The following is a 55,891-nucleotide window of genomic DNA, read 5'->3' as shown; positions in this document are numbered from 1 at the left end:
GGCATGCTGCGCGGTCAGGTCGTTATCCTTGTCCTGCAGGTAATCGGCGCCGATGGTCGGGCCGGTGATTTCCGACAGCGAATGGGGCAGGAACACCAGCGGCTTGGACGGCGAGCGGGTGTTGGTGGATTTGTAGGCCGGGTGCAGGTAATCAGGCTGAGTACCTGGTTGCGGGCGCCGGTAACCGGGCTTGTCGGTCATGCTTGATCCTCGTTCTTATAAGAAGCGCGTCAGACGCGCTCGATGGCCAGTGCCAGGCCCTGGCCGACACCCACGCACATGGTCGCCAGGCCTTTCTTGCCACCGGTCTTTTCCAGGTGGTGCAGCGCGGTCAATACCAGGCGCGCGCCGCTCATGCCCAGTGGATGGCCAAGGGCGATGGCGCCGCCGTTGGGGTTGACCTGGGGCGCGTCGTCCGCCAGGCCCAGTTCGCGCAACACCGCCAGGCCCTGGCTGGCGAAGGCCTCGTTGAGTTCGATCACATCAAAATCGCTGACCGCCACGCCCAGGCGCTCGGTCAACTTGCGCACTGCCGGCACCGGGCCGATGCCCATCACCCGTGGCGCGACGCCGGCGCTGGCCATGCCCAGCACCCGGGCACGGGCGGTCAGGCCGTGCTTTTTCACCGCCTCGGCCGACGCCAGGATCAGCGCCGCCGCCCCGTCGTTGACGCCCGAGGCGTTGCCGGCGGTGACAGTCTTGTCCGGGCCATTGACCGGCTTGAGCTTGCTCAGGGTTTCCAGCGAGGTATCGGCCCGCGGATGCTCGTCCTGCTCGACCACTGTCTCGCCCTTCTTGTGGACGATACGCACCGGGACGATTTCCTCAGCGAAGAACCCGGCGGCCTGCGCCGCGGCGGTGCGTTGCTGGCTGCGCAGGGCGAACGCGTCCTGGTCGGCGCGCGACACCTGATAATCGTCGGCGACGTTGTCGGCGGTCTGCGGCATGGCATCCACGCCGTACTGGGCCTTCATCAGCGGGTTGATGAAGCGCCAGCCGATGGTGGTGTCTTCCAGTTTCATGTTGCGCGAAAAGGCAGTGTCGGCCTTGCCCATGACAAAGGGCGCACGGGACATCGACTCGACGCCGCCGGCGATGGCCAGCTCCATCTCGCCACTGGCGATGGCGCGGAAGGCAGTGCCGATGGCATCCATGCCCGAAGCGCACAGGCGGTTGAGGGTCACACCCGGAATGGTTTCCGGCAGCCCGGCCAGCAGCAGCGCCATGCGCGCCACGTTGCGATTGTCTTCGCCGGCCTGGTTGGCGCAGCCGAGGAACACCTCGTCCACCGCGCTCCAGTCCACCGACGGGTTGCGCTCGATCAGCGCCTTGATCGGCGCGGCGGCCAGATCGTCGGCACGGACGGTCGACAGGCCGCCACCAAAGCGGCCGATGGGGGTACGAATGGCGTCACAGATAAACACTTCGCGCATCAGGCTTCTCCCGGGGTCTGGCCATGGGCCGCGGCGGTGCGGGCTTCCAGGTCGCGCAGGGCGGTCAGTTCGATCTCGGTCGGCGCGGCGGTCTCTGCGACCTGGTCGGCGAAACGGATCGCCCAACCGGTGGCGGCGACCACCTGCTCACGGGTCACGCCCGGGTGCAGCGAGGTAACCACGAACTCATGGCTGCCGGCTTCCGGCTCCATGATGCACAGGTCGGTGATGATCCCTACCGGCCCGGCCCCTGGCAGGCCCAGGCGTTTGCGCGAGTCGCCGCCTTCGCCATGACCGACCGAGGTGATGAAGTCGAGCTTGTCGACAAAGGAGCGCGACGACTGCTTGAGGATGATCAGCACGCTTTTGGCGGAACCTGCGATCTCCGGCGCACCGCCAGCACCTGGCAGGCGGACTTTCGGCTGGTGGTAATCGCCGACCACCGTGGTGTTGATGTTGCCGAAACGGTCGACCTGGGCGGCGCCGAGGAAACCGACGTCGATACGCCCGCCTTGCAGCCAGTAGCGGAAGATCTCGCCGGTCGGCACCACGGTGTCCGCGGTCTCGGCCAGTTCGCCGTCACCGATGGACAGCGGCAGCACGCTGGGCTTGGCGCCGATCGGGCCGGATTCGTAGATCAGCACCACGTCCGGCGACGAAGTCAGGCGCGCCAGGTTGGCGGCCTTGGACGGCAGGCCGATCCCGACAAAGCACACCGAGCCGTTCTGCAGGCGGCGGGCGGCGGCAACGGTCATCATTTCATTGGTGGTGTAAGTCATTATTTGGCCCCCGTTGCTGCGGCCAGCTTGGCCTGGAATTCGCTGAAGTCAGCGCTGCCGCGGATGTATTCGTTGATCCAGGCGGTGAAGGTTTCACGGTCGCGGGCGATCGGGTCCCAGGCCTGGTAGAAGATGTTGTCGCGCTCGGTGTAACCGTGGGCGTAGGACGGATGGGCGCCGCCCGGTACGTGGCAGACCGCGCTCAGGGCCCAGGTCGGCAGCACACAGGCGTTCATCGGCGCGTTCAGGTCGTCGACGATTTCTTCCACGGTGACGATGCAGCGCTTGGCGGCCAGGGCGGCCTCCTTCTGCACGCCAAGGATGCCCCACAGCAGCACGTTGCCCTTGCGGTCGGCTTTTTGCGCGTGGATCACGGTGACGTCAGGGCGTACCGATGGCACTGCCGCCAGCACTTCACCGGTGAATGGGCAGGTCACGCTCTTGATCAACGGGTTGACCTTCGGCAGGTCGGAGCCGGCATAAGCGCGCAACACCGCGAATGGCAGGCCCGAGGCACCCGCCACGTAGGCGTTGGCCAGGTCGGCATGGCTGTGCTCTTCGATTTCCAGGGCATGCGGCCATTGCTTCTCGACCGCGTCCCGCAGGCGATGCAGGGAGCCGACGCCCGGGTTGCCGCCCCAGGAGAAAATCAGCTTGCGGGCACAACCGGCACCGATCAACTGGTCGTAGATCAGGTCAGGGGTCATCCGTACCAGGGTCAGGTCTTTTTTGCCCTGGCGAATGATTTCGTGACCCGCGGCCGTGGGGATCAGGTGGGTGAAGCCTTCGAGCGCGACGGTATCGCCGTCGTTGACGAACTGCTTCACCGCATCGTGCAGCGAAAGGATTTCAGCCATGGAGGGATCTCCCGATTGTTATTGAGCGACTGGAAGAAAAAGGCGCGAGGGATACGCCTGAGTGACTGAAGATTAAGCCGGGGGAAAAACCCAAACAATCCGATAATCGACTGAGCGTTCGTTTATCGAACAGATTGTTGCCTGACTATCGATTGCGCCGCGGCCACTGCCGCAGGCTGCGATCGACCCGGGCCGCGTTCGGAGAACGGTCGCGAAGACCTCAGGCTCGCTGAAGGCCTTCGCCTTATCGCAGCCTGCGGCAGCGGCTACAGGTATTCAGCGCCCCCTTCGGGAGCGCTTTGCTCATTCGATCAGGTCGCGTCCGCATGGCTGACCATGCCCTTGATCACCACCGCCGTGGTCGCCAGCGCCGCCGGGATCACCAGCGCGGTCAGCACCTGCTCGAAGTTCCAGCCCAGCCCCAAGAGCGTGGCGCCCATCCAGGCCCCGAGGATGGCGCCGAAGCGGCCGATGCCGAGCATCCACGACACGCCGGTGGCGCGGCCCTGGGTCGGATAGAAACGCGCGGCCAGGGACGGCATCGCCGATTGCGCGCCGTTGACGCACATGCCGGCGATCAGCACCAGGGTCGCCAGCAAGGTGATGTTGCCCAGGCTTTGCCCAACCGCGTAGGCGAAGACCCCGGCCAGCAGGTAGAAGGTGCCGATGACCTTGTGCGGGTTGAAGCGGTCCATGGCCCAGCCCACCGCCACGGCGCTGAGTACCCCGCCAAACTGGAACAGCGCGCCGATAAAGGCCGCCTGCTCCATGCTCGCGCCGCTGTCACGCATCAGGGTCGGCAGCCAGCTGGTCAGCAGGTACACGATCACCAGCCCCATGAAATAGGTCAGCCACAACAGCAAGGTGCCAGCGCTGTAGGTCCCGGAGAAAATCACCGCGAACACATTGCGCGCCTTCACCGTCTTCTGTTCCGGCACGCTGAAGCTCGCGGCCTGGCCGACCGTGCCCGGCTCGATGGGCGCCAGGGCCTTGCGCACCTTGTCGGTGCCACGATTGCGCACCACCAGGTAACGCGCCGACTCCGGCAGCCAGGCCAGCAGCACCAGCGCCAGAATCAGCGGCAGGATCCCGCCGATCAGCAACAGGCTGTGCCAGCCGAACGCCGGGATCAGCTTGGCGGAAATGAAACCGCCACCGGCCATGCCCAGGTTGAAACCACAGAACATGCTGGTCACCAGCAACGACTTGTGGCGCTCGGGGGTGTATTCGGAGAGCAGCGTGGTGGCATTCGGCATGCCGGCGCCCAGGCCCAGGCCGGTGAGGAAACGCAGCACCAACAACTGGTCGACATTAGTGCTGTAGGCCGACGCCAGGCTGAAGGCACCGAACAGCAGCACCGCCCCCACCAACACCACTTTGCGCCCGAAGCGGTCAGCCAATGGGCCGGAGCCCAGCGCCCCGAACACCATGCCGATCAGCGCCGCACTCATCACCGGGCCGAGGCTGGCACGGTCGATACCCCAATCCTGGGACAGCGCCGGCGCGATGAATCCCATGGCCGCGGTGTCGAGGCCATCGAGAAAGACAATCAGGAAACACAGGATCACCACCCGCCACTGATAGCGCGACAGCGGCTGGGCATTGATAAAGGACTGCACATCGAGGCAGTTCCCTACAGCGGATTGAGGCTGGTTCATTATTTTTATTCCACGCGAAAAACGCAGGCGAACAGGTGCCAGCCAAAGCTGGTCGGTTCAAATCGAAAAAGGGTCTTGCGGGATCAGGCCGTCGGCAGGCGAAGGCAGGATAAAGGAGCGCGGCTGGGCGCGCGGGCGATGCTCATGGGCGGGTTGGCCTCTTCATTATTATGGGGGGCGCCACGCGGCCAATGGAGAGGCAGAGCTCCAGTGGCCGGATGACGCTGCCGCGACATTAATGAGGCAAGGGAAAGAGCGTCAATTCAGCAAGCGCGTATCTGTGCGTTTATCGAACAGCTTAAGCAGGCAGCCCTCAAGCGAACAATTGGGCGCTGAGGTCGCGACTGGCGCTGAGCAGGCCCGGCAAGAAGCGCTGCTCCAGCTCGGCGCGACTGACGCGGCCGGCATGGGTACTGACATTGAGCGCGGCCAGCACCTGGCCCGAAGCGTCGTACACCGGCACGGCGATGGAGCGCAGGCCTTGCTCCAGCTCCTGATCGACAATGCACCAGCCCTGCTGCCGAACCTGTTGCAGGCATTCGAGCAGCGCCTCTGGCGTGTGCAGGGTACGGCTGGTCTTGGCTTGCAGGTCGGCGTGCTCGAGGTATTCGCGCAACGAAGCGTCATCCAGCGCCGCCAGCAGGATCCGCCCCATGGACGTGCAGTAGGCCGGCAGGCGCCCACCGACCGAGAGATCGACCGAGATCAGGCGCTGGGTGGTGGCCGAACGGGCGATGTACAGAATGTCGTCGCCTTCCAGGGTGGCCATGTTGCAGGCTTCGTGCAGTTGCTCGCTCATGCGATCCAGGTAAGGCTGGGCCGACACCGCCAGCGGCGTGGAAGACAGGTAGGCGTGCCCCAGCGTCAGCACCTTGGGCAGCAACGAATAGGTGCGGCCGTCGGTGGTGGCGTAACCGAGCTTGATCAGGGTATGCAGGCAGCGGCGCACGGCGGCCCGGGGAATCTCCGTGCGGTGGCTGATCTGGGCAATGGTCAGATGGCGCTTGCGCTCCTGAAAGGCCTGGACCACCGCCAGGCCGCGAGCCAGAGAAGTCATGAAATCCGGATCACCCGTCAGCGCCTGAATCCGCTTGGCCGGCGAAGCGACAATCGGTGGCGCGGCGGAAGCGAAGGAATTACGCAATTGATCGTTCATTTCAGGTTCTCTGCGACGGAAGTCTGGCTTATTACAAGCCGTACTGGAGAGGATGCACAAGCCTGCACAGCCAACATTGGGCGATTATCGAACCATCGACCGATAATCGCAATCCACCGCGACTAAGTGCTTCTACGCGATGCGGCGTTTTTTCGCCGCCAATAAAACTCTCATTTCTTCCGTATTAGTCCAGGCAACTTGTCAGGCCTTGTTACAGAACTGCAGCGTCACCCCTCTCATCATTCGGCTTAAAACTTTCGTGTAACAAAACCCTGATATCAAGTTGACGATTTTTAACTTATTGCCGATAGAGTTATTCATGGCCGCCGCTATAATGAGCAAAGTGATCACCGACGCTTTTCTGCGTTCGGCAGCATCATCAGGGTGCGTATCGGTAAGTGACGCTTCCTGCTGCAAGCGCTTGACGCTCATCTCAATATGCCAGGCCAATGTGCTTGCAAAAAAGTGACTGTTGCTACGACAGCTGTTCTTGTCCGGTGGCGTGGCCGCATGCAACAAGAAGCGGTTTGGCGAGCCCCATCGCAATCCTGGCTCCTTTAATCGAGCCGAGCACGAGGCGCTCGATAAACCCGATCGAGGCAATGCGTATCATCGGGATAATCTCAACTCAGTTAGGTAACACTGTGACGAAAGACGAACTGCGCGCGGAACTTGAGCGCCAGGAACAACGTTACAAGGAAGTTTACGGAGGCGAAGTCACCACCTACGCCGCCCAGCCTGAACCGGAACGCAAACCTTGGCGAAAGCGCGCCAGCATTCTCGACCAGGCATTTACCCAAGAACTGCAAAAGATGGAAAAAGAGCTCAAGGCAGAACAGCCGTGACGCTCTTCGCCTGAAGCTTTCGCACTGCTCGATGCCCTTGCAGATAAATGCCGATCGCAAGGTCGGCCGGGCATCCGCCGTGCAGCCGCGGATGGGGCCCAAGGGCTCAAAAACTGTCATGGAAGTGAAATTTCATACAAGCGTTTGAGACGTTTGGCTGAGTCTTGCACCCCTGACCTTGAGGATGAGCCCCAGTAAAATCAAGGGCTTGCCCATGCCTCGAAAAAAGGCATGGCCATTGGCCTGCCTCCGGCTTTTTCGTTGAAGAATGTTACCAACCAGCACCTAGTGCATCGATTACCAGGGTTTTCTGGCATAATCGCGCCCCCTTATGACCGGGTCAGAAAACCTTCATGATCGATTTATTCAGCGGACTGGATGCTTGGGTGCTTGTGAGCCTCTTGCTCGCCCTGGCTTTTGTCCTCGCCTACGAGTTCATCAACGGCTTTCATGACACCGCAAATGCGGTTGCCACTGTTATCTACACCAAAGCCATGCCGCCGCACCTGGCCGTATTCTTTTCCGGTGTATTCAATTTCCTCGGCGTGCTGCTGGGCGGCGTCGGCGTGGCCTATGCCATCGTCCATCTGCTGCCGGTCGAGCTGCTGATCAATGTCAACACCGGCCACGGCCTGGCCATGGTCTTCTCGTTGCTGGCCGCGGCCATCACCTGGAACCTGGGCACCTGGTACTTCGGTATTCCCGCTTCCAGCTCCCACACCCTGATCGGTTCGATCCTCGGCGTCGGCCTGGCCAATGCCCTGCTCAACGACATCCCGCTGGGCGATGGCGTGAACTGGCAGAAGGCGATCGACATCGGTGCTTCCCTGGTGTTCTCGCCCATGGCCGGCTTCCTGATTGCCGCCCTGGTGCTGATCGGCCTGAAGTGGTGGCGCCCGATCTCGAAGATGCACAAGACCCCGGAACAACGCCGCAAGGTCGACGACAAGAAACATCCGCCCTTCTGGAACCGCCTGGTGCTGGTGATCTCGGCCATGGCCGTGAGCTTTGTGCACGGTTCCAACGACGGCCAGAAAGGCATCGGCCTGATCATGCTGGTACTGATCGGTATCGTGCCCGCGCAGTTCGTGCTCGACCTGAACAGCACCACCTACCAGATCGAACGTACCCGCGACGCCACCCTGCACCTGAGCCAGTTCTACCAGCGCAACCAGGACTCCCTGGGCGAGTTCCTGGCCCTGGGCAAAAGCGTGAAGGACGATCTGCCAGGCAAGTTCCGCTGCAACCCGCAGCAGACCGAACCGACCATCGACGCGCTGCTGGGCACCCTCAAGGGTGTAGCCGACTATCACTCGCTGCCGGCCGAAAGCCGCATCGAAGTGCGTCGCTACCTGCTCTGCCTGGACGACACAGCGAAGAAAGTCGGCAAGCTGCCGAACCTCGCGGCCCGTGAAAAGGCTGACCTGGACAAGTTGCGCAAAGACCTGACCGCCACCACCGAATACGCGCCGTTCTGGGTGATCCTGGCCGTGGCCCTGGCCCTTGGCCTGGGGACCATGATCGGCTGGAAACGTGTGGTGCAGACCATCGGTGAAAAGATCGGCAAGCAAGGCATGACCTATGCCCAGGGCATGTCGGCACAGATCACCGCCGCCGGCCTGATCGGCATGGCCAATATCTTCAGCCTGCCGGTATCGACCACTCACGTGCTGTCGTCGGGTGTCGCCGGGACCATGGTCGCCAACAAAAGCGGCCTGCAAAGCGGCACCGTACGCACCATCCTGCTGGCCTGGGTACTGACCCTGCCGGCAACCGTGGCGCTGTCGGCCGGTCTGTTCTGGCTGGCCTCGAAAGCCCTCGGGACCTGATTCGCTCGGTCCGCGACAAAAAAGGTGCGCCCCTTGGGTCGCACCTTTTTTTGTGCCTGAAGGAAGTGATCGTTCCCCCACAAAACACACAGGCAAAAAAAAGGGCAACCGAAGTTGCCCAAAATGCCTTGCGTGCTCGTTACCGGAAAGACTTAAGGTTTTTTGCGTTTATGCGCATCTTTCCAGATGAAAAATCCAAACCCGGCGAAAAACAGAACCATGAGGCCGACAGTCAGCACTCCGGCGATCACCACATTGTCGAAAAACATGACTGGCCTCCTGCTCTTGCCCTGTTGCGATGGGGCTAAGTTAACCAAAGAGGCGGCGGGGAAAATTGACCGGGGTCAATGGTCGCCCAAGACAGGACGACAGGGAGGGGAAATAACTGACTTACATCAACAGATCGCGCCCGGTTCAGCGCTTTTTCGGCTTTTTCGGTTTCTTCTTCGGCTTGCCCAAAGGCATTGCCTGCTCGAATGCCTGGCGCACTTCATTCAGGCGCTTTTCCTTCAGGTCATGCACACGCTTGGCACGTTCGGCGTTCAGGTCGATCAGGTTGTCGTCTTGGCTCATGGCGTTGGCTTGCATCATTCAGGTCAATGTCGACCACAGCCTCTATATATAGATAGCGCGGCTGCGGCCCTTGCGGGTTTGCCAATAATGCGGCGTGACGCGGCGGCTGACCAGTGATCGGCAGGTATCGAGCGCAATTAAAGGTGGAGGTCCGCCGTATTTGACCAGCATCGTGCGGATTGCGGCATGTGATGCCTTGCCTCGCCGTTGCAGGCATTCAAGAGCGGTATCTAAACCTCGACGTCGACCCACAGCCCCTGGCGTGGCGCATCCTCGATCAGCGGCACCACCGGCACAGTGTTGTCGGCATTCAACTCGTCCCCGGGCACGGCCAGGTGCAGTTCGGGATCGTTCTCGGCCTCACGCTGGCGTTTGTGCTTTTGTTGCTGGCGCTGCTGTTCTTCGCGCAGCAGCAACGCCGACTGTTCGGCATCGCGCTTTTGCAGGTCGATGGTGCTTTCGTTGGAACTCTGTTGCACCGGCACCACCGGCGGGATATCCGGGCGCGGCCGGATCGGATCCTGCTGGGAGGTCACGGGCACGGCACTCAAGGGCAGCATCGGGGGCAGCATATTATTGGTCTCCTGTCGGCAGGCTGTCGGCTGCTGCGGGGGCGACTTGAGCCATCGGTCGCAAACTTGTGACCCAGTCGTCACCCGATAGTGCCCCGAGCCCCGACAAATGCGCCCGATACGCTACCTTCCAGCGTAGTTGTTTTTGTTAGAGTTCTTTGGCCTGAGGGCGCCGATCCGTTAACATAGTCGGCTTTTTCAAGGCGGGAGTCAGGCAGCATGGCGCAGCAGTATCAACCGGGGCAACGCTGGATTAGTGACAGCGAAGCCGAGCTAGGTCTAGGCACCGTTCTGGCACAGGACGGCCGCTTGCTGACCGTGCTCTATCCGGCCACTGGCGACACTCGCCAGTATGCGCTACGGAATGCGCCCCTCACTCGCGTGAGGTTTTCCCCGGGTGACACCATCACCCACTTCGAAGGCTGGAAGATGACCGTGCGCGAAGTCGACGACGTCGATGGCCTGCTGGTCTACCACGGCCTCAACGGGCAGAACGAAGTCGTCACCCTGCCGGAAACCCAACTCTCGAACTTCATCCAGTTCCGTCTGGCCAGCGACCGTCTGTTCGCCGGGCAGATCGACCCGCTGGCCTGGTTCTCCCTGCGCTACCACACCCTGGAACACACCAGCCGCCAGCTGCAATCGTCGCTGTGGGGCCTGGGTGGCGTACGCGCCCAGCCGATCGCCCACCAGTTGCACATTGCCCGTGAAGTCGCCGACCGTATCGCGCCGCGGGTTCTCCTGGCGGACGAAGTGGGCCTGGGCAAGACCATCGAAGCCGGCCTGGTGATCCATCGCCAGCTGCTGTCGGGCCGCGCCAGCCGCGTGCTGATCCTGGTCCCGGAAAACCTGCAGCACCAGTGGCTGGTGGAAATGCGCCGGCGCTTCAACCTGCAGGTCGCGCTGTTCGACGAAGAACGTTTTATCGAAAGCGATGCCGCCAACCCCTTCGAGGACACCCAACTCGCCCTGGTGGCCCTGGAATGGCTGGTGGAGGACGAGAAGGCCCAGGACGCGCTGTTCGCCGCCGGCTGGGACCTGATGGTGGTCGACGAAGCCCACCACCTGGTATGGCACGAAGACCAGGTCAGCCCGGAATACGCGCTGGTGGAACAGCTGGCCGAGGTGATTCCGGGCGTCCTGCTGCTCACCGCCACCCCGGAACAACTGGGCCAGGACAGCCACTTCGCCCGTCTGCGCCTGCTCGACCCGAACCGTTTCCACGACCTGGCCGCCTTCCGCGCCGAGAGCGAAAACTATCGCCCGGTGGCCGAAGCCGTGCAGGAACTGCTGGATAAAGGACGCCTGTCGCCCGAAGCGCACAAGACCATCCACAACTTCCTCGGCAACGAAGGCGAAGCCCTGCTCGCCGCCGTCAACGAGGGCGACAGCGAGGCCAGCGCGCGCCTGGTGCGCGAGCTGCTGGACCGCCACGGCACCGGCCGCGTGCTGTTCCGCAACACCCGCGCCGCGGTGCAAGGCTTCCCCGAGCGCAAGCTGCACCCCTACCCGCTGCCGTGCCCGGACGAATACCTGGAACTGCCGCTGGGCGAACACGCCGAGCTGTACCCGGAAGTCAGCTTCCAGGCCCAGCCGGACGCCAGCGAAGAAGAGCGCTGGTGGAAATTCGACCCGCGTGTCGAGTGGCTGATCGACCAGCTGAAAATGCTCAAGCGCACCAAGGTCCTGGTGATCTGCGCCCATGCGGAAACCGCCATGGACCTGGAAGACGCCCTGCGTGTGCGTTCCGGCATCCCGGCCACGGTGTTCCACGAAGGCATGAACATCCTCGAGCGCGACCGCGCCGCCGCCTACTTCGCCGACGAAGAGTTCGGCGCCCAGGTACTGATCTGCTCGGAAATCGGCAGTGAAGGTCGCAACTTCCAGTTTGCCCACCACCTGGTGCTGTTCGATCTGCCATCGCACCCGGACCTGCTGGAGCAGCGGATCGGCCGTCTCGACCGGATCGGCCAGAAACACGTGATCGAACTGCATGTGCCGTACCTGGAAACCAGCCCGCAAGAGCGCCTGTTCCAGTGGTACAACGAAGCGCTGAACGCCTTCCTCAATACCTGCCCGACCGGCAACGCCCTGCAGCATCAGTTCGGCCCGCGCCTGCTGCCGCTGCTGGAAGAAGCCGACGACGGCGAGTGGCAAGCGCTGATCGACGAGGCGCGCACCGAGCGCGAACGCCTTGAGGCCGAGCTGCACACCGGTCGCGACCGTCTGTTGGAGCTCAACTCCGGCGGCGCTGGCGAAGGCGACGCGCTGGTGGAAGCGATCCTCGAGCAGGACGATCAGTTCGCCCTGCCGATCTACATGGAAACCCTGTTCGACGCCTTCGGCATCGACAGCGAAGACCATTCGGACAACGCGCTGATCCTCAAGCCAAGCGAAAAAATGCTCGACGCCAGCTTCCCCCTGGGCGACGACGAAGGCGTGACCATCACCTACGACCGCAACCAGGCGCTGTCTCGCGAAGACATGCAGTTCATCACCTGGGAACACCCGATGGTGCAAGGCGGCATGGACCTGGTGCTGTCCGGCTCCATGGGCAACACCGCCGTGGCGCTGATCAAGAACAAGGCGCTGAAACCCGGCACCGTGTTGCTGGAACTGCTGTACGTCAGTGAAGTGGTGGCACCGCGCTCGCTGCAACTGGGCCGCTACCTGCCACCGGCCGCCCTGCGCTGCCTGCTGGACGCCAACGGCAACGACCTGTCGGCGCGCGTCGCCTTCGAGACCCTCAACGACCAGCTGGAAAGCGTGCCACGGGCCAGCGCCAACAAGTTCATCCAGGCCCAGCGCGACCAGCTGACGCCGAAGATCAACGCTGGCGAAGCGAAGATTGCCCCACGTCACGCCGAGCGCGTGGCCGAGGCGCAACGTCGCCTGGCCGCCGACACCGACGAAGAACTGGCGCGCCTGACCGCGTTGCAGGCGGTCAACCCGACCGTGCGCGACAGCGAGCTGGTGGCCCTGCGCCAACAACGCGAACAAGGCCTGGCCATGCTTGAGAAAGCAGCGCTGCGCCTGGAAGCGATCCGGGTACTGGTAGCGGGCTGATTCCCCCTGCTCTCCCGGTAAATGAAAAGGCCCGCACAATGCGGGCCTTTTTTATCGGCTTCTGTAGGAGCGAGGCTTGCCCGCGATGGGGGCAACCCGTTCTATCTGGCACACCGCGTCATCGTTCATCGCGGGCAAGCCTCGCTCCTACAAAGCACTGTTCAGGCGGTCACCGCAGCCCCCGCTGGCGCGGCCGGCACCAACCCGTCCTTCATCCGCTGCGCATCGCGCACGAAGCAGCGCGAGGCCAGGAACAGGAACAGCATGGTCAGCAGCAACGCCACCGGGATCAGGTACATGGCGTCATGCAGGCCAACCGCCTTGAACGCCTCGGTCATCTGCTCAGCCCCGGCGGCGTACATCGCCGCATGGGCAAAGTGATCGGACAGCGCCCCCACCACCACCGGCCCCAGGCCACCGCCCAGCAGGTACAGGCCGGCGAAGAACAGCGCCATGGCCGTGGCGCGCAGACGGGGTTCGACCACATCCTGGATCGCCGTGTAAACGCAGGTATAGAAGTTGTAGGCGAACAGCCAGCCGACACTGAACACCGCGACGAACACCCCGATTTCGATGCGCCCGGCATGCAGGGCCCAGGCGGTGCACAGGGTCGAGATCAGCATGCTGAAGGCGGCGAACAACAACCGACCGTTGGCCACACGCTGGTGAATCTTGTCGGCGACCCAGCCGCCCAGGGTCAGCCCGAACAGGCCGGTCAACCCGACTATCACCCCGGTCGCCACCGCGGCGTCCTGCAACGGCATCAGGAAATAACGCTGCAGCATCGGCACCAGGAACGAGTTGCAGGCGTAGGTGGCGAAGTTGAAGGTCAGCCCGGCCAGCACCAGCCAGAGAAAGGTCGGGATCGCCAGCACCCGGCGGATCGGCCGGTCGACGCGTTCCTGGGAAACCTTGACGGTTTCCGCCGCACCGCGCTTGGGCTCCTTGATGAAGAACATGAACACCGCCAGCAACAGGCCCGGCACCGCGGCGATAAAGAACGGCGCGCGCCAGCTGTCGAAGGCCTTGACCATGGCGCCGATGGTGAAGAACGCCAGCAACAGGCCCAGGGGCAGGCCGAGCATGAAGATGCCCATGGCCCGGGCCCGGCGATGGGCCGGGAACAAGTCGCCGATCAGCGAGTTGGCGGCCGGCGCATAGCTGGCTTCGCCGATGCCGACGCCCATGCGCACGAGCAGGAAACTCCAGAAACTGCCCACCAGGCCGTTGACCGCGGTCAGCCCGCTCCACACCGCCAGGCCCCAGCCCATGAGTTTGCTGCGCGAGCCGGTATCGGCCATGCGCCCCAGGGGCAGGCCGGCAATGGCGTAGACGATGGTGAAGGCGGTGCCGATGATGCCGATCTGGAAGTCGCTCAGGTGCCATTCCATGCGGATCGGCTCGATGATGATGGCCGGAATGGTGCGATCGAAGAAGTTGAACAGGTTAGCCAGGAACAACAGGAACAGAATGCGCCAGGCATTCGCCGCTTGGGTCGAGTTCTGCATGGGTCGGTCTCTTTTATTGTTATTCGGCCAGACGCAACCGAGCCTGGAAGTTGCAATCTAGTCAGCCCCGCCGCGCTTGTCTGTAATGATTCGTAAGGCTGATACCAGGCAATCCGAAGCGCGGGCCGTCGACCGCGCTCGACGACCGCCCGAACAGCGCCAGCGCCCCCGCCTAAACCGCCGCAAGCCCCCGGATACCGGGGCTAAAGCCCGATTTTTCAAGGGCTTGCGCAGGGCCTGAAAAATACCTCGCGCGCCCCCTTCCCAAGGCCGTTGCGAAGCCTAGAATAGCGGCCTTGCTGCCCCCCTCATCAACCTCCTCCCCTTTGAATACGCCCATGTCCGAAGCCAGTCCGTGTCTGAATTGCGGTGCCTGCTGTTCACACTTTCGTGTGTCTTTTTTCTGGGGTGAATGCGCCTCTTCCGGCGGTACGGTCCCCGACGATCTGGTGGCGTCCATCAGCCCCAGCCGGGTCGCCATGCTCGGCACCGATTGCAAGCCGACCCGCTGCACCGCGCTGACCGGCGAGGTCGGCAAGGAAGTCAGCTGTTCGATCTACCACCAGCGCTCCAGCACCTGCCGCGAATTCGAGGCGTCCTGGGAAAATGGCCAACAGAACGTCGATTGCGACGCCGCGCGCGCGGCATTCGGGCTCGCGCCCCTGGAGCCGGCGCTGTACTTCGAACAGAGTGCTTAGCTCGATTGGCTATGAGCTGAATTCCAAAATCATTTAAGTCAATTTGCCACCATCGTTCCCGGCCTCGACTCGGCTTCCTATACTCAGTCCCATTGGCCAGCCACCCAGGGCTGGCCCTGGATGACTCAAGAAACGGGGCATGCGATGGAATGGCTTGGTCTGCATTTTTTTACCGAGCTCCCCGAAGGCGGGCAGGTATTACTCACCTGCAACCACAACCCCGTGCTGGTGATCCTCGCCTATCTGGTGGCCTGCGCCGGCAGCTTCGCCACCCTGGACATGGCCGAACGGGTGCGCCACGTCGACCTGGCGGCGGCCCAGCAACGCTGGCGCTGGGTCGGCGCCTTCTGCCTGGCGGGCGGCATCTGGGCCATGCACTTCATCGGCATGCTGGCACTGCAGATCCCCATCGAAACCCATTACGACCTGCCCATGACCTTGCTGTCGCTGCTGATCGCGGTGATTGCATCCTGGCTGGCGATGAAGACCCTCAGCCATCCCAAGTTGCAGCTATGGCGCTACCTGCTGGCGTCGATCTGGATCGGCCTGGGCATCTGCGCCATGCACTATGTCGGCATGGCGGCCATGCGCTCGCCAGCCACGGCCTACTACCAGCCCGACCTGTTCGGCCTGTCGATTGCCATCGCCATCAGCGCGAGCCTGGTCGCCCTGCTCTTGTCCCGCTACCTGAGCAACGGCAGCGGCGTGCTCCACCAGTTGCTCAAATACGCGGCCAGCCTGCTGCTGGGGGGCGGCATAGTCGCCATGCATTTCACCGGCATGTGGGCGTTGAAACTGGTGCTGCCGGCGACGGGCACACCCTCCATCGCGGTGGACGACAACCCCTTGCAACTGGGCCTGACCATCGCCGTCATCGCCCTGTTGATCATTGGCAGCAGCATCAGCGCGGCCTTGGCGGACAAGAAACTCCAGCACAAGGAACAGGACCTGCGCCGGGTCAACACCCTGCTGAGCCAACTGGACCAGGCCCGGGTGGCGCTGCAACAGGTGGCGCACTACGACTCCCTGACCAACCTCATCAATCGTCGCGGCTTCAACCAGCTGTTCGCCGAAAAGCTCATTGAAAAGACCGTGCAGGGCGGCATGCTCGCGGTGATGTTCCTCGACATCGATCACTTCAAGCGGATCAACGACAGCCTCGGCCACGATGCCGGCGACGAACTGTTGAAGGTGATTGCCGGCCATATCAAAAGCTCCACCCGCAGCCATCAAGACGTAGTGGCGCGTTTCGGCGGAGACGAGTCCTGCATCCTCATGAGCTTGAGCGACCGCGACGAAGCCCAGCACATGGCGCAACGCATCATGAGCAAGATGAAGGAACCCATCGAGCTGGCAGGAAGGCGCATGGTGATGACCACCAGCATCGGCATCAGCGTCTTTCCCGACGACGGCAAGACCAGCGAAGAGCTGCTCAAGCATGCCGACCTGGCGCTCTATCAATCCAAGGGCAGCGGTCGCAACAGCCTGCATTTCTTCAGCACCAACCTGAAGACCAAGGCGAGCCTGGAACTGCAACTGGAGGAAGAACTGCGCAATGCCCTGCGCAACGAAGCCGGCTTGACCCTGTATTACCAGCCCATCTACGACCTGGGCAGCCGCAAGGTCAGCAAGCTTGAAGCGCTGGTGCGCTGGCGGCATCCGTTGCACGGGCTGCTGGCCCCGGATCGCTTCATCGGGATCGCCGAAGCCAACGGGCTGATTGCCGAACTGGACAACTGGGTCCTGCGCAAGGCCTGCGAGGACCTGGCCGCCCTGTCCCGCCACGGCTTTGCCGAGCTGAAAATCGCGGTGAACTGCTCGGCCCTGAACCTGGCCCGGGAGGAGTTGGCCGAAGAGATCGCCAACGCCCTGGGCAGCGCCGGTGTCGCGCCCCAGCGCCTGGAACTGGAAGTCACGGAAAACGCCCTGATGGGCAACATCGACAGCACCGTGGCCCTGTTGCGGCAGATCCGCAATCTCGGGGTGTCGCTGTCGATCGATGACTTCGGCACCGGTTACTCGTCCCTCGCCTACCTCAAGCGCCTGCCGCTCAACACCCTGAAAATCGACCGTTCGTTCATCCAGGACGTGCCCCAGTCGACCCAGGACAAGGAGATCGTCCAGGCGATCATCGTCATGGCCCATACCCTGCACTTGCAGGTGGTGACCGAAGGCGTCGAGAGCGTGCAGCAGTACGAGTTCCTCGCCCAATACGGCTGCGACTTCATCCAGGGTTACCTGCTCAGCCGCGCAATACCCCTGGAAGAGTTGCCCGGGGTGATCGACGAGATCGAGCAGCGCATGCGACCCGCCGTCGCCGCGGTCAGCCCTCTGACGCCGGTTCGCGATACAGGCGGACCAGGGTCGCGGGATCCTGCTCCAGATAGCCCTGGCCGCCATGCAGGCGCATCAGTTGTGCAGCCAATCCGCTGATCGGCGTGGCCGAGCCCTGTTCACGGGAGAACTTCACCGCACCGTCCAGATCCTTGAGCAGGGTGCGTACATGCCATTTGATCGGTTCGAAGCGGCTCTCGGCCATCTGCGGGGCGAGGATCTGCAGCGGCCTGGAATCGGCGAAACCACCGGCCAGCGCCTCGGCCAGCAATGACGCATCGACCCCGGAACGCTCGGCCAGCGCCACCACTTCGGCGATCACCAGCGCATTGCAGGCGACGATCATCTGGTTGCAGGCCTTGGTCACCTGGCCGGCGCCGACACCGCCCATATGAGTCACCCGTTGCCCCAGGTTGAGCAGGACCGGGCGTACCCTTTCGATATCCGCCGCCTCGCCACCGACCATGATCGCCAGGCTGCCAGCCTCGGCACCGGGCGTGCCGCCGGACACCGGGGCATCGACCCAGCCCATGCCGGTCGTGCTCGCCAGCTGCACGGCCATTTCCCGGGTGGCGGTCGGCTCCAGGCTGGAGAGGTCCACCAGCAACTGGCCGGCCCGGGCTCCCTGGGCAATGCCCTCGGCACCGAACACCACCTCGCGCACCACCTCGGTGTTGGCCAGGCACAGCAGCACCAGGTCCGCCGCCTCGCACAACCGGGCCGGGGTCTCGGCCAGTCGCGCGCCAGCCTCCAGCAGCGGCGCGCATTTTTCCCGGTTGCGATTCCACACCACCAGGGGATAACCCGCCGCCAGCAGACGGCGACACATGGGCAAGCCCATCAGGCCAATACCGGCAAACCCGAGGGTGGGTAACGTTGCCATCATCTTGCCTCCTTTTGATTAAAGATCACCGAAAACTGGCCGATTTATCTGAACTTAGGAAAGGATTCCCCCTAGCGGCCATCAGACTTATCCCTATCGCTGGGGCCAATATCGCACTGTAAAGTCGCGAGATCCCACTTGATGGCTCTTTGATATCTTGTCACCGAGCCGACCAGTCCAGGCACACGGCGCACAATGACTTCTAAAAACAATTCTGCCAACGCAGTATCCGAACTGACGCTGACCCCGGGCAGCCAGAGCTTTTCAGAGTCGAAGCCATTGTCCAGCTCGCGCCCACAGGCGCCCCAGCAATACCTCTACTTCACCGAAACCAACACCGACCGCATCCTCGACAACCTCGACGGCCTGCGCGACTCGGTATTCCCGCGCCCGCCGCACCTGGAAGACGAGCTCGAAGCGCGCCGCGAGCAGGAGTTCCCCTCGGTCTGCCTGATCGGCCTGGGCCGCTGCGGGTCGAACATCGCCCTGGATGTGGCGGAGCTGGTGTACAACGCCCGCAAGTTCTACCTCAACGAGTTCAACAACGACGACAAGGCCTATGCCGACAAGGGCTACAGCCCCGCCCAGTGGATCCGCCACAACCTGCGCCTGGGCCAGAACAAGGCGAGCAAACCGGTGTTCCTGGTCGAGCCACTGGTGATGCTGGGCGATCTGGACAAGGACATCGCCGGGCGCATCCGCTTCTCGCGCAAGGGCGAAAAAAGCGGCTTCATCCGCGACTACAGCAAGATGAAGATCATGGACCTCTCGGAAGTCCACGCCGGTGGCGCCGGTAACGCGCCGATCCTCGGCCAGTACCTGGCCAAGATCATCCTCAACAAGGACACCCAGCGTTTCTCCAGCCCCGACTGGAAAATGATCCACTCGTACCTGATCGACTCCTGCGGCATCAAGGCCAACCAGTCGCGCCTGTACTTCTCGATCTTCAGCGCCGGCGGCGGTACCGGTTCGGGCATGGCCTCGGAGTTCGGCCTGGCCCAGCAGTACTCGTACATGAACAAGACGTTCGACACCAAGCCGATCGACGAACACGACAGCAAGAGCGGCCACTCCTTCGTCTTCGAGCCGATCTTCACCAGCGGTATCTGCGTACTGCCGAATATCTCCGATCACCGCAGCGAAATGTCCGAAGCCTTGCACATCAACGCCGGACGCCTGCTGTGCAAATACCTGTCGGAAGAATGGGACTTCTCCTACAACTTCGATAACGAAGACAGCAGCGAAGCCAGCGTCATGGGGCGTATCCGCCCATGGAACGCGATGATGCTGATTTCCAACGACATCATGCGTTATGCCGAAGAAAGCGATGACGGCAACATCCAGAACATCGACGTCAACGCCATGGAGAAGCACGCCAACCAGTACATCTCCCAGCAGATCTTCAACATCCTCACCGCCCAGGCGGTGACCACCGACTACGACCAGAACTATTTCCGCCGCGCCGGCATCGACATCGGCGAGACCATCCGCCTGGATGCCAACGACCTGTTCATGAGCCTGGCCGGCCCGGTGGCGATCGCCTATGCCGAGTCCGTGGTCCCGGAAACCCCGGTGCCGACCGGCGACAAGTTCAAGGTGTTCGAGAAAGAGCCGCAGCGCCTGAACATCGACGACCTGTTCTTCCGCTCCATCGACCTGCCGCACTTCAACAAGGTGACCCAGGCCATCGAGGGCATCAGCCTGCTGCCGATCGAGTCCAAGCGTTATCGCGCGGCGCTGGAGCAATACAAGGCTTCCGGTTATGACGCGGCCGCGCTGCACGACCTGCACTTCTTCAAGAACTGCTCGTCGGTGGTGTCGATCGTCTCCCTGCCGAAGGACTACAAGCTGTCGTACATGGACCTGAACCGGCTCAAGACTCACCTCAACAGCCTGTTCCCCAACACCACCCTCAAGCGTTACGCGCTGGTGATCGGCGCCTCGGCCAACCTCTCGCTGACCACCCTGATCGCCAAGAGCCCGTGCCTGTCGGACGACTTCCTGACCCTGATCGTGGCCTTTATCAAGCGTTGCTTCGCCCGCAACCCGTACCGCTTCGACGAGACCCTGGACAACTCGATCCTCGATTTCATCGTCAGCGAACAGTTCGATGAAAGCCGCATCGACGAGTTGCTCAACGAGTTCGAGAACCCGGCGAAGATCCTCGATACCAACTGGTACGCGATCAAGCCGATGTACGAGAAGAAGTACCGCGAGCTGATCAACGACAAGGACAAGTTCGTCTCGATCAACGACATCCGCCTGTCCCGCGATTGCGTGAAGAAAGCCATCAAGTACCTGCGCGAGATCTATCGTCACCGCATCGGCAAGACCAAGGTCATCTCGCTGAACAACCACACGGGCAGGACAGCGTACTAACAGCTGCCCGTTCTCTTCTGTAGGAGCAGCCGGTCGACGCTCGATTGCTAGCGATCAGCGGCATCAAGCTCAAGCGATGTCGACTGGTAGGACGCCATCGCGAGCAAGCTTCGCTCCTACAGGGGAAATGGCGTTTTACAGGGAAGTGGCGTTAATACCCGGAAACAATCAGGCCGCCCTTAGGCGGCCTTGAAAACTGTTCCCATTCCGCTTACGTCACCGTCAGCCTGAAACGGGTGGGGCCTTTCTCCACGGGCAACTTGCCATCACCGTGATCGCGGTTACTCGGCTACACACTTCCAGCCGGAAAAACCAGGCACCCTTTTGGTGCTCAACCTTCGGCCGGCGCCCTTTCCTGGACCAGAATCCACGGCGAAACCACCACTGCCCACAGCAGTGGATCACGCTCCACCAGATCCAGCGCCCGCGTCGCAGACACCTTGCCCACCTTCTCGGCGGCCAGCCAGGCAGAGACTTTCTCGGCCTGGTTCTCGGCCATGGCCTCGGCTGCCTCGATCAAATCCAGGCCGGCGTCGACCCACAATAGGGCACCCTTGGCGAAGAACGGCTCCAGCTCCTTCCAGGTAATAGATGCGGTTTCACCAAGCAGCTTGGCATAGAGGGTGCTAGGTTCTTGAGTCATGGGCCTGTCCCGAAAAGAAATCGGCGCAATGATAACGTCGGTGCTCTGGCAGACAAACCCGGTTGCAATTGCGTCAACGATAGAGAAGTGCAGGAGAGCCAAGGATTGCTCGCTGAATACGGTCAAAACCCCGCCGCGATTCTGTCTTTTTCTTTCAATAAAGCGACACCCCCTGATTTTGCCCCCTGGCGCCAGCTTCCCAGGCTAACAATCGGCGCTCTACACTGTACCGGTACAGTTGCCGGGGGCATTTTCCGGGGATATCCAAGAGATATCTGACCCGGTTCTGCTGCTACGGCGCCAGGACTATAAAAATTACAACAGTAAGAGTGGAGCACTATGAATAAGGCTACTAAGCAGATTTCCAAACTGTTTGCCGCTATGGTTCTGGCCGGAGTCGCCAGCCATTCGTTCGCAGCTGACACCATCAAGATCGGCATCGCCGGCCCCAAGACCGGCCCTGTAGCCCAGTACGGCGACATGCAGTTCAGTGGCGCGAAAATGGCCATCGAACAAATCAACGCCAAGGGCGGCGTCGATGGCAAGCAGCTCCAGGCCGTCGAATACGATGATGCCTGCGACCCGAAACAAGCCGTCGCCGTAGCCAACAAAGTCGTCAACGACGGCGTCAAGTTCGTGATCGGTCACCTGTGCTCCAGCTCCACTCAACCGGCTTCGGACATCTACGAAGACGAAGGCGTGGTCATGATCACCCCCGCCGCCACCAGCCCGGACATCACCACCCGTGGTTACAAGATGGTGTTCCGCACCATCGGCCTGGACAGCGCCCAGGGCCCTGCCGCCGGCAACTACATCGCCGACCACGTGAAACCGAAAATCGTTGCCGTACTGCACGACAAGCAGCAATACGGTGAAGGCATCGCCACCGCCGTTAAACAGACCCTCGAGAAGAAAGGCACCAAGGTTGCCGTGTTCGAAGGCATCAACGCCGGCGACAAGGACTTCTCCTCGATGATCGCCAAGCTCAAGCAAGCCAACGTCGACTTCGTCTACTACGGCGGCTACCACCCGGAGCTGGGCCTGATCCTGCGCCAGGCCCAGGAAAAAGGCCTGAAGGCCAAGTTCATGGGCCCGGAAGGCGTGGGTAACGACTCCATTTCGCAGATCGCCAAGGACGCTTCCGAAGGCCTGCTGGTGACCCTGCCGAAATCCTTCGACCAGGATCCGGCCAACGTGGCCCTGGCGGATGCGTTCAAGGCCAAGAAAGAAGACCCGAGCGGTCCGTTCGTGTTCCCTTCCTACTCCGCGGTTGAAGTCATTGCCGGCGGTATCACCGCCGCCAAGAGCGAAGACCCGACCAAGGTGGCCGAAGCCATCCACGCCGGTACTTTCAAGACCCCGACCGGCGACCTGAGCTTCGACGCCAAGGGCGACCTGAAAGACTTCAAGTTCGTGGTCTACCAGTGGCACTTCGGCAAACCTAAAACCGAAGTCTCGCCTCAATAAGGCCCTGTCTGACTGACTGCCAATAAAGCCCACGGCGTGCCGTGGGCTTTGTTTTACGAACGTATTGGGCCTGTTTTCCGTGATCCGGAAGCCCGCCCACCTGAAAATCTCAAAACCGTCATCAGCGGTTCGCTGGCAAAACCTGACCCGAAGTGGATGCAGATCCACGGGGCGCAGGCGGGAAAATGACTCCACCAGTGAAATGCGTATCAGGTTTTTAGGAGCGCTGTAATGCCTGACCTCTATCACTTTTTCCAACAGCTGGTTAACGGTCTCACCGTTGGCAGCACGTATGCCCTGATCGCCATCGGCTATACGATGGTTTACGGCATCATTGGAATGATCAACTTCGCCCACGGCGAGGTGTACATGATCGGTTCCTATGTGGCGTTCATCGCCATCGCGGGCCTGACCATGATGGGACTCGACAGTGTCCCGCTGTTGATGACCGCGGCCTTCATCGCGACCATCGTCGTTACCAGTGCCTACGGCTACAGCATCGAACGGATCGCCTACCGCCCCCTGCGCGGCAGCAACCGTCTGATCCCGCTGATCTCGGCCATCGGCATGTCGATCTTCCTGCAGAACACGGTTCTGCTGGCGCAGGACTCCAAGGACAAATCCATCCCCAACCTGATCCCGGGCAACTTCTCCATCGGGCCAGGTGGCGCACATGAAGTGCTGATCTCCTACATGCAAATCGTGGTGTTCGTGGTGACCCTGATCGCCATGCTCGGCCTGACCCTGTTCATCTCCCGTTCCCGCCTGGGCCGCGCCTGCCGTGCCTGCGCCGAGGACATCAAGATGGCCAACCTGCTGGGTATCAACACCAACAACATCATCGCCCTGACCTTCGTGATCGGTGCCGCGCTGGCGGCGATCGCGGCCGTGCTGCTGAGCATGCAATACGGCGTGATCAACCCCAACGCCGGCTTCCTGGTCGGTCTCAAGGCCTTCACCGCCGCGGTACTGGGCGGCATCGGCAGCATTCCGGGCGCCATGCTGGGCGGCCTGGTACTTGGGGTGGCGGAAGCCTTCGGTGCCGATATCTTCGGCGACCAGTACAAGGACGTCGTGGCGTTCGGCCTGCTGGTTCTGGTGTTGTTGTTCCGGCCAACCGGCCTGCTGGGCCGTCCGGAGGTTGAGAAAGTATGACTAGGAATCTTCGACAGGCGTTCTTCAGCGCCTTGCTGGTGTGGGCTGTCGCCTACCCGATACTCGGTTTGAAACTGACCATCGTCGGCATCAACCTGGAAGTCCATGGCACCAGCCCCACCACGCTGACCATCATCGCCCTGTGTTCGGTACTGATGTTCCTGCGGGTGCTGTTCGACCATCAGATCAGCGCGGCCTGGAAGTCCTCGCCCAACATGCCGGTGATCCCGGCCAAGGCCAGTAACTTCCTGACCCTGCCGACCACCCAGCGCTGGATCATCATTGCGCTGATCATCGGTGCGTTTATCTGGCCGTTCTTCGGCTCCCGCGGCGCGGTGGACATCGCCACCCTGGTGCTGATCTACGTGATGCTCGGCCTGGGCCTGAACATCGTGGTCGGCCTGGCCGGCCTGCTGGACCTGGGGTACGTCGGCTTCTACGCCGTGGGCGCCTACAGCTACGCGCTGCTGTCGCACTACTACGGGTTGAGCTTCTGGATCTGCCTGCCTATCGCCGGCCTGATGGCGGCCACCTTCGGCTTCCTGCTGGGCTTCCCGGTATTGCGCCTGCGCGGTGACTACCTGGCGATCGTGACCCTGGGCTTCGGTGAAATCATCCGCCTGTTCCTGCGCAACCTGACCGACCTCACCGGTGGTCCGAACGGTATCAGCAACATCGATAAACCGACGTTCTTCGGCCTGTCCTTCGAACGCCGGGCCGCCGAGGGCCTGCAGACCTTCCACGAGTACTTCGGCATCGAATACAACTCGATCAACAAGGTGATCTTCCTTTACCTGGTCGCGCTGTTGCTGGCGCTGTTTGCCCTGTTCGTCATCAACCGCTTGCTGCGCATGCCCCTGGGGCGTGCCTGGGAAGCCCTGCGTGAAGACGAAATCGCCTGCCGCGCACTGGGCCTGAACCCGACCGTGATCAAGCTGTCGGCCTTCACCCTGGGTGCCTGCTTCGCCGGTTTCGCCGGCAGCTTCTTCGCCGCGCGCCAGGGCCTGGTGACGCCGGAGTCCTTCACCTTCATCGAGTCCGCGACCATCCTCGCCATCGTGGTATTGGGCGGCATGGGTTCGCAGTTGGGCGTGGTCCTCGCGGCCACCGTGATGATCCTGCTGCCTGAACTGATGCGTGAATTCAGCGAATACCGCATGTTGATGTTCGGCGCCATGATGGTGCTGATGATGATCTGGCGTCCTCAAGGACTGCTGCCCATGCAACGTCCCGTCCTGCAACTGAAAGCGGAGCCGCGCAAATGAGCCGTGAGATCCTCAAAGTAACGGGCCTGAGCATGCGCTTTGGCGGCCTGCTGGCGGTCAACGGCGTAGCCCTGACCGTCAAAGAAAAACAGGTGGTGTCGATGATCGGCCCGAACGGCGCCGGCAAGACCACGGTGTTCAACTGCCTGACCGGTTTCTACCAGCCCACCGCCGGCAGCATCCTGCTGGACGGCGAGCCGATCCAGGGGCTGCCCGGCCACAAGATCGCCCTCAAGGGTGTGGTACGCACCTTCCAGAACGTGCGGCTGTTCAAGGACATGACCGCGGTCGAGAACCTGTTGATCGCCCAGCACCGTCACCTGAACACCAACTTCCTGGCCGGCCTGTTCAAGACCCCGGGGTTCCGCAAGAGCGAGCGCGAGGCCATGGAATACGCCGAGTACTGGCTGGAAAAGGTCAACCTCAAGGAGTTCGCCAACCGTCCCGCCGGCACCCTGGCCTACGGTCAGCAACGCCGCCTGGAAATCGCCCGCTGCATGATGACCCGTCCGCGGATCCTCATGCTCGACGAACCGGCCGCCGGCCTCAACCCGCGGGAAACCGAGGACCTCAAGGCGCTGATCGGCGTGCTGCGCGAAGAGCACAACGCCACGGTGCTGCTGATCGAACACGACATGAAGCTGGTCATGAGCATTTCCGACCACATCGTCGTGATCAACCAGGGCACGCCCCTGGCCGACGGCACGCCAGAACAGATCCGCGACAATCCCGAAGTGATCAAAGCCTACCTGGGGGAAGCGTAAATGCTGCAGTTCGAAAACGTTTCCACCTTCTACGGCAAGATCCAGGCGCTGCACAGCGTCAACGTCGAGATCCGCCAGGGCGAGATCGTCACCTTGATCGGCGCCAACGGCGCCGGCAAATCCACCCTGCTGATGACCCTCTGCGGTTCGCCGCAGGCCCACAGCGGCAGCATCCGTTACCTGGGTGAAGAGTTGGTGGGGCAGACCTCCGCGCAGATCATGCGCAAGAGCATTGCCGTGGTGCCGGAAGGTCGTCGGGTATTCGCCCGCCTGACCGTGGAGGAGAACCTCGCCATGGGCGGGTTCTTCACCGAAAAGGGCGATTACCAGGAGCAGATGGACAAGGTCCTGGGCCTGTTCCCGCGCCTCAAGGAACGCTTCAACCAGCGCGGCGGCACCATGTCCGGCGGCGAACAGCAGATGCTCGCCATCGGCCGCGCGCTGATGAGCAAGCCCAAGCTGTTGCTGCTCGACGAACCGTCCCTGGGCCTGGCGCCGATCATCATCCAGCAGATCTTCGACATCATCGAACAGCTGCGCCGTGACGGCGTGACGGTGTTCCTGGTGGAGCAGAACGCCAACCAGGCGCTGAAGATCGCCGACCGAGCCTATGTCCTGGAAAACGGCCGGGTGGTGATGCAAGGCACCGGCGAAGCCCTGCTGACCGACCCCAAGGTGCGCGAAGCCTATCTGGGCGGCTGAACACCTGCTGCAACAAAGAACGGCCCTTCGGGGCCGTTTTTTTTCGCCTGGAAATCGCCCCTCCTGTAGCCGCTGCCGCAGGCTGCGATCGGGGCGACGCCCCGCAGAGGCTGGCCACTCGGAAGGCCAGGTACACCGTGCGGCCAGTGATTGCGCCGGCTTCGCCGTCGATCGCAGCCTGCGGCAGCGGCTACAACTGGATTTTTTTCACCTGGGCTGTAACAAACCCCATCGACCTTTCTCTAGAGGGGTAAGCAGGCACACATGCCTGCCTTCCCCAATACCTTTTCTGGAGAAACACCATGACCGCTACCACTCGCACCCTGTCCGCCGCCGCCCTGGCCCTGGCCCTCGGTTCTGCCTTGAGCATGGCCGCGCTGCCGACCACCGCCCAGGCCGCCGACGACATGGAGAAATGCTTTGGCGTCGCCATGAAAGGCAAGAACGATTGCGCCGCAGGCGCGGGCACCACCTGTGCCGGCACCGCCAAAGTCGACCACCAGGCCAACGCCTGGAAACTGGTTCCTAAAGGCACCTGCGAGAAAACCGCCAGCAGCACCTCGCCTACCGGTTTCGGCCAGCTCCAGGCCTACAAAGCCAAGTCGTAATCCACCGTCTGCCTGAGTGTCGATGATGAACATGGCCGTACCACTCCCCCTCCATCCCGCCACTCAGGCGCCTCTCTCCAGCCTGCCGCAACGCGCCGGGCTGGGGCTCAAGACCGAGCACTTTCGCCAGGTCCTGAGGGAACAGCCCGATATCGGTTTCTTTGAAGTCCATGCGGAAAACTACATGGTCGCCGGCGGGCCGTTCCATCACTACCTGGGGTTGATCCGCGAGCAGTACCCGCTGTCGCTGCACGGCGTCGGCCTGTCGATCGGCGCCGAAGGTCCGCTGGACCAACAGCACCTCAAACGCCTGGCGGTGCTGATCGAGCGTTATCAACCCCAGTCCTTTTCCGAACACCTGGCCTGGTCCAGCCATGGCCCGGTGTTTCTCAATGACCTGCTGCCCCTGGCCTATGACCGCCCGACCCTGGACCGCGTCTGCGAACACATCGACCAGGTACAGAACACATTGCGCCGCCCCATGCTGCTGGAGAACCCGGCGACCTATCTGGAGTTTCGTCAGTCGAGCATGGACGAGGCCGAATTGATCCGCGAGGTGATAGGCCGCACCGGCTGCGGCCTGTTGCTGGACGTGAACAATGTCTACGTGTCGTGCATCAACCACCGGCGCGACCCGTTGGCCTATATCGATGCCCTGCCGTTGCACGCGGTGGGTGAGATCCACCTCGCCGGGTTTGCCGAAGACACTGACAGCCTGGGCGACCGCTTGTTGATCGACGATCACGGCGCGCCGATCGATAACGCCGTGTGGGCGCTGTACCTGCGGCTGCTGGAACGGATCGGGCCGACCGCGACCCTGATCGAGCGCGACAATCAGGTGCCGGCGTTTTCCGTGCTGCACGCCGAGGTGCGCCAGGCGGACGAGCTGCTGCAATGCGCCAGGAGGCTGCCGTGAACACGCAAGCCAGCTTCGCCAGCGCCCTGCTCGACCCCGACCAGCCCTGCCCCGCGGGCCTGTACTGCGGCAACGGCGCCGACCCGGCCAGCCGCTTCGCGGTGTACCGCAACAATGTGCAGAGTTCGCTGATCAACGCCCTGGCCGATGCCTATCCGGTGGTGGCGCAACTGGTGGGCGATGAGTTCTTCCGGGCCATGGCCGCGCTCTACGTCAGGCGCTTCCCGCCCGCCAGCGCCGTGCTCTGCGACTATGGCCATGACTTCGCCGATTTCATCGGCGGTTTCCCTCCCGCCGCCAGCCTGCCTTACCTGGCGGATGTCGCGCGCCTGGAACGCCTGCGGGTCACCGCCTATCACGCCGCCGACGCCTGCCCGGTACAACCGCAGCAGATCGCCGCAGCCATGGCCGAGCCTGCAAGCCTGGGGCAATTGCGCCTGGAGCTGCACCCTTCGCTCGGCCTGCTGGAGTCGGCCCACCCGGTGGTCGCCTTATGGGCCGCCCACCAGGGCGATGGCGACTGGCTGGCGATCGACTTGCAGCAAGGACAAAACGCCCTGGTACTGCGTCACGACCTGGAGGTCGAAGTGTTCGCCATCGACGCCGGAGTCGCCTGCTTCATCCACAGCCTGCACCACTCACAGCCACTGCAAGTCGCCGTAGCCAATGCCTTGGCGGCCGATCCGGCCTTCGAGCCGAGCCAGGCCCTGGCGCTGTTGATCGGCCGCGGCGCCATCACTCGCCTGTCCCCCCATTCCGAGGTTTGAACATGCACACCCACTGCACCAAACACCACCCGCTCAGCCACGGGGTGAACCGACTCATCCAGTTGCTGGAGCGTATTCCCCACAGCCTGATCGCCTTTATCGCGCGCTTCTCGATTGCCGCGGTGTTCTGGAAATCCGGCCAGACCAAGGTCGAGGGCCTGGCCATCGATCTGTTCTCCGGGACGTTCGAGCTCGGCATGCCGCGCCTGGCCGACTCGACCATTCCCTTGTTCCAGAGCGAGTACCGGGTACCGCTGCTCTCCCCCGAACTGGCCGCGCACCTGGCGGCATTCGCCGAGCATCTGTTCCCGCTGCTGCTCCTGGTCGGTTTCGCCACGCGCTTCTCGGCCCTGGCGCTGCTGGGCATGACCCTGACCATCCAGCTGTTCGTCTACCCCGATGCCTACCCGACCCACGGCACCTGGGCGGCGGTCCTGCTGTACCTGATGGCCCGCGGCCCCGGCAAGCTCTCCATCGACCACCTGATCGCCCGCCGCTACCAGCGACCTTGACCCTCTGTCCCTGTAGGAGCGCAGCTTGCTCGCGATGAACGATAACGCGGTTTTTCAGACAGTCCGCGGTGCCGCCATCGCGAGCAAGCTTCGCTCCTACAGATCTGATCGCCCACCGCTGTAGCTGTAGCCGCTGCCACAGGCTGCGATCGGGTCCGAAGGACGCGCAAGGTCTCAAGACCGCCGAGGCCCTTCGGGCCTTGCGCAGCCTGCGGCAGCGGCTACAAGGTCCATCGCAGCATCAAGTCAGAGGCGATCCAGCGCTTCGCCGCTGCGCTTGAACCAGCCGATCAGGTAATCGGCCAGGACCTGGGTGCGCTTTGGCAATCCACCCTGATACGGGTGCACCAGGTACATCGGCATGCTGCGGGTCTGGTAGTCGCGCAGCAGCCCGCGCAAACGCCCATCGGCCAATTCCGCCTGCAGCAGGTAGGACGGCAGCCGGGCGATCCCGGCGCCCACCAGCGCGGCCTTTTTCAGCAGGTTGTAGTGATTGCTGGCGAAGGGCCCCGACACCCGCACCCGCAACAGCTCGTGCTGCTGGTGATAGAGCCACTCCTCACGACCGCTGTAATGACTGTTGAGCAGGCAGCGATGCTCGGCCAGGTCCCTGGGCGTCTGCGGCTCGCCATATTGCTCCAGGTAGGCCGGGCTGGCGCAGGTCATCTCGTGCCAGGCCAGCAGCGGCCTGGCCACCAGCCGCTGGTCGTTGGCCACCTCCGAGCGGATCGCCAGGTCGAAGCCGTCCCGGGTCAGGTCGCGGTAGTTGTTGTTCAGCTCCAGCTCGATCTGCACCTCGGGATACTGCCGGGAAAACTCCAGCAACAGGCCCTCGAAAAAGGTCTCCCCCAGGGACACCGGCACCGTCAGCCGCACCGGCCCGGCCATGTCGTCCTTGAGCCGCGCCAGCGCCTGGCGCGCCCGCTCGACCTGGACCAGTAGCGCCTGGGCCTGGGGCAACAAGGCGGCGCCCGCCGCGGTCAGGCTCAAGCGGCGCGTGGTGCGCTGCAACAGCACGACCGAGAACTGCGCCTCCAGGGCGCTGATGCGCTTGGACAATTGCCCCTTGCTGCAACCCAATTGCTGGGCGGCCAGGGTGAAACTGCCGGCCTCGATCAGCACGGCGAACGCCGCCAGGTCATCCATCTCGCTCATGGATTGTTTCCATTTGAAAACCAAAGGTTGCCTATTAGTGCGCTAATCAACGGGAAAAACCAGCACTAGACTGCAACCTCGTTCAACCCACGCGAGGAACAGCCCCATGAAAATTCTTCTGATCGGCGCCAACGGCACCATAGGTTCAGCGGTCGACAAAGAGCTGTCGCAGCGTCATGAAATCATCCGCATTGGCCGTACCAGCGGTGATTTCCAGGTGGATATCAGCGACAGCGCCTCGATCCGCGCGCTCTTCGAGCAAACCGGCACATTCGACGCGCTGATCTGCGCCGCCGGCAATGTCACCTTCGCGCCACTGGGCGAGATGAGCGAACAGCACTTCGCCCTGGGCCTGCAGGACAAGCTGATGGGCCAGGTCAATCTGCTGCTGATCGGTCGCGAGTTCGCCAACGACGGCGCCTCGTTCACCTTCACCTCCGGCATCCTCAACCGCGACCCGATCCGCAGCGGCGCCTCGGCAGCCCTGGTCAACGGCGCCATCGACGGTTTCGTCCGCGCCGCCGCCATCGAGTTGCCACGCGGCCTGCGGGTGAACTCGGTGAGCCCGACCGTGCTGGTGGAGGCCATGGACAGTTACGCCCCGTACTTCCGTGGCTATAAGCCGGTTCCCGGCGCCGACGTGGCGCTGGCCTACGCCAAGAGCGTGGAAGGCCTGCAAACCGGCCAGACCTATATCGTCGGCTGACCCACATGGATCTTCTGTAGGAGCAGCCGGTCGACGCTCGATTGCTCGCGATAGCGGTACGCCAGTCACACCGCAGTGCCTGCATCGCCGGCAAGCCTGGCTCCTACAGAGGCGCGATTGGATCCGGGGTTGTGATGAACGGTCAGGCTGCGTAACGTGGCGGCACTTGATTGGAGACCCGACGATGCGTGCCGCCCGTTCCCTTGTTTGTATTGCCCTGCTCCCCCTGTTTGCCGGTTGCCAGATGCTGTCGGTGTTCGATGGCCAGCCCCGGACGCAGTCCCAGGCCGGCCAGACCCGCATGCAGGGCACGCTGACCGCCGCCGACGGCCAGTTGCTGTTCAAGCCTTGCGTCGGCGAGCAGCGTTATGTGGTCAAGGACAACGGCGGCACCAGCATCCTCCAGGAAGCCGCCAGCCTGGCCGACCAGCAGGGCACGCTGTTCGCCGACCTGCGCGGGCACTTTTCCCCGAGCAAGGCCGGCGGCGCCGACAGTGAAGTGGCGCTGAGCCAGTTGTATCGCGTCGAACGCTCGAGCGATGCCTGCGGCGATCCCGACTTCCCGCGCCTGATCCTGCGGGCCAGTGGCAAGGCTCCGGACTGGAACGTCGATGTCAGCGCCAAGGGCATGCGCATCGAACGCGCCGGCCAGCCGGCACTGGCGCTGCCTTACCTGGAAGAGCAACTGGGCGACGGCCGCTTCAACCTCAGCAGCGAAGCCAACAACCGCCATGTCGAACTCTGGGTCGCGCCGCAGCGATGCGTGGACAGCAAGACCGGCAGCGTGCAGCACCTGACCGCGGAATTGCGGGTCGATGGCCAGGTCCAGCGCGGTTGCGCCTATTTCGGCGGCTCGCGCAGCGACTGAGGCGACGGACAACCGTTTTAACCTCACGGGGTCCGGGCTTTGCGGCTTATAATCGCCGGTTTGTAAAACCGCCCTGACGCATTGGTGCGTCCCGCGAACCGGACCCTGTCATGTTACGAATCACCGAACTCAAGCTGCCGATCGACCATCCCGATGAAGACCTGCGCCCTGCCATCCTGCAGCGCCTGGGCATCGCCAGCGAGGACCTGCTCGACTTCACCCTGTTCAAGCGCAGCTACGACGCGCGCAAGAAGTCGTCCGAGCTGTGCTTCATCTACACCCTCGATCTGAACGTGCGTGACGAGGCCAAGCTGCTGCACAAGTTCGCCGACGACCGTAACGTCAACCCGGCGCCGGATGTCAGCTACAAGGTCGTCGGCCAGGCGCCCGCCGACCTGGCGCAGCGCCCAATCGTAGTGGGTTTCGGCCCCTGCGGGATTTTCGCCGGCCTGCTGCTGGCGCAGATGGGCTTCAAGCCGATCATCCTCGAGCGCGGCAAGGAAGTGCGCCAGCGCACCAAGGACACCTGGGGCCTGTGGCGCAAAAGCGTGCTCAACCCGGAATCCAACGTGCAGTTCGGCGAAGGCGGCGCGGGGACCTTCTCCGACGGCAAGCTTTACAGCCAGATCAAGGACCCGAAACACCACGGCCGCAAAGTCCTGCACGAGTTCGTCAAGGCCGGCGCGCCGGAAGAGATCCTCTACGTCAGCAAGCCGCACATCGGTACCTTCCGCCTGACCGGCGTGGTCGAGAACATGCGCCAGCAGATCATCGCCCTGGGCGGTGAAGTGCGCTTCGAGCAACGGGTCACCGACGTGCTGATCGAAGACGGCCAGCTGGTCGGCGTCGAGCTCAACAGCGGCGAACAGATTCACTCGAAACACGTGATCCTGGCCCTCGGCCACAGCGCCCGCGACACCTTCCGCATGCTCCATGGCCGTGGCGTGTACATGGAGGCCAAGCCGTTCTCCGTGGGTTTCCGCATCGAACACCCACAGTCGCTGATCGACAGCGCGCGCCTGGGCAAGTACGCCGGTCACCCGAAGCTCGGCGCCGCCGACTACAAGCTGGTGCACCACGCGAAGAACGGCCGTTCGGTCTACAGCTTCTGCATGTGCCCGGGCGGCACCGTGGTGGCGGCGACCTCCGAGCCGAACCGTGTGGTCACCAACGGCATGAGCCAGTACTCGCGTAACGAGCGCAATGCCAACTCCGGCATCGTGGTCGGCATCACCCCGGAAGTGGATTACCCGGGCGGCCCGCTGGCCGGCATCGAGCTGCAGGAGCGCCTGGAGTCCCACGCCTTCGTGCTCGGCGGCAGCAACTACGAGGCCCCGGCGCAACTGGTCGGCGACTTTATCGCCGGCAAGCCGTCCACCGCCCTGGGCAGCGTCGAGCCGTCCTACAAGCCGGGCGTCGCCCTGGGCGACCTGGCGCTGGCCCTGCCGGACTTCGCCATCGAGGCGATCCGCGAAGCGCTGCCGGCCTTCGAGCGGCAGATCAAGGGTTACTCCCTGCATGACGCGGTACTGACCGGGATCGAGACCCGCACCTCGTCGCCGCTGCGCATTACCCGCGACGAATCGATGCAGAGCCTGAACGTGAAGGGCCTGTACCCGGCCGGTGAAGGCGCCGGTTATGCCGGCGGCATCCTGTCGGCCGGGGTCGACGGGATCCGCATCGCCGAAGCGGTGGCGCGCAACATCCTCGGCATCGAGGCGTAAAAAAGGCCTATGCCAGGGGGAGATGCCCCCCTGTAGGAGCGAGCTTGCTCGCGATGGAGGCCAACGATAACGCGGGGCATCTGAAACACCGCGTTGTCTTGATGTTTTTCGCGAGCAAGCTCGCTCCTACAAGGGCGGGCTTGCAGCCTCAGATGCCAGCGCGCAATACGCTGGCCGGCAACGCCTCGCCACGCTCCACACTCGCTGCCACCGCCTCGATCAAGGCCGTCAACTGGTAACCCTGGGCGGTCAGCCAGTCCTGATCGTAATAGGTGGTCGCATAACGCTCGCCACCGTCACACAGGATGGCGACGATCGAACCACTCTCGCCGGCCTGTTTCATCTGCTGCGCCGCCATCAGCGCGCCGATCAGGTTGGTCCCGCTGGAACCGCCCACCCGCCGCCCCAGGCGCTGCGCCAGGTAATGCATGGCCGCCAGCGACAGGGCATCCGGCACCTTGACCATCGCATCGATCACCTTGGGCAGGAACGACGCCTCGACCCGTGGCCGGCCGATCCCTTCGATGCGCGAACCGCAATCCAGGCGCAGGCTGGCGTCACCGCTCTGGTAGTAATCGAAGAACACCGAACGCTCGGCGTCGGCGCAGAGTACCCGGGTGCAATGCTGGCGATAGCGCACATAACGCCCCAGGGTAGCGGTGGTGCCGCCAGTGCCCGGGCTGGAGATCAGCCATTTGGGCTCCGGGTAACGTTCGAAGCGCAGTTGCTGGAAGATCGACTCGGCGATGTTGTTGTTCGCCCGCCAGTCGGTGGCGCGCTCGGCGTAGGTGAACTGGTCCATGAAATGCCCACCGCTCTCCCGGGCCAGGCGCTCCGATTCGGCGTAGATCTGCGTCGGGTCCTGCACCAGGTGGCTCTTGCCGCCGTAGAAGGCGATCTGCGCGATCTTTTCCTGGGACGTGGTGGCCGGCATCACCGCAATGAACGGCAAGCCCAGCAGACGCGCGAAATAGGCTTCGGAAATCGCCGTCGAACCGCTGGACGCCTCGATCACCGGTGCCCCGGGCTTGAGCCAGCCGTTACACAGCGCATAAAGGAACAACGAACGCGCCAGGCGATGCTTGAGGCTGCCGGTGGGATGGCTGGACTCGTCCTTGAAATACAGCTCGATGCCCGGTAGCCCCGGCAGGGGCAAGGGGATCAGGTGGGTATCGGCGCTGCGCTGGAAATCGGCTTCGATGATCCGGATGGCCTCGCGGGCCCACTGACGGTTGTCGCTCATGGTGTTTTCTCGTTGGCTCGAACGCCACACAGGACGCAAAAAGATGATGTGCACCCAGCATAGGTGATCCAGGCACAAGGAAAATCAGGTGCTGCAACAGGCAAAAGTCCCCGGCCCGTCGGGCTGGGGCCGGACATGTTAAGAAACATCCCCGGTCGCTCACAGGTACAGTTTTGAATCAATTGGATACACAACTGCTAGGCTGGTTTTCCAGCGGGCCGCTGCTCTGCTGCATATAACAAAAAAGAATATAACTTTTGTTTTAACAACTAACAGTACGGGTTAGGGTGTGCCACCTTTTTAGTTTTCTGATGGAGAGCGACCTTGCCTCTGCGTAGCACTTTCACGCGTTTCTTTCAGTTGGAAGCTGCCAGCGGTCTGTTATTGATTGCCGCTGCCGTGCTTGCCCTGATCATCAACAACTCACCGCTGTCCTGGCTGTACAACGGCCTGCTGGACACTCCCGTGGTCGCCCAGATCGGCGCCCTGAAAATCGCCAAGCCCCTGCTGCTGTGGATCAACGACGGCCTGATGGCCATGTTCTTCCTGCTGATCGGCCTGGAGGTCAAGCGCGAGGTCCTCGACGGCCACCTGTCCAAGCCTTCGCAGATCGTCCTGCCGGGCGCCGCCGCCATCGGCGGCATGGTGGTGCCGGCGCTGATCTACTGGTTCCTCAACAAGGACAACCCGCCGGCGCTCAGCGGCTGGGCGATTCCCATGGCCACCGACATCGCCTTCGCCCTCGGCGTGCTGGCCCTGCTGGGCAAGCGGGTGCCGGTGTCGCTGAAACTGTTCCTGATGACGCTGGCGATCATCGATGACCTGGGGGCCATCATCGTCATCGCGATTTTCTACTCCGGCGCCCTGTCGACCCTGTCGCTGATGCTCGCCGCGGCCTGCCTGGTGGCGCTGGTGGCGATGAACCGTTTGGGGGTGGTCAAGCTCGGGCCGTACATGATCATCGGCCTGATCCTCTGGGTCTGCGTGCTCAAGAGTGGCGTCCACGCGACCCTGGCCGGCGTGACCCTGGCGTTCTGCATCCCGCTGCGTACCCGCAATGCCGAGCCTTCGCCGCTGCTGAGTCTGGAGCATGCGCTGCATCCGTGGGTGGCATACGGCATCCTGCCGCTGTTCGCCTTCGCCAATGCCGGCCTGTCGCTGCAGGGCATTACCGTGGAAAGCTTCACCCATTACGTGCCCATGGGCATCGCCATCGGCCTGCTGCTGGGCAAGACCGTCGGCGTGTTCGGCCTGACCTGGCTGGCGGTGAAGATGGGCCTGGCCGCCCTCCCCGGCGGCGCCAACTGGGGCCAGGTGCTGGGCGTGGCGATTCTCTGCGGGATCGGCTTCACCATGAGCCTGTTTGTCGGCTCCCTGGCCTTCGTGCCCGGCAGCAGCGAATACGCTGGCATGGACCGCATGGGCATCCTCACCGGCTCGCTCTTCGCCGCCCTGATCGGCTACGCCGTAACGGCCGCGGCCAGCCGCAAGAACCCACAATTGCCGGCATAACCGCCGGAGTTGCCAGGGCTGAAAACACAAAACCCCGACCAGTTGCCTGGCCGGGGTTTTGTTTTGTCGCGGTTAACCCTTAGTGGGCAACACGGCTGGTGCCGTTGACACTCATGATGCGCACGCGCTCGCCAACGCGGAACACTTCGTTTTGTTCAACTTGTTGTACATAGGCACGCATGCTGCCGTCGTCTTCACGCACGGTGATTTCCACGCCCTGGGTACGGGTCAGGCCTTCCTCGGTGGCGGAACCGATCAGGCCGCCCGCCACCGCACCGATGACCGCCGCCACGATGCTGCCTTTGCCGCCGCCGATGGCGCTGCCACCAACGCCGCCGACCGCTGCACCGGCGAGGCCGCCGATCGGGGTCTTGGTGCCTTCGATTTTCACCGGACGCAGGGATTCGATGGTGCCCATGCGAACGGTCTGTACGCGACGCGCCTCGTCACGGGAGTAAGAGTCACCGGACAGGTTGGATTGGCAACCGGTGAGCAACATGGCCATCGTGGAAAAGGAAGCAACCAGCAAAACAGACTTACGCATAGGATCAACTCCAAAGGACAGATAATCATTAAACTCCGCAGCTTGACGCCTGTCACGGCATCGCCCGGATAAAATTGGTTCCATTCAGCAGCAGTACAGACTGCATGCATATAAAAACTCTTCACACGGTAGCGCTTATTTCCCGAGTTGCGCCACCGACCAAAGGATTTTCCATGGATTACTTCATCATCGTCGTGACCACCGTTGCCGGCCTGTACTTCCATTGGTGGCTGTATGTACGGATCAAGCGCTGGATGGACCGGGACCTGGCGCTATCGCTGGCCGGCGGGGACGAGAAGAAAAAATCCTTCATGCTGCAACAGCTGGCGAATGCCCATCGCCAGAAAGTAAAACGCCGGGACCTGCCACAGTGGCTTGAAGCCGCCGCGGCCGGTTATCCCGGCGAATGAGCTGATTCGGGTTCAGGGGGCCAGGCGCTCACGCACCCAGTCGGCACCTTGCAGGCGGTAGTTCAGGCGATCGTGCAAACGGCTGGCACGCCCCTGCCAGAACTCGATGCGCTCCGGTAACAGGCGATAACCTCCCCAGTGCTCGGGGCAATGGGGCTGGGTATCGCTGAAGCGCTCCTCGGTGTTCTTGAGCAGAGCTTCCAGTTCCTGGCGATCGGCGATCACCTGGCTCTGCGGCGATGCCCAGGCGCCCAGGCGGCTGCCCAGCGGGCGGACCTGGAAGTAGGCATCGGACTCCTCGGCGGTGACCTTGACCACCCGCCCCTCGATACGCACTTGGCGCTCCAGGGCCGGCCAGAAGAAGGTCATGGCGGCAAAAGGCCGTGCGGCCAGTTGCTGCCCCTTGGCGCTGTCGTAGTTGGTGAAGAAGGTGAAGCCCTGCGCATCCAGCCCCTTGAGCAGCAGGATGCGGCAATGAGGGCGCCCCTCTTCGTCAACGGTCGCCAGGGTCATGGCGTTGGCCTCGACAGGCGGCTGCTCGGTTTTCACCGCCTGTGCGAACCACTGGTGGAACAGCGTGAAGGGCTCGACCGGAGCCTGGGCTTCGGTCAGTCCGTCACGGGTGTAGTCGCGGCGCATGTCCGCCAGTCCCTGGGTCATTGCTGGTTCCTTTTGCCCGATGCCTGATGAATCAGTTCTTCGCCTGTTCGGTCGCTGCCTTGGCCGGAGCCTTGGCAGTGGTGGTTTTCTTGGCGACGGCTTTCTTCGCCACAGGCTTCTTGGCTGGGGCTTTTTTCGCCGGAGCGGCTTTCTTCGCGGCGACGGCTTTCTTCGAGGAAGCAGCAGGAACGACCGACTTCACATCCTGTACGGCAACCAGTTCAGCCTCGGACGGGGTCGGCTGGTTGTACTTGCTCAGCAGGGCCAGCATGGTGCTGCGCTGGGTGACGATGATTTCCACACGACGGTTCAGCGCACGACCTTCGGCGCTGTCGTTGGCCGCGCGAGGCATGACCGAACCCATGCCACGCAGCATCAGGCGATCACGCTTGAGGCCAGTGAGGCTGAAAATCGCGGCAACGGACTGCGCACGATCACGGCTCAGCTTCTGGTTGGCCGCTGCGGCACCAGTGGTGTCGGCATGGCCCAGGACCAGCACGGAAGTCTTGGCATCGGTACCCACGGCCTTGGCCACGCGAGTGAACGGGCTCAGGGTGACCGGCAGCAACATGGCCGGGCGATCCGGGTTGAACGAACCGTCGACCGGAGCGGTCACCACCAGGGTGTTCTCGCGACGCTCCAGTTGCAGGCGGCTGTCCTTGATGGCTTCACGCAGGCGCGGCTCGTAGTCGTCCAGCCAGGCCTGGGTAATTTTTGGATCCGGCATCGGGATGTCTTTCACGTCTGCCTTGGTCGGAGACGTGGGCTGCTGGTTGAAAGGCCACCACCAGTTGCCGGTCTCGGTCTTGGCGACCTTCGGCGCCGCGGTCGCGGCGTCCGTCTTGGCCTTGGCGTCGGCCAGCGGCTCTTTGACTGCGTCTTTGCTCGCGTCCTTGGAAGGGAACGGCCACCACCAGTTGGTGGTCTCGGCCTTGGCGGCCGGAGCAGCGGCGGAAGCGGTTGCGGTTTCGACCTTGGCTGCGGCAGGAGCGGTCGCGGACTTGGCGGTGGAGGTGGCGGCGGACTTGGCCGCGGAAACTTCGTTGGCAGCTGCTTTTGCTACCGGTTGCACCGCTTCCTTGCTGGCGGCCTTATCGGAACCGAAAGACCACCAGTGCCCTCCTTCTGCGTCATTTTGTGGAGTTTGTGCACAACCGGTGACAGTGAGGCAAAGAGCCAAGGCTAAAGACTTGTTCGACGACATGGGATATCCACAAAATGAGATCAAAAATTACGGTCTCTACGAACCGTACAAACAGACGCTTTGAAAGTATAAAAGCCACAGGGTTCCTTTCTGATGCCTTTACTCATGTTTAGGCAAAAAAAATCCTGACAGCAACCTTTTTACAGACAATCCGACAGAACCCTCACCAACTTCTGCGCTCTTGGATCCATCAGCACGTATGGCCCCAGGGTATTGGTGACAAAACCGAAGGCCACATCGTACTCAGGATCGGCGAAACCGATGGAGCCACCCGCTCCCGGATGACCAAACGCACGAGGGCCGAGACCGAAGGTCGCGTTGGCCACCTGCGGCTGGTCAAGCATGCAACCCAGGCCGAAACGGGTCTGGGTCAACAGGGTCTTGTCCATGCCGACGCTGTGTTCGCGGGTCAGCTCTTCGAGCATGTCCGCTTCCAGCAGGCTGCCATCGAGCAGGCCGCTGTAGAACCCGGCCAGGCTGCGGGCATTGCCATGGCCATTGGCCGCTGGCTGTTGCATGCGCCGCCATTCCGGCTTGTTGGTACTGGTCATGATCGACGGCGGGTTGGTGAACGCCCGGGTGGTCATGGCCGTGGGTTCGCGCATTGTCACTTGCAGCAGGCGCTGTGCGGCCGCGTCGCCGACATTGCCCTTGCCCCGGGCGATATGCGCCACCCGGTAAAACTCCTCGTCGGGCAGGCCAACGAAAAAGTCCAGCCCCAGCGGCCTGGCGACCCGCGCCACGATGGACTCGCCGGGACCGCGCCCGTCAGCCCGACGCAGCAACTCGCCCACCAGCCAGCCGTAGGTGATGGCCGCATAACCGTGGCCTTCGCCCGGCGTCCACCAAGGGGCTTGCGCCGCGAGGGCATCGACCATGGTTTGCCAGTCGTAGAGCGCTTCCGGCGCCAGCAGCTCACGCAAGGCCGGCAGCCCGGCCTGATGGCAGAGCAACTGACGCAGGGTGATCGCTTCCTTGCCGGCCGCGGCGAATTCAGGCCAGTACCGGGCAACCGGTGCGTCCAGCTGCAACTTGCCTTCGGCCACCAGTTGCAGGGCGGTGACCGCGGTGAAGGTCTTGGTGCAGGAAAACAGGTTGGCGATGGTATCGCAGTGCCAGGCTTCGCTGCCGTCCTTGTCGGCGGTGCCGGCCCAGAGGTCGACCACGGTTTCCCCGCCGATCTGAATGCACAACGCCGCGCCGCGTTCCTGGGGATCCTCGAAGAGGGCCGCGAAGGCTTCGCGCACCGCTTCGAACTTAAGCTCGTAATGACCCTGAATCTGCACCCGTAACTCCCCGGACCATGCTCTACAAAGTGGTGCGCATTGTTCCAGCCCTTGAGGGTTTTGGGAACAGAAGCGAGCCCGGCGGCTATCCACCGGAAGAATTGTTCAGAAATCGACGGACATTGAACGCGGCGCGGGCCGGCCAGCCCCTACGAGTGAGTGTAGAGGCGGACCGGCCCGCGCGGGGAAGCCGTACCCTAAAGGCCTGGCTCAGCGATCAATGGCCATTGCCCGAATGACCGCCCGCATGACCGCCGCCCTGCCCTGCGCCCTTGCCATCATGGCCCGGCTTGCCGCCGTCGGCGGCATGACCCGCGGCCTTGTCGGCCTCTGCCTTGGCCTTCCCGGCTTCCTTGCCCAACTGGTCGAAGGCCTGCAGGTTGCTCTTGCGCACGCTGTCGACAAAACCCTGGAACGGCACATCGGTGATGCCCACCAGGCCGAAATGGCCGTTCTCGCCGTCCAGCAGGCGACCGGTGACCGGCTGATCGAGGTACTGGAACCAGTGCACGCCGACAATCGACGGTTCGCTCAGCGCCTGCTTGAGGAACTGGGCATAGGCCGGGCCGCGATCCTCCTCCCGCACCAGCTCGGTCACGCCCCCCCAGAACGGGCCGCGATCCCTGGAACCGAAGTTGAACTCGGTGATCAGGACCGGCTTGTCCAGCGTGTTCAGCCGGGCAAAGTCGTAACCGTCCTGCGGCTTGAGGGTGTACATGTTGAAGCTCAGCACATCGCAGTACTGGGCACAGGACGCCACCGCCTCAGGGGTACTGATGGCGAAGCGTCCGCCCAGCAGCAGGTGATTCGGCGCGTGCCATTTCAGCGAATCGGAAATGGTCTTGAAGTACGTGTCGGCAAAGACCTTCTGGAAGTATTTGAAGTCGGCTTCGATCTCCGGATGCTCCGGGCTAGGCAAAGGCGGCTCGAACCCCGGATCTTCCATCAGCTCCCAGGCGCTCAGGTTGATGCCCCAGGCCTTCGACAGGCCCTCCTGGTTGCGGTACTTGTCGCGCAGTTGCTTGAGGAACGCGCGCTTGGCCGGCACGTCGGTGGTCATGCGCAATGTGCCGTAGGCCAGGGCATAACGCGCCTTGGGGTCATCGCCGGGGCCGGCCCAGGCCAGTTCGTTGTCGGCGAAGTAGCCGATCAGCCATGGATCGTCGCGGTGATCGCGCGCGGCAATGGCCACGGCACGCTCGGTGGCCATGGCGAAACGCGGATCGAACGGATCGGGCATGCCGCCCCACCAGTCGGTACCGGTGCTGATGCTTGCATAGTCGCCGACGATCGACAGTGGCAAGGTGTAGGGCACACGGTCGTTCAGGCCCAGCGCCGGCGCGCTCCAGTTGCCGATGGTGTTGAAACCCCAGGCTTGCAGGCGATCCAGGGTGTGGCTGGCCCAGCGCTTCTGGTCCAGGGCCGCGACAGGGCAAGGTGCCGCGGCTGGCGGTTCGGTGCCCTGCCCGGCCTGAGCCTCCTGGGCGTCCGCCACACCGGCCTTGGTTTCGCTGCCCGGGGTGCAAGGCACACCGTAGGTGCGTTGCAGGTTGGCGCCATAGAAGTCGTACCAGCGGCCGGCGTTATAGGCGCGGCCCCGGTCGGCGCCATTGCCGCCGCGGTTGTCGCCTTCGCCGTAATAACCGGCCAGCGGTTCGCCGACGTTAGGCAGTGTCGAGAACATCCATTCACGGCCGGCGATATAAGTCTGGCTGTCGTCCGCCGTGACCGCATTGACCCCCAGGGAATAGAACGGATGCCCCTGGGGCGTCACCAGATACCAGCGGCCATCGCGTTTCTCGGTACGGAAGAAGCCACTGGCCTTGAAGGCTGGCCCGTTGCTCCAGCCGCCGAAGGTGTCCAGGGAGGAACGCTCGCGCTCGGCCAGCCAGGTTTTCAGCTGCTGCTGTTCCTTGGTCGCGGCGGCCTTGAGTTGCTCGTCGCTGGCGACCTTTTCCGGCCACCTGGCCCGGGTCGACTGGCCATAGGCATCCACCAGGCCACCGTAGGCCGCCTTGACCACCGCCTCGCCGTCCTGCACGCCAAAACGCTCGAGCAGGATGCTCTGGGCGGCTTTCGGCTGATCCATCGACAAGGTCACCGACACCACCTGGCTGCGGTCCAGCTCGCCTTCGCTGCTGGCCAGCAAGACGCGCTGGCCTTCGAAGGTCATCGGCATCGGCGGGCCGGCCTTCATGCCCTGGCTCAGCGGCGAGCTGGCAACCAGCGGCACCAGCAGGGTCTGCGCCGGGCCGGCCGGCAAGTCGATGCGGCTGAGCAGGGTCTTGCCGTCATTGCTCTGGATCTTCACGTACAGGGTCAGGGCCCAGTTCATCGCGCTCTGGATCCGCAGGCTCATGGCCCCGGACTGCGACCAGTCCCAGGCGCCCGTCTGCGGGGTCAGGCGCAGGCTTGGTTGAATCGCCGGATTGAACGTCACCCGGCGCAGCACTTCGCCCTCGGCTGTCTGCTCCGCGTTGGCTTGCGGCAGGCTGGCATCCACTGTCGCCACCTGCACCACATCGGCAGGCCGGACAAAGTTGAACAGCGTCTGTTGCCCTGCCGGCGCGGCAAGCAGCGGCGTAGCGAACAACAGCGCAAGGACAGCGGGTAACGAACGGCGAATCATAGGGACCTGGTGCTCCTTAACGACCGATGAACGGCCTGTGTGCAATCAGTGACTGCAATAGACAACGCGACCGGCCCACAGGCCGGCCGCGCTCAGGAAATTTCCCGGCGGAACGGCGGCAACGCATTGAGGATAGCCTTGCCATAACGCTGGGTGACCAGGCGCCGGTCCAGCAGGGTGATGGTGCCGCGGTCCTGCTCGGTACGCAGCAGGCGGCCGCAGGCCTGGACCAGCTTGAGCGAGGCGTCCGGCACCGAGATTTCCATGAACGGGTTGCCGCCCCTGGCTTCGATCCACTCGGCCAGCGCGGCCTCCACCGGATCGTCCGGCACCGAGAACGGAATCTTGGCGATCACCACGTGCTCGCAGTAGGCACCAGGCAAATCCACGCCCTCGGCGAAGCTGGCCAGGCCGAACAGCACGCTGGAATCACCGCCATCGACCCGCGCCTTGTGCTTGTTCAGGGTTTCCTGCTTCGACAGGTTGCCTTGAATGAACACCTGCTTGCGCCAGTCGCGGTCGAGGCCGTCGAACACGTCCTGCATCTGCTTGCGCGACGAGAACAGCACCAGGGTGCCCCGCGAGCCTTCCACCAGTTCCGGCAGGTCGCGGATGATCGCCGCGGTGTGGGCCGGCGCATCCCGCGGGTCGGCGCGCAGGTCGGGGACCCGCAGCACCCCGGCGTCGGCATGATGGAAGGGGCTGGGCACCACCGCTGTCACGGCCTTTTTCGGCAGCCCGGCACGCATGCGGAAGCGATCGAAGGTACCCAGGGCGGTCAGGGTGGCGGAGGTCACGAGCGCGCCATAAGCCACGTTCCACAGGTTCCGACGAAGCATCTCCGCGGCGAGGATCGGGCTGGCGTTGACCTCGATGTCGAACAGTGAGCCGCTTTCCGCCAGGGTCAGCCAGCGCGCCATCGGTGGGTTGTCTTCCGGGTCTTCGGTGGTGAAGGCGGTCCACAGCTCCCAGTTGCCCGAGGCGCGGGACAACAGGCTGCCGAACAGTGGGTACCACTCCTCGGCCTGGTTGCTGGCGATGCCGATGTTGACCTCGCCGTCCATGCCTTCCTTGAGCAAGTCGGTCAGGCGGGTGAACAGGTCGGTCAGGCGCGAGAAGCCTTTCTTCAGTTCGATGCCCATTTCCCGCATATGGTCGGGGATCAGCCCGCCGACGAAACGATGGCGCGGCCGCTCGCGGCCTTCCATGTCTTCGCCGGTCTTGAAGTCGGCCAGTTGCTCGCAGGCGGTGAACATGAACTGCTGCTGGGTCTTGATCTCCCGCGCCAGCTCCGGCACCTGCTCGATCAGCTTGCCCAGGTCGCCCGGCAGCGGGTGCTGGGCCAGCAGCTTGGTGAGGTTCTTGGCGGTCTGTTCCAGCCAGTCGGCGGTGGAACGCAGGCGGGTGTAGTGGGCGAAGTGGCCGATGGCCTTGTCCGGCAGGTGGTGGCCTTCGTCGAACACATAGAGGGTGTCGCGCGGGTCCGGCAATACGGCGCCACCACCCAGGGCCAGGTCGGCCAGGACCATGTCGTGGTTGGTGACGATCACGTCGACCTTGCCCATGCCTTCGCGGGCCTTGTAGAAGGCGCACTGGCCGAAGTTCGGGCAATGGCGGTTGGTGCACTGGCTGTGATCGGTGGTCAAGCGCGCCCAATCGGCGTCTTCCAGGGCGGTGGGCCAGCTGTCGCGGTCACCGTCCCATTTATTGCCGGCGAGCTTCTCGATCATGCTGGTGAACAGCTTCTGACTGGCCTCGTCGACCTCGATCTTGAAGCCTTCTTCTTCGAACAGCTGGGCGGTGGCGGTTTGCGCGTGGCCTTCCTGCAGCAGCATGTCGAGCTTGGACAGGCACATGTAGCGACCACGGCCCTTGGCCAGGGAGAAGGTGAAGTTCAGCCCGCTGTTGCGCATCAGGTCGGGCAGATCCTTGTAGACGATCTGCTCCTGCAGGGCGACGGTGGCGGTGGCGATCACCAGGCGCTTGCCGGCGGCCTTGGCGGTCGGGATCGCCGCCAGGCTGTAGGCCACGGTCTTGCCGGTACCGGTGCCGGCTTCCACGGCCACCACGGCCGGGTCGCCGGAACGCCGGCCTTCGTCGTCGGTGTCGACATCGCCCAGGACCTTGGCCACTTCGGCGATCATCAGGCGCTGGCCGTAACGCGGTTTCAGGCTCTTGGCTTCGAGAAAACGCGAGTAGGCGCCCTGGATCGTGGTTTTGAGTTCGTTGCTGATCATGATTCTTCGGGCGCGAGAAACGCTGGATAAATTTTCAGTGGTTCGGATCGGCCGCTATCATACCCCGCTAATTCATCCCGCGCAGAACGGAGTACCCGAATGACAGCCTTTGCCCTTGCCTACACCCTGCATGTCCTGGCCGCCCTGGTCTGGGTCGGTGGCATGTTTTTCGCCTGGATGGTGTTGCGTCCCGCGGCGGTGGCCGCCCTTGAGGGGCCGGCGCGGTTGAAGCTGTGGGCAGAAGTGTTCCCACGGTTTTTCGTCTGGGTCTGGGTCGCGGTGGTGCTGTTGCCGATCAGTGGTGTCGGCCTGATCCACCTGCGGTTCAGCGGCTTCGAGACCGCGCCGCGCTATGTGCAGGTGATGATGGGCCTGTATGTGGTGATGACCGCGCTGTTTATCCGGATCCAGTCGTTGCAGCTGCCAGCGCTGCGCCAGGCGGTGGCGGCCGAGGACTGGCCGGCGGGGGCCACGACCCTGGGCAATATTCGGAAATTGGTGGGGATCAATCTGATCATTGGCTTGTTGCTGGTGGCCGTGGCGGCGGCCCGGCCGATGTTCTAAAGGCGGATAGCGGGAGAAGCATCGCGGGCAAGCCTCGCTCCTACAGACAACACCCCCCTGTAGGAGCGAGGCTTGCCCGCGATGGCGCTGGAATCAGCACCACCTATTTAAGGACTGTTTACAGGCGCTGTACCGTGACCGAACCCGCGGGGCCTGCCGGCCCTGGATGGCCTTCGGCGCCAGGACGGCCGCTCTTGCCACCGTCGGCGCGATAGACAAAGCAGCCCTTGGACTTGCCGCCAGCCCCGGGTTTGCCGCCCGCACCGGCCACACCGCCGGCCCCGCCATCGACCCAGACCTTGATCTGCTCTGCCGGGTAATCGCGCGGCAGCTCGACCCGCACCTGGGCACCCGCCGCCCCCGGCTGACCGTCACCGCCGTTGTCGCCATCGGCGCCACGCCCGGCCTGGCCCCAGGTGCACCCCGGCTCTTCGCCGTTGGCGCCATCGAGGCCGACATAACCCGGCGCGCCGGTGCCGCCGCGTGCATCCACCGAGAGTTCCCCGGCCTGCAGCGAGGCGATACGCAGATTCAGGTTGCGCCCGGGTTTGGCCGCCTTCTGGTAAGTCCCCGGAGCCCCGCGGGAGGTGATCTGGCTACCAGCCTCCAGGTCGGCATGGTCGACGTTCAGCAGCAGGCTCTGTTCGGCCGGAACGATAGCGATCCGCGCTTCACGCCCCAGGCGCAGCTCGCCGACCTTGACCTCGGTAACCGTGGACGGAATCAGCAAGGTGCCGTAGTCGGCCACTTCCAGGCGCTCCAGTTGCAGGCTGCTGGTGGTGTTGGGCAGGCGCATCAGGGAGTTGGTCTCGACCGTCACCACCTGGGCCTGGACCAGTGGGCTGCATAGCACGGCGAGCAGGCAGAGCTTACGCATGGCCGACCTCCGCGGGCTTCGCCGCCTTGAAGGTCTGCAGATGGAAAATGCCGGTCAGGAGAATCTGCAGGCGATCTCGCCAAGGGTGGGCGCGGCCCTTGAGGCTGCCGTTGAACAGCAGCAGCTCCATCAGGTGGGTCAGCAGCAACAGGCTGCCTGCCAGATTGATCAACAGATGAATCGGATTGATCAGCGGGATGACCAGATTGACCAGCACCAGCAACCAGAACAGCAGCGTCAACAACTTGCCCAGCCCCCAAAACACCTTCATATGCCCCCCTTTGCGAGTTTTTCTTTGCGCGCACAGTAACGACTTCGGCGAGGCATAAGCCAGAGGGCGGCGAAAATTCTCCCGCCGCTCCCTGCCAAGCCGCCCTGGCGCCTGGTGATCAACGCTGAATATGCAGCTCCACCCGACGGTTCTGCGCCCGCCCTTCTTCGGTGGCGTTGTCGGCGACCGGCTCGCTCTCGCCCTTGCCCTGGCTGGTCAGTTTGTCCGGTGCCAGGCCCTGGCTCAAGAGGAATGCGACGACGCTGCTGGCGCGGCGTTCGGACAGTTTCTGGTTGTATTCATCCGTCCCTTGGCTGTCGGTGTGGCCGACCACCTTGATGCTCTGCACGTCGGCACCCTGAAGCTTGGCCAGCAGCCCCTGCAGCTGGTTTTGCGCTTCGGGTGTCAGTTCCGTCGAGTCGAAGGCAAACAGCACATCGCCCTGATCGCTGAGGGTGATCACCTCGGATTGCGCCGCCGGCTCGGCTGCGGGTGCGGCCGGGTATTGCGGCAACGGGCAGCCACGATTGTCGACCGGGGTATTGGCCGGGGTATCCGGGCAACGGTCACGGCGGTCGAACACGCCGTCATCGTCCTTGTCGCCATCCTGGGCATAGCAGATCAAGCCACCGGTCACCAGGCCGAGCGCCGCGCCACCCGCGGCCCAGCCACCGCTTTCAATGGCGCCCAGGCCACCGCCCACCAGGCCGCCGAGCAGGCTGCAGATTGGCCACGTACGCTGGTTGAGGGGGGCAGTGCCGTCGCTGTGGGTAGCGCAGCCTGTGAGCAGGCTGCCGAGCAGTAGAACCGGCAAGGCGGCTCGCGCGAGAAGACTCATCATGAATGCTCCTGTGTCACCGGCCCATACCGGTCACACAGGAGTAAAGACCCGCATGGGCGGCTGCACAAGCCGCCCATGCCAGGCAATCACGCCTGGCAATCAGCGGTTGATTTTGATTTCCGTGCGCCGGTTCATCGCCCGGCCGTCGGCGGTCTTGTTATCCGCGACCGGTTGGCTCTCGCCGGCACCGACTACCGAAACGAAACTGCTGCGGGGTACGCCCGTGCTGATCAGGTACTCGGTCACCGAACGCGCGCGTTTTTCCGAGAGGCGCTGGTTGTAGGCATCGCTGCCCACGCTGTCGGTGTGCCCGGTCACGCGCAACTGCGCACTCGGGGCTTCCTGTTTCAGGCGCGTGGCGATGGTGTCGAGCTTGGCTTTGTCGGCGGCCGTCAATTTGGCCGAGTCGAATTCGAAGTGCACGTCGCGGATGACAATGGTCTCTTCCTTGACCACCACCACTTCCTCGACCACGGCTACAGGCTCTGGCGGGCAACCGTTGGCGTCCACCTGCACGCCTTTAGGCGTGCCAGGGCACTTGTCGCGGCTGTCCGGCACGCCATCGCCGTCTTCGTCGCCATCTCCATGCACCCAGCAATAACCGGCCGCGACGCCGGCGCCCAGCAAGGCGCCGTATCCCGCCCAGGACGAGCTTTCAATCGCGCCCAACGCAGCCCCACCGACACCCCCGACAGCAGCGCAGGTCGGCCAATCGGTTTTCTGCAAACCTGCGCAACCAGTCAACACACTGGTTAGCAGAACCAAGGGTAATGCTGTCCGAACTATGCTCATCTAGTTATCTCCTGAGGGAATCGGCTTAGAACCGATTGGGGGAGTAAAGACCTGGCTTTAAATCTCCGCCAGCATCAGGCTGGCGGGCTTTGCCCCTGGATTTGCCCAGGAACGGCTGTCATTTCAGACAAAACGGCTCTAGGCCCGCGGGTCCGGGCAGGCTAGTCTTTGCCACTCAAAGATTGAGGAACTTCGATGACCGCAGGTATTTCTTCGCGCACGCCCCAGCAGGCCCTGGCCGCCCTGCTCGACCGCTACGCCCCACGACAGCTGCTGCTGATCGGTGCCAGCGGGTTTCCGGCCCTGGAGGCTTTTCGCCAGGCTCACCCCGAAACCGTCATCGCCCAGACCGCGCCCGGCCCGTTGCCGGCTGAACTGGCGGCGCGCCGTTTCGACCTGGCGCTGGCGGTCGACTGCCTGGAGCATCTGCCCAAGCGCGACGGCCTGAACCTGCTCGGCGGGATCCGCAACCTCAACGCCAGCCGCATCGCGGTACTGGCCGACCTGAATGCCTGCGGCTGGAAGGAGACCGACTTTTTCTCCCTGGCCCTGCAGGCCAGCGAACGTTTCCAGCGCGACGAACAGGTCCTGACCCTGTTCACCTACGATCTGCTTGAATACAAACAAGTGCCCGACTGGCTCAACTCCAGGTTCTGGGCGAATCCGGAAAACTTCGGAAAGTACTGGTGGTAATGCGATGAGTACCTCTATTTGTCCCTGCGGCAGTGGCAACCTGCTGGACGCCTGCTGCGGCCACTACCATGCCGGCCACCCCGCGCCCTGCGCCGAGGCCCTGATGCGCTCGCGCTACAGTGCCTACGTGCTGGGCCTGGTGGATTACCTGGTGGCCACCACGCTGCCGGCACAACAGAGCGGCCTGGACCGCCAGTCCATCAGCGACTGGAGCGCGCAGAGCACCTGGCTGGGCCTGGAAGTCGAAAGCTCGGAAGTCTTCGGCGGCCAGCCGGAACACGCCTTCGTCACCTTCACCGCACGCTGGCACGACAGCCATGGCGAACACAGCCATCGCGAACGCTCCTCCTTCGTGCAGAACAGCGGGCACTGGTATTTCATCGACCCGACCGTGCAACTCAAGGCCGGCCGCAACGATGCCTGCCCCTGCGCCAGCGGGCAGAAATTCAAGAAGTGTTGCGCCAGCTATTTCGCCAGCTGAATCCCCTCCCCTGAGCCTGTCCTCGCGTGCGCTCCGCGGTTGCTAGACTGGGAGTTCAAACGGAGTAACGCCATGGTCGTTCAGCTGCGCGCACTACGGACCTTCGGACTGCTCACGGTGCTGGCGCTTTCAGGCTGTGCCTCGTGGTTCGTCGACAACACCCTCGACCCGCAGGTGCACCTGGTCAAGGTCGAGGTGATCAAGGCGAATTTGCTGGAGCAGCGTTTGCGCCTGCACTTTCGCGTCGACAACCCCAACGATGCCGACCTGACCGTCCGCGCCCTGGAGTACCGGATTCATCTCGGCGACGTGTTGCTGGCGGAGGGGGAACATGAACACTGGTTCACCATCGGCCCCAAGCACAGCGCCTACTTCCAGGTCCCCGTGCGCACCAACCTGTGGCCGCAGATACGCCAGGTGGTGAAATGGCTGAAGGAACCGCAGCAACCGATCCCCTATCGCCTGGACGGTTTGCTGGAAACCGGATTATTCATCGGCCATGACGTGCACCTGGCGCGCAAAGGCGAGATAATTCCCGCCGATTTTATTCCGGAGCAACCTCGATGACCCAGCAACCCCATGTCCATGGCCCTGACTGCAACCACGATCATGACCACCACGATCACGATCACGGCCATGTTCACGGTCCGCATTGCAACCACGCTCACCAGGAGCCGGTGCGCAACGCCTTGAAAGATGTCGGCCGCAACGACCCTTGCCCATGCGGCAGCAGCAAGAAATTCAAGAAGTGCCACGGCGCCTGATGCCGTAATGCTGTGTCTTTGTCCTGCTTCTATGTAGGAGCAAGGGGGCGCCTAGCTCTTGCTCGCGATGAGATCAACTCGATTAACCGAGTCGCCTGCATCGCGAGCAAGCTTCGCTCCTACAGATCGCGTTGCAGGATCTGTCTCGAATCGATCACCGTCGCATACTCGCCATGCAGGTTGCCCAGCGACATGGCATGCACCTCCTCGGCGCTGTGGGCCTGACCGAAAAAGTCGACCTTGTCGAAGGTGTAGCAGGCGTCTTCCACCACCCAGGTATCGAACCCCAGATTGCCGGCGGTCCGCGCCGTCGATTCCACCGAGTTGTGGGTCGCCACACCGACAATCACCAGTTGGCCGATCCCGGACTTGCGTAAATCGGCCTCCAGGGGCGTGGCGCAGAAGGCGTCCGGCACCTGCTTCTGGATCACCGCCTCAGCGCCCTGCGGCATGAACCGCTGCTGAAACTCCACCCCCGACTGCCCCGGCCAGAACACCGACTGCTCGCTGCGCGACAGGTGCTGCACATGGATCAGCGGCCGCGCGGTCTGGCGCCAGTAAGCCAGCAACTCGGCGATGCGCTCCTCGGCCTCGGGGTTGTTACGCCGCCCGAGCCTGGGGTGCAGGATGCCCTGTTGCTGATCGATCAGGATCAGCGCTGCATTGGTCTGAAGCTCCATGCTGACTTTTCTCGTGTCGGGTCATTGAATTCCACGCACTTCAACATCACCTCTCCAGACAGGCAAGCCGTCGAACGTAGACCGGACCACCGAATACCACTGTTGGCTATCCGTAACAGAATGTCCTTCGTTTACCTGGAGAGTCCCATGATCGACCTGTATTACTGGACCACCCCCAACGGCCACAAGATTTCCCTGTTCCTCGAGGAAACCGGCCTGCCCTACAGCGTGCACCCGGTCAACATTGGCCAGGGCGAGCAGTTCAAGCCCGAGTTCCTGAAGATCGCGCCGAACAACCGGATCCCCGCCATCGTCGATCATCAGCCTGCCGATGGCGGTGCGCCGCTGTCGCTGTTCGAGTCCGGGGCGATTCTGCTGTACCTGGCGGAAAAGACCGGGCAGTTCCTGCCCAAGGACCTGCGTGGACGCCAGGAAGCCTTGCAGTGGCTGTTCTGGCAGATGGGCGGCCTGGGACCGATGGCCGGGCAGAACCACCATTTCAGCCAGTTCGCCCCGGAGAAAATCCCTTACGCGATCAAACGCTACGTCGATGAAACCGCGCGCTTGTACGGGGTGCTGGACCGACGCCTGGCGGACCGCGATTTCGTCGCCGGCAGCGAATACAGCATCGCCGACATGGCGATCTATCCGTGGATCGTCTCCCACAAGTGGCAAAGCCAGAATCTGGAAGACTTCCCCAACCTGCACCGCTGGTTCAACCGCATCCTCGATCGCCCCGCGACCGCGCGCGCCTATGCCATCGCCGCCCGGATCAACCCACCCAAATCCTGAGGCCCGATAGTCCACTGCCGGCCGGCAAACAGCGGTGGCTGCTCTGTTCCGGGCAACTACCGAACGGCCGGCGCGGGCTATTTATCCGGCAACGCAGAAATACTCTCAGCCCCCGCTTGCGCGGCACTCGCCTGCTCACTAACGTAGCGCCTTTATCGACGCTACCCCCCCGCAGGAGCTTTGCCATGGCCTCGCCAGCCTTCTCACATTTTCTTCCCCGGTTCGGCGTTGCCGCGGCAGTGGCCGGCGTTCTCAGCCTGGCCGGTTGCCAGTCATGGAACACCCAGGACAGCCTGCCGCCGACCTCCGGCGTGCAACCGCTCAAGGGCCTGGCCCAGAACGTTTCGGTCCGGCGCAATGCCATGGGCATGCCGCTGATCGAAAGCAGCACCTTCCACGATGCGCTGTTCGCCCTGGGTTACGTGCACGCCAGCGACCGGATCAACCAGATGGTGACCCTGCGCCTGCTGGCCCAGGGCCGGCTGGCCGAGATGTCCGGTGCCGACGTTCTGGACATCGACCGCTACATGCGCGCGGTCAACCTGAAGAACAGTGCCGGCGAGCTGTACAAAGCCTCGTCCCCGAGGATCAAGCGCTTCTTCGAGGTCTACGCCCGCGGGGTCAACGCCTACCTGTTCCGCTACCGCGACAAGCTGCCGCCAGACCTGGCCGCCACCGGCTACAAGCCCGAATACTGGAAACCGGAAGATTCGGCGCTGATCTTTTGCCTGCTGAACTTCAGCCAGTCGGCCAACCTGCCGGAAGAAATCAACGCCCTGGTGCTGGCGCAGAAAGTTGGCGCCGACAAGCTCGCCTGGCTGACCCCGAGCTACCCGGACGAAGCGCTGCCGCTGGCCGAGAGCGACAAGCTCAAGGGCCTCAATCTGAATGTCCCGGGTTTGAGCGAAATCAGTGCCGCCGCCGGCAAGCTTGGCGAACTCAACCCGCTGAGCATCGCCGGCGCCAGCAACTGGGCCATCGCTCCCCAGCGCAGCCGCAGCGGCAAAAGCCTGCTGGCCGCCGACAGCCACTCGCCGGCATGGAACCTGGTGCAGATCCGCGCGCCCAAGTACCAGGCCGCGGGCGCCTCGATCGCCGGCCTGCCGATGATCATCCAGGGCTTCAACGGCAAGGTGGCCTGGAGCATGACCTCGGTCGCCGGTGACAACCAGGACCTGTTCCTGGAAAAACTCAAGCGCCAGGGCAATGCGCTGTATTACGAAGCCAATGGCAAATGGCTGCCGGCCGTGGTGCGCAACGAAACCTACTTCGTCAAAGGCCAGCGGCCGATTCGCGAGGTGGTCTATGAAACCCGTCACGGCGCCCTGCTCAACAGCGCCAGCAACCTGAGCGGCGGCTACGGCCTGGCCCTGCAACAGCCGGACCTCAAGGACGATAAGAGCCTGGACGCGTTTTTCGACCTGTCGCGGGCGCAGAACGTGGAGCGAGCCTCCGACGCCAGCCGCGAGATCCGCGCTATCGGCCTGAACATGCTGTTCGCCGATGCCAGCCATATCGGCTGGCAGGTCACCGGCCGCTTCCCCAACCGCCGTGAAGGCGAAGGCCTGCTGCCGTCGCCGGGCTGGGAAGGCCGTTACGACTGGGACGGCTATGCCGACCCGATGCTCCACCCCTATGACCAGGACCCGGCCCAGGGCTGGCTGGGCACCGCCAACCAGCGGATCATCCCCCACGGCTATGGCATGCAGCTGTCCAACTCCTGGTACTACCCCGAGCGTGGCGAACGCCTGGCCGAGTTGGCCGGCAGCGGCAAGCACGACGGCCGCAGCATGATCGCCATGCAGTACGACCAGACCACCCCCTTCGCCGCCAAGCTGAAGAAGATGTTCGAAGCCCCCGGCATGGCGCAGCCCCTGAAGAAAGCCATCGACGCCCTGCCCGAAGCCGAGCGCAGCAAGGCCCGCGAGGCCTACAGCCGCCTGATGGCGTTCGACGGCAAACTCAGCCCGGTATCGGCCGATGCGGCGATCTATGAGCTGTTCCTGCAGGAAAGCGCCCGGCAGATCTTCCTCGACAAACTGGGTTCGGAATCCAGCCCGGCCTGGAAGGCCCTGGTGGCCAACAGCGCGCTGTCCTACTCGGCCCAGGCCGACCATTTGCTGGGCCAGGAAGACAGCCCGTTCTGGGATGACAGCCGCACCCCACAGAAAGAAGACAAGCCGGCGATCCTCGCCCGCAGCCTGGCCGCCGCCATCAGCGCCGGTGAAAGCCAGCTGGGTGGCGACCGCAGGGCCTGGCAGTGGGGCAAGCTGCACAGCTACCACTGGAAGAACGCCAATGGCCAGGTCGTTCGCGGGCCGCTGCAGGCCGGTGGCGATCACAGCACCCTGAACAGCTCGCCGTACCGCTGGGGCCAGGACTTCACGGTGACCGAGGCGCCGGCGCTACGGTTGATCGTCGATTTCGGCCAGAGCGAACCGCTGAGCGTCATCAACAGCAGCGGCCAGTCGGGCAACCCGGCCAGCCCGAACTACCTGAATGGCATCGACGCCTGGCTCAAGGGCCAGTACCTGAGCTTGCCGCTGCAACCGCAGAACTTCGACCGCCTCTACGGCAAGACCCGCCTGACCCTGGCGCCAGGCAAGTAACACCGGCCAGCCCGCCCCTCTCCACAAGGGGCGGGCTTGAGCCCGGTAACGCTTCACTCCCCTCGCCGATCCAGGCCTGCCACGCTCCCGGCAGCCGCGCCCTTTCCTGCGCGAAATCGCCCACGCGCCCTATTGATGCAAGGCTTCCCACACGCTCTTTTTTGGGGCGCGGCCGACGCACGGCAGGCTCTGGCACCACCTTTTAAAACAGTTGTTCGGGACTCTGGTTCGGAAATTGCTACTTTCATTAAGTCTGACGCGTTGCAGTAACAGTACTAATGCGCCACAAGCGCTCATATTGGTTTTTAGGGATTTAATAATGAAAAAAGCATTGCTGACCCTTTCTGCACTGGCTCTCTGCATGGCCGCCGGTTCCGCGCTGGCCAAGGAATACAAGGAACTGCGCTTCGGCGTTGACCCGTCCTACGCACCTTTTGAATCCAAGGCCGCCGATGGCAGCCTGGTCGGCTTCGACATCGATCTGGGCAATGCCATCTGTGCCGAACTGAAGGTCAAGTGCAAATGGGTCGAAAGCGACTTCGACGGCATGATCCCGGGCCTCAAAGCCAATAAATTCGACGGCGTGATCTCGTCCATGACCGTCACTCCGGCCCGCGAGAAAGTCATCGACTTCTCCAACGAACTGTTCTCCGGCCCGACTTCCTTCGTGTTCAAGAAAGGTTCCGGCCTGACCGAAGACACCGCATCGCTCAAGGGCAAAACCGTCGGCTACGAGCAGGGCACTATCCAGGAAGCCTACGCCAAGGCCGTGCTGGACAAGGCCGGGGTGAAGACCCAGGCCTACCAGAACCAGGACCAGGTGTATGCCGACCTGATTTCCGGGCGCCTCGATGCGTCGATCCAGGACATGCTGCAAGCCGAACTGGGCTTCCTGAAGTCGCCACAGGGCGCCGACTACGAGGTGAGCAAACCGGTGGACAGCCCGCTGCTGCCGTCCAAGACAGCTATCGGTATCTCCA

54 protein-coding genes (2 of these 54 running past the window's edge) are annotated in these 55,891 nt (G+C 63.2%); 28 read left to right on the top strand and 26 right to left on the bottom strand.

Annotation, left to right across the window (positions count from 1 at the left end; genetic code table 11):
- The 7 genes from pcaH to J4D28_RS14610 all read right to left on the bottom strand — a co-directional run.
- Positions 1-201 carry the 5' portion of a protocatechuate 3,4-dioxygenase subunit beta gene (pcaH, locus tag J4D28_RS14640; protein WP_009047403.1) on the bottom strand. It extends 504 nt beyond the left edge of the window, so only the first 201 of its 705 coding nucleotides appear in the window; it begins with the start codon at positions 199-201; its stop codon lies beyond the left edge, outside the window.
- A gap of 29 nt (positions 202-230) precedes the next feature.
- Positions 231-1,436, bottom strand: a complete 1,206-nt coding sequence (gene pcaF / locus J4D28_RS14635; protein WP_172667003.1) for a 3-oxoadipyl-CoA thiolase — start codon at positions 1,434-1,436, stop codon at positions 231-233.
- Positions 1,433-2,215, bottom strand: coding sequence for a CoA-transferase subunit beta (locus J4D28_RS14630; protein WP_177477880.1), 783 nt, complete (start codon positions 2,213-2,215; stop codon positions 1,433-1,435). Before J4D28_RS14630 ends, pcaF begins: the two co-directional genes overlap by 4 nt.
- Positions 2,212-3,069 carry a CoA transferase subunit A gene (locus tag J4D28_RS14625; protein ID WP_009047400.1) on the bottom strand — a complete coding sequence of 286 codons (858 nt, stop codon included), beginning with the start codon at positions 3,067-3,069 and terminating at the stop codon, positions 2,212-2,214. Before J4D28_RS14625 ends, J4D28_RS14630 begins: the two co-directional genes overlap by 4 nt.
- A 311-nt stretch (positions 3,070-3,380) precedes the next feature.
- Entirely contained in the window at positions 3,381-4,727 is a 1,347-nt protein-coding gene (locus tag J4D28_RS14620; protein WP_009047399.1) for an MFS transporter, read from the bottom strand.
- A gap of 313 nt (positions 4,728-5,040) precedes the next feature.
- A complete protein-coding gene (gene pcaR, locus J4D28_RS14615; RefSeq protein ID WP_009047398.1) occupies positions 5,041-5,883 on the bottom strand; it encodes a pca regulon transcriptional regulator PcaR in 843 nt (280 codons plus the stop codon).
- 201 nt (positions 5,884-6,084) lie between these two features.
- Positions 6,085-6,315: a hypothetical protein gene (locus J4D28_RS14610; RefSeq protein ID WP_038581612.1), complete on the bottom strand. Its 231-nt coding sequence runs from the start codon at positions 6,313-6,315 to the stop codon at positions 6,085-6,087.
- 212 nt (positions 6,316-6,527) lie between these two features.
- Here J4D28_RS14610 and J4D28_RS14605 point away from each other — a divergent pair, with 212 nt between their 5' ends.
- Together J4D28_RS14605 and J4D28_RS14600 are read left to right on the top strand one after the other, a co-directional pair.
- Complete coding sequence (locus tag J4D28_RS14605) at positions 6,528-6,728, top strand: hypothetical protein (protein ID WP_009047397.1); 201 nt, start codon at positions 6,528-6,530, stop codon at positions 6,726-6,728.
- A 353-nt stretch (positions 6,729-7,081) separates the two neighbouring features.
- The gene (locus J4D28_RS14600; RefSeq protein ID WP_038581614.1) at positions 7,082-8,557 is read left to right on the top strand and encodes an inorganic phosphate transporter; all 1,476 of its coding nucleotides are present in this window, start codon (positions 7,082-7,084) and stop codon (positions 8,555-8,557) included.
- 152 nt (positions 8,558-8,709) lie between these two features.
- On the opposite strand, the gene ccoM is transcribed toward J4D28_RS14600, so the two are convergent.
- From ccoM to J4D28_RS14590, 3 genes are all read right to left on the bottom strand, one after another.
- Positions 8,710-8,826: a cytochrome c oxidase subunit CcoM gene (gene ccoM / locus J4D28_RS30580; RefSeq protein WP_007926603.1), complete on the bottom strand. Its 117-nt coding sequence runs from the start codon at positions 8,824-8,826 to the stop codon at positions 8,710-8,712.
- A gap of 145 nt (positions 8,827-8,971) precedes the next feature.
- Positions 8,972-9,130, bottom strand: a complete 159-nt coding sequence (locus tag J4D28_RS14595; protein WP_023968072.1) for a hypothetical protein — start codon at positions 9,128-9,130, stop codon at positions 8,972-8,974.
- Between the two features lie 230 nt (positions 9,131-9,360).
- The gene (locus tag J4D28_RS14590; protein WP_009047394.1) at positions 9,361-9,702 is read right to left on the bottom strand and encodes a hypothetical protein; all 342 of its coding nucleotides are present in this window, start codon (positions 9,700-9,702) and stop codon (positions 9,361-9,363) included.
- Positions 9,703-9,921: 219 nt separating this feature from the next.
- Here J4D28_RS14590 and rapA point away from each other — a divergent pair, with 219 nt between their 5' ends.
- Positions 9,922-12,768 (top strand): RNA polymerase-associated protein RapA, encoded by a 2,847-nt coding sequence (gene rapA / locus J4D28_RS14585; protein WP_103331131.1) that lies wholly within the window; start codon positions 9,922-9,924, stop codon positions 12,766-12,768.
- Between the two features lie 161 nt (positions 12,769-12,929).
- Here the strand turns inward: rapA and J4D28_RS14580 are convergent, their stop codons facing one another.
- Positions 12,930-14,276 (bottom strand): MFS transporter, encoded by a 1,347-nt coding sequence (locus J4D28_RS14580; RefSeq protein ID WP_009047392.1) that lies wholly within the window; start codon positions 14,274-14,276, stop codon positions 12,930-12,932.
- A gap of 338 nt (positions 14,277-14,614) precedes the next feature.
- Here J4D28_RS14580 and J4D28_RS14575 point away from each other — a divergent pair, with 338 nt between their 5' ends.
- A complete protein-coding gene (locus tag J4D28_RS14575) occupies positions 14,615-14,974 on the top strand; it encodes a YkgJ family cysteine cluster protein (RefSeq protein ID WP_016702058.1) in 360 nt (119 codons plus the stop codon).
- 144 nt (positions 14,975-15,118) lie between these two features.
- Positions 15,119-17,407 carry a bifunctional diguanylate cyclase/phosphodiesterase gene (locus J4D28_RS14570; RefSeq protein WP_103331130.1) on the top strand — a complete coding sequence of 763 codons (2,289 nt, stop codon included), beginning with the start codon at positions 15,119-15,121 and terminating at the stop codon, positions 17,405-17,407.
- Here J4D28_RS14570 and J4D28_RS14565 read toward each other — a convergent pair.
- Positions 17,298-18,194 carry an NAD(P)-dependent oxidoreductase gene (locus J4D28_RS14565; protein WP_101281920.1) on the bottom strand — a complete coding sequence of 299 codons (897 nt, stop codon included), beginning with the start codon at positions 18,192-18,194 and terminating at the stop codon, positions 17,298-17,300. The genes J4D28_RS14570 and J4D28_RS14565 overlap by 110 nt on opposite strands.
- A 192-nt stretch (positions 18,195-18,386) precedes the next feature.
- Here J4D28_RS14565 and J4D28_RS14560 point away from each other — a divergent pair, with 192 nt between their 5' ends.
- Positions 18,387-20,570 carry a hypothetical protein gene (locus tag J4D28_RS14560; protein ID WP_009047389.1) on the top strand — a complete coding sequence of 728 codons (2,184 nt, stop codon included), beginning with the start codon at positions 18,387-18,389 and terminating at the stop codon, positions 20,568-20,570.
- A 331-nt stretch (positions 20,571-20,901) separates the two neighbouring features.
- Here the strand turns inward: J4D28_RS14560 and J4D28_RS14555 are convergent, their stop codons facing one another.
- Positions 20,902-21,213: a DUF2288 domain-containing protein gene (locus J4D28_RS14555; RefSeq protein ID WP_009047388.1), complete on the bottom strand. Its 312-nt coding sequence runs from the start codon at positions 21,211-21,213 to the stop codon at positions 20,902-20,904.
- A gap of 339 nt (positions 21,214-21,552) precedes the next feature.
- On the opposite strand from J4D28_RS14555, the gene J4D28_RS14550 reads away from it, so the two are divergent.
- The 9 genes from J4D28_RS14550 (at position 21,553) to J4D28_RS14510 (ending at position 29,369) form a co-directional block, all read left to right on the top strand.
- Positions 21,553-22,680, top strand: a complete 1,128-nt coding sequence (locus J4D28_RS14550; RefSeq protein ID WP_009047387.1) for a branched-chain amino acid ABC transporter substrate-binding protein — start codon at positions 21,553-21,555, stop codon at positions 22,678-22,680.
- Between the two features lie 231 nt (positions 22,681-22,911).
- The gene (livH, locus tag J4D28_RS14545) at positions 22,912-23,835 is read left to right on the top strand and encodes a high-affinity branched-chain amino acid ABC transporter permease LivH (protein ID WP_007926616.1); all 924 of its coding nucleotides are present in this window, start codon (positions 22,912-22,914) and stop codon (positions 23,833-23,835) included.
- Positions 23,832-25,100: a high-affinity branched-chain amino acid ABC transporter permease LivM gene (locus J4D28_RS14540; protein WP_009047386.1), complete on the top strand. Its 1,269-nt coding sequence runs from the start codon at positions 23,832-23,834 to the stop codon at positions 25,098-25,100. Before livH ends, J4D28_RS14540 begins: the two co-directional genes overlap by 4 nt.
- Positions 25,097-25,864, top strand: coding sequence for a high-affinity branched-chain amino acid ABC transporter ATP-binding protein LivG (gene livG / locus J4D28_RS14535; RefSeq protein WP_009047385.1), 768 nt, complete (start codon positions 25,097-25,099; stop codon positions 25,862-25,864). The genes J4D28_RS14540 and livG overlap by 4 nt, the downstream gene beginning before the upstream one ends.
- Positions 25,865-26,566 (top strand): ABC transporter ATP-binding protein, encoded by a 702-nt coding sequence (locus J4D28_RS14530; protein ID WP_103331129.1) that lies wholly within the window; start codon positions 25,865-25,867, stop codon positions 26,564-26,566. It abuts the gene before it with no gap.
- Positions 26,567-26,868: 302 nt separating this feature from the next.
- Positions 26,869-27,174 carry a DUF2282 domain-containing protein gene (locus J4D28_RS14525; RefSeq protein WP_009047384.1) on the top strand — a complete coding sequence of 102 codons (306 nt, stop codon included), beginning with the start codon at positions 26,869-26,871 and terminating at the stop codon, positions 27,172-27,174.
- A 31-nt stretch (positions 27,175-27,205) separates the two neighbouring features.
- Entirely contained in the window at positions 27,206-28,090 is an 885-nt protein-coding gene (locus tag J4D28_RS14520; protein ID WP_256587605.1) for a DUF692 domain-containing protein, read from the top strand.
- Positions 28,087-28,857 (top strand): DUF2063 domain-containing protein, encoded by a 771-nt coding sequence (locus J4D28_RS14515; protein ID WP_103331137.1) that lies wholly within the window; start codon positions 28,087-28,089, stop codon positions 28,855-28,857. Before J4D28_RS14520 ends, J4D28_RS14515 begins: the two co-directional genes overlap by 4 nt.
- A gap of 2 nt (positions 28,858-28,859) precedes the next feature.
- On the top strand, positions 28,860-29,369 hold the full coding sequence (locus J4D28_RS14510; RefSeq protein ID WP_016702052.1) for a DoxX family protein: 510 nt from the start codon (positions 28,860-28,862) through the stop codon (positions 29,367-29,369).
- Between the two features lie 246 nt (positions 29,370-29,615).
- Here the strand turns inward: J4D28_RS14510 and J4D28_RS14505 are convergent, their stop codons facing one another.
- Positions 29,616-30,524 (bottom strand): LysR family transcriptional regulator, encoded by a 909-nt coding sequence (locus J4D28_RS14505; protein WP_053268376.1) that lies wholly within the window; start codon positions 30,522-30,524, stop codon positions 29,616-29,618.
- A 106-nt stretch (positions 30,525-30,630) separates the two neighbouring features.
- Here J4D28_RS14505 and J4D28_RS14500 point away from each other — a divergent pair, with 106 nt between their 5' ends.
- From J4D28_RS14500 to J4D28_RS14490, 3 genes are all read left to right on the top strand, one after another.
- On the top strand, positions 30,631-31,230 hold the full coding sequence (locus J4D28_RS14500; protein ID WP_016702050.1) for a short chain dehydrogenase: 600 nt from the start codon (positions 30,631-30,633) through the stop codon (positions 31,228-31,230).
- 184 nt (positions 31,231-31,414) lie between these two features.
- Positions 31,415-32,098 carry a COG3650 family protein gene (locus J4D28_RS14495; RefSeq protein WP_009047378.1) on the top strand — a complete coding sequence of 228 codons (684 nt, stop codon included), beginning with the start codon at positions 31,415-31,417 and terminating at the stop codon, positions 32,096-32,098.
- Between the two features lie 110 nt (positions 32,099-32,208).
- Positions 32,209-33,822, top strand: coding sequence for an NAD(P)/FAD-dependent oxidoreductase (locus J4D28_RS14490; protein WP_016702048.1), 1,614 nt, complete (start codon positions 32,209-32,211; stop codon positions 33,820-33,822).
- A 148-nt stretch (positions 33,823-33,970) separates the two neighbouring features.
- Here the strand turns inward: J4D28_RS14490 and J4D28_RS14485 are convergent, their stop codons facing one another.
- Complete coding sequence (locus J4D28_RS14485) at positions 33,971-35,065, bottom strand: PLP-dependent cysteine synthase family protein (RefSeq protein ID WP_009047376.1); 1,095 nt, start codon at positions 35,063-35,065, stop codon at positions 33,971-33,973.
- Positions 35,066-35,389: 324 nt separating this feature from the next.
- Here J4D28_RS14485 and nhaA point away from each other — a divergent pair, with 324 nt between their 5' ends.
- Entirely contained in the window at positions 35,390-36,577 is a 1,188-nt protein-coding gene (gene nhaA, locus J4D28_RS14480; RefSeq protein ID WP_009047375.1) for a Na+/H+ antiporter NhaA, read from the top strand.
- A gap of 79 nt (positions 36,578-36,656) precedes the next feature.
- Here nhaA and J4D28_RS14475 read toward each other — a convergent pair whose 3' ends face one another.
- Positions 36,657-37,121, bottom strand: coding sequence for a glycine zipper 2TM domain-containing protein (locus J4D28_RS14475; protein WP_007923357.1), 465 nt, complete (start codon positions 37,119-37,121; stop codon positions 36,657-36,659).
- 173 nt (positions 37,122-37,294) lie between these two features.
- Between J4D28_RS14475 and J4D28_RS14470 the strand changes: the two genes are divergently transcribed.
- A complete protein-coding gene (locus J4D28_RS14470) occupies positions 37,295-37,531 on the top strand; it encodes a hypothetical protein (protein ID WP_009047374.1) in 237 nt (78 codons plus the stop codon).
- 12 nt (positions 37,532-37,543) lie between these two features.
- Here J4D28_RS14470 and pdxH read toward each other — a convergent pair whose 3' ends face one another.
- The 5 genes from pdxH to dinG all read right to left on the bottom strand — a co-directional run bounded on the left by pdxH (position 37,544) and on the right by dinG (position 45,547).
- Positions 37,544-38,191, bottom strand: coding sequence for a pyridoxamine 5'-phosphate oxidase (gene pdxH, locus J4D28_RS14465; protein WP_009047373.1), 648 nt, complete (start codon positions 38,189-38,191; stop codon positions 37,544-37,546).
- A gap of 31 nt (positions 38,192-38,222) precedes the next feature.
- A complete protein-coding gene (locus J4D28_RS14460) occupies positions 38,223-39,395 on the bottom strand; it encodes an OmpA family protein (RefSeq protein ID WP_009047372.1) in 1,173 nt (390 codons plus the stop codon).
- Positions 39,396-39,535: 140 nt separating this feature from the next.
- Complete coding sequence (locus J4D28_RS14455) at positions 39,536-40,681, bottom strand: EstA family serine hydrolase (protein WP_009047371.1); 1,146 nt, start codon at positions 40,679-40,681, stop codon at positions 39,536-39,538.
- 217 nt (positions 40,682-40,898) lie between these two features.
- The gene (locus J4D28_RS14450) at positions 40,899-43,310 is read right to left on the bottom strand and encodes a beta-galactosidase (RefSeq protein WP_009047370.1); all 2,412 of its coding nucleotides are present in this window, start codon (positions 43,308-43,310) and stop codon (positions 40,899-40,901) included.
- A 92-nt stretch (positions 43,311-43,402) separates the two neighbouring features.
- Positions 43,403-45,547: an ATP-dependent DNA helicase DinG gene (dinG, locus tag J4D28_RS14445; RefSeq protein ID WP_009047369.1), complete on the bottom strand. Its 2,145-nt coding sequence runs from the start codon at positions 45,545-45,547 to the stop codon at positions 43,403-43,405.
- Positions 45,548-45,646: 99 nt separating this feature from the next.
- Here dinG and J4D28_RS14440 point away from each other — a divergent pair, with 99 nt between their 5' ends.
- The gene (locus J4D28_RS14440) at positions 45,647-46,111 is read left to right on the top strand and encodes a CopD family protein (protein ID WP_009047368.1); all 465 of its coding nucleotides are present in this window, start codon (positions 45,647-45,649) and stop codon (positions 46,109-46,111) included.
- A gap of 118 nt (positions 46,112-46,229) precedes the next feature.
- Here the strand turns inward: J4D28_RS14440 and J4D28_RS14435 are convergent, their stop codons facing one another.
- From J4D28_RS14435 to J4D28_RS14420, 4 genes are all read right to left on the bottom strand, one after another.
- Complete coding sequence (locus J4D28_RS14435; protein WP_009047367.1) at positions 46,230-46,988, bottom strand: hypothetical protein; 759 nt, start codon at positions 46,986-46,988, stop codon at positions 46,230-46,232.
- The gene (locus J4D28_RS14430) at positions 46,981-47,259 is read right to left on the bottom strand and encodes a DUF1145 domain-containing protein (protein ID WP_009047366.1); all 279 of its coding nucleotides are present in this window, start codon (positions 47,257-47,259) and stop codon (positions 46,981-46,983) included. The genes J4D28_RS14435 and J4D28_RS14430 overlap by 8 nt, the downstream gene beginning before the upstream one ends.
- Before the next feature lie 118 nt (positions 47,260-47,377).
- Positions 47,378-48,097 carry an OmpA family protein gene (locus J4D28_RS14425; protein WP_009047365.1) on the bottom strand — a complete coding sequence of 240 codons (720 nt, stop codon included), beginning with the start codon at positions 48,095-48,097 and terminating at the stop codon, positions 47,378-47,380.
- A gap of 102 nt (positions 48,098-48,199) precedes the next feature.
- Positions 48,200-48,892, bottom strand: a complete 693-nt coding sequence (locus J4D28_RS14420) for an OmpA family protein (protein WP_009047364.1) — start codon at positions 48,890-48,892, stop codon at positions 48,200-48,202.
- Positions 48,893-49,087: 195 nt separating this feature from the next.
- On the opposite strand from J4D28_RS14420, the gene J4D28_RS14415 reads away from it, so the two are divergent.
- The 4 genes from J4D28_RS14415 (at position 49,088) to J4D28_RS14400 (ending at position 50,830) form a co-directional block, all read left to right on the top strand.
- Positions 49,088-49,585, top strand: coding sequence for a DUF6231 family protein (locus tag J4D28_RS14415; protein ID WP_009047363.1), 498 nt, complete (start codon positions 49,088-49,090; stop codon positions 49,583-49,585).
- A gap of 4 nt (positions 49,586-49,589) precedes the next feature.
- On the top strand, positions 49,590-50,066 hold the full coding sequence (locus tag J4D28_RS14410) for a YchJ family protein (protein WP_009047362.1): 477 nt from the start codon (positions 49,590-49,592) through the stop codon (positions 50,064-50,066).
- Positions 50,067-50,138: 72 nt separating this feature from the next.
- Entirely contained in the window at positions 50,139-50,633 is a 495-nt protein-coding gene (locus J4D28_RS14405) for an LEA type 2 family protein (protein WP_009047361.1), read from the top strand.
- On the top strand, positions 50,630-50,830 hold the full coding sequence (locus J4D28_RS14400) for an SEC-C metal-binding domain-containing protein (protein WP_007923047.1): 201 nt from the start codon (positions 50,630-50,632) through the stop codon (positions 50,828-50,830). The genes J4D28_RS14405 and J4D28_RS14400 overlap by 4 nt, the downstream gene beginning before the upstream one ends.
- Positions 50,831-50,949: 119 nt before the next feature.
- Here the strand turns inward: J4D28_RS14400 and J4D28_RS14395 are convergent, their stop codons facing one another.
- Positions 50,950-51,510: a cysteine hydrolase family protein gene (locus J4D28_RS14395; RefSeq protein ID WP_009047360.1), complete on the bottom strand. Its 561-nt coding sequence runs from the start codon at positions 51,508-51,510 to the stop codon at positions 50,950-50,952.
- 147 nt (positions 51,511-51,657) lie between these two features.
- Here J4D28_RS14395 and J4D28_RS14390 point away from each other — a divergent pair, with 147 nt between their 5' ends.
- The 3 genes from J4D28_RS14390 to J4D28_RS14380 form a co-directional block, all read left to right on the top strand.
- Positions 51,658-52,302 (top strand): glutathione binding-like protein, encoded by a 645-nt coding sequence (locus J4D28_RS14390; RefSeq protein ID WP_009047359.1) that lies wholly within the window; start codon positions 51,658-51,660, stop codon positions 52,300-52,302.
- 185 nt (positions 52,303-52,487) lie between these two features.
- Positions 52,488-54,911 carry a penicillin acylase family protein gene (locus tag J4D28_RS14385; RefSeq protein ID WP_009047358.1) on the top strand — a complete coding sequence of 808 codons (2,424 nt, stop codon included), beginning with the start codon at positions 52,488-52,490 and terminating at the stop codon, positions 54,909-54,911.
- Positions 54,912-55,230: 319 nt separating this feature from the next.
- Positions 55,231-55,891 carry the 5' portion of a transporter substrate-binding domain-containing protein gene (locus tag J4D28_RS14380; protein ID WP_009047357.1) on the top strand. It continues 122 nt past the right edge of the window, so only the first 661 of its 783 coding nucleotides appear in the window; the start codon lies at positions 55,231-55,233; the stop codon falls past the right edge of the window.

The sequence above is a fragment of the Pseudomonas sp. GW531-T4 genome, from assembly GCF_017349615.1.
Taxonomy (GTDB): domain Bacteria; phylum Pseudomonadota; class Gammaproteobacteria; order Pseudomonadales; family Pseudomonadaceae; genus Aquipseudomonas; species Aquipseudomonas chlororaphis_I.
Note: the sequence above shows the minus strand (reverse complement) of the source record. Positions and strands in the feature narration are given on the sequence as shown.

What these genes read in the sequence shown, in the direction of transcription:
- J4D28_RS14625 (WP_009047400.1), bottom strand. Translation starts at nt 3,069, where the DNA reads ATGGCTGAAATCCTTTCGCTGCACGATGCGGTGAAGCAGTTCGTCAAC.
- J4D28_RS14620 (WP_009047399.1), bottom strand. Translation starts at nt 4,727, where the DNA reads ATGAACCAGCCTCAATCCGCTGTAGGGAACTGCCTCGATGTGCAGTCC.
- pcaR (WP_009047398.1), bottom strand. Translation starts at nt 5,883, where the DNA reads ATGAACGATCAATTGCGTAATTCCTTCGCTTCCGCCGCGCCACCGATT.
- J4D28_RS14610 (WP_038581612.1), bottom strand. Translation starts at nt 6,315, where the DNA reads ATGAGCGTCAAGCGCTTGCAGCAGGAAGCGTCACTTACCGATACGCAC.
- J4D28_RS14600 (WP_038581614.1), top strand. Translation starts at nt 7,082, where the DNA reads ATGATCGATTTATTCAGCGGACTGGATGCTTGGGTGCTTGTGAGCCTC.
- ccoM (WP_007926603.1), bottom strand. Translation starts at nt 8,826, where the DNA reads ATGTTTTTCGACAATGTGGTGATCGCCGGAGTGCTGACTGTCGGCCTC.
- J4D28_RS14595 (WP_023968072.1), bottom strand. Translation starts at nt 9,130, where the DNA reads ATGAGCCAAGACGACAACCTGATCGACCTGAACGCCGAACGTGCCAAG.
- J4D28_RS14590 (WP_009047394.1), bottom strand. Translation starts at nt 9,702, where the DNA reads ATGCTGCCCCCGATGCTGCCCTTGAGTGCCGTGCCCGTGACCTCCCAG.
- rapA (WP_103331131.1), top strand. Translation starts at nt 9,922, where the DNA reads ATGGCGCAGCAGTATCAACCGGGGCAACGCTGGATTAGTGACAGCGAA.
- J4D28_RS14580 (WP_009047392.1), bottom strand. Translation starts at nt 14,276, where the DNA reads ATGCAGAACTCGACCCAAGCGGCGAATGCCTGGCGCATTCTGTTCCTG.
- J4D28_RS14575 (WP_016702058.1), top strand. Translation starts at nt 14,615, where the DNA reads ATGTCCGAAGCCAGTCCGTGTCTGAATTGCGGTGCCTGCTGTTCACAC.
- J4D28_RS14570 (WP_103331130.1), top strand. Translation starts at nt 15,119, where the DNA reads ATGGAATGGCTTGGTCTGCATTTTTTTACCGAGCTCCCCGAAGGCGGG.
- J4D28_RS14565 (WP_101281920.1), bottom strand. Translation starts at nt 18,194, where the DNA reads ATGATGGCAACGTTACCCACCCTCGGGTTTGCCGGTATTGGCCTGATG.
- J4D28_RS14560 (WP_009047389.1), top strand. Translation starts at nt 18,387, where the DNA reads ATGACTTCTAAAAACAATTCTGCCAACGCAGTATCCGAACTGACGCTG.
- J4D28_RS14555 (WP_009047388.1), bottom strand. Translation starts at nt 21,213, where the DNA reads ATGACTCAAGAACCTAGCACCCTCTATGCCAAGCTGCTTGGTGAAACC.
- J4D28_RS14550 (WP_009047387.1), top strand. Translation starts at nt 21,553, where the DNA reads ATGAATAAGGCTACTAAGCAGATTTCCAAACTGTTTGCCGCTATGGTT.
- livH (WP_007926616.1), top strand. Translation starts at nt 22,912, where the DNA reads ATGCCTGACCTCTATCACTTTTTCCAACAGCTGGTTAACGGTCTCACC.
- J4D28_RS14540 (WP_009047386.1), top strand. Translation starts at nt 23,832, where the DNA reads ATGACTAGGAATCTTCGACAGGCGTTCTTCAGCGCCTTGCTGGTGTGG.
- livG (WP_009047385.1), top strand. Translation starts at nt 25,097, where the DNA reads ATGAGCCGTGAGATCCTCAAAGTAACGGGCCTGAGCATGCGCTTTGGC.
- J4D28_RS14530 (WP_103331129.1), top strand. Translation starts at nt 25,865, where the DNA reads ATGCTGCAGTTCGAAAACGTTTCCACCTTCTACGGCAAGATCCAGGCG.
- J4D28_RS14525 (WP_009047384.1), top strand. Translation starts at nt 26,869, where the DNA reads ATGACCGCTACCACTCGCACCCTGTCCGCCGCCGCCCTGGCCCTGGCC.
- J4D28_RS14520 (WP_256587605.1), top strand. Translation starts at nt 27,206, where the DNA reads ATGGCCGTACCACTCCCCCTCCATCCCGCCACTCAGGCGCCTCTCTCC.
- J4D28_RS14510 (WP_016702052.1), top strand. Translation starts at nt 28,860, where the DNA reads ATGCACACCCACTGCACCAAACACCACCCGCTCAGCCACGGGGTGAAC.
- J4D28_RS14505 (WP_053268376.1), bottom strand. Translation starts at nt 30,524, where the DNA reads ATGAGCGAGATGGATGACCTGGCGGCGTTCGCCGTGCTGATCGAGGCC.
- J4D28_RS14500 (WP_016702050.1), top strand. Translation starts at nt 30,631, where the DNA reads ATGAAAATTCTTCTGATCGGCGCCAACGGCACCATAGGTTCAGCGGTC.
- J4D28_RS14495 (WP_009047378.1), top strand. Translation starts at nt 31,415, where the DNA reads ATGCGTGCCGCCCGTTCCCTTGTTTGTATTGCCCTGCTCCCCCTGTTT.
- J4D28_RS14490 (WP_016702048.1), top strand. Translation starts at nt 32,209, where the DNA reads ATGTTACGAATCACCGAACTCAAGCTGCCGATCGACCATCCCGATGAA.
- J4D28_RS14485 (WP_009047376.1), bottom strand. Translation starts at nt 35,065, where the DNA reads ATGAGCGACAACCGTCAGTGGGCCCGCGAGGCCATCCGGATCATCGAA.
- J4D28_RS14475 (WP_007923357.1), bottom strand. Translation starts at nt 37,121, where the DNA reads ATGCGTAAGTCTGTTTTGCTGGTTGCTTCCTTTTCCACGATGGCCATG.
- J4D28_RS14470 (WP_009047374.1), top strand. Translation starts at nt 37,295, where the DNA reads ATGGATTACTTCATCATCGTCGTGACCACCGTTGCCGGCCTGTACTTC.
- pdxH (WP_009047373.1), bottom strand. Translation starts at nt 38,191, where the DNA reads ATGACCCAGGGACTGGCGGACATGCGCCGCGACTACACCCGTGACGGA.
- J4D28_RS14460 (WP_009047372.1), bottom strand. Translation starts at nt 39,395, where the DNA reads ATGTCGTCGAACAAGTCTTTAGCCTTGGCTCTTTGCCTCACTGTCACC.
- J4D28_RS14450 (WP_009047370.1), bottom strand. Translation starts at nt 43,310, where the DNA reads ATGATTCGCCGTTCGTTACCCGCTGTCCTTGCGCTGTTGTTCGCTACG.
- dinG (WP_009047369.1), bottom strand. Translation starts at nt 45,547, where the DNA reads ATGATCAGCAACGAACTCAAAACCACGATCCAGGGCGCCTACTCGCGT.
- J4D28_RS14440 (WP_009047368.1), top strand. Translation starts at nt 45,647, where the DNA reads ATGACAGCCTTTGCCCTTGCCTACACCCTGCATGTCCTGGCCGCCCTG.
- J4D28_RS14435 (WP_009047367.1), bottom strand. Translation starts at nt 46,988, where the DNA reads ATGCGTAAGCTCTGCCTGCTCGCCGTGCTATGCAGCCCACTGGTCCAG.
- J4D28_RS14430 (WP_009047366.1), bottom strand. Translation starts at nt 47,259, where the DNA reads ATGAAGGTGTTTTGGGGGCTGGGCAAGTTGTTGACGCTGCTGTTCTGG.
- J4D28_RS14425 (WP_009047365.1), bottom strand. Translation starts at nt 48,097, where the DNA reads ATGAGTCTTCTCGCGCGAGCCGCCTTGCCGGTTCTACTGCTCGGCAGC.
- J4D28_RS14420 (WP_009047364.1), bottom strand. Translation starts at nt 48,892, where the DNA reads ATGAGCATAGTTCGGACAGCATTACCCTTGGTTCTGCTAACCAGTGTG.
- J4D28_RS14415 (WP_009047363.1), top strand. Translation starts at nt 49,088, where the DNA reads ATGACCGCAGGTATTTCTTCGCGCACGCCCCAGCAGGCCCTGGCCGCC.
- J4D28_RS14410 (WP_009047362.1), top strand. Translation starts at nt 49,590, where the DNA reads ATGAGTACCTCTATTTGTCCCTGCGGCAGTGGCAACCTGCTGGACGCC.
- J4D28_RS14405 (WP_009047361.1), top strand. Translation starts at nt 50,139, where the DNA reads ATGGTCGTTCAGCTGCGCGCACTACGGACCTTCGGACTGCTCACGGTG.
- J4D28_RS14400 (WP_007923047.1), top strand. Translation starts at nt 50,630, where the DNA reads ATGACCCAGCAACCCCATGTCCATGGCCCTGACTGCAACCACGATCAT.
- J4D28_RS14395 (WP_009047360.1), bottom strand. Translation starts at nt 51,510, where the DNA reads ATGGAGCTTCAGACCAATGCAGCGCTGATCCTGATCGATCAGCAACAG.
- J4D28_RS14390 (WP_009047359.1), top strand. Translation starts at nt 51,658, where the DNA reads ATGATCGACCTGTATTACTGGACCACCCCCAACGGCCACAAGATTTCC.
- J4D28_RS14385 (WP_009047358.1), top strand. Translation starts at nt 52,488, where the DNA reads ATGGCCTCGCCAGCCTTCTCACATTTTCTTCCCCGGTTCGGCGTTGCC.